General features: G+C 44.6%; 36 protein-coding genes, 28 tRNA genes and 3 pseudogenes (1 of these 67 running past the window's edge). 19 read left to right on the top strand and 48 right to left on the bottom strand.

Annotation, left to right across the window (positions count from 1 at the left end; translation table 11 throughout):
• Nucleotides 1–77 precede the first annotated feature (77 nt).
• From tuf to QUB25_RS16910, 14 genes and pseudogenes are all read right to left on the bottom strand, one after another.
• Nucleotides 78–1,205 (bottom strand): annotated as a pseudogene (gene tuf / locus QUB25_RS16845) (elongation factor Tu); the annotation flags it as partial.
• A gap of 102 nt (nt 1,206–1,307) precedes the next feature.
• A tRNA-Ser gene (locus QUB25_RS16850) sits at nt 1,308–1,392 on the bottom strand.
• 55 nt (nt 1,393–1,447) lie between these two features.
• Nucleotides 1,448–1,519, bottom strand: a tRNA-Lys gene (locus tag QUB25_RS16855).
• Nucleotides 1,520–1,620: 101 nt separating this feature from the next.
• The gene (locus QUB25_RS16860; RefSeq protein WP_333184423.1) at nt 1,621–2,193 is read right to left on the bottom strand and encodes a dihydrofolate reductase family protein; all 573 of its coding nucleotides are present in this window, start codon (nt 2,191–2,193) and stop codon (nt 1,621–1,623) included.
• A gap of 461 nt (nt 2,194–2,654) precedes the next feature.
• A tRNA-Ser gene (locus QUB25_RS16865) sits at nt 2,655–2,737 on the bottom strand.
• Between the two features lie 4 nt (nt 2,738–2,741).
• Nucleotides 2,742–2,815 (bottom strand) — tRNA-His (locus QUB25_RS16870).
• A gap of 6 nt (nt 2,816–2,821) precedes the next feature.
• Nucleotides 2,822–2,894, bottom strand: a tRNA-Ala gene (locus tag QUB25_RS16875).
• Between the two features lie 60 nt (nt 2,895–2,954).
• Nucleotides 2,955–3,031, bottom strand: a tRNA-Ala gene (locus tag QUB25_RS16880).
• Between the two features lie 7 nt (nt 3,032–3,038).
• Nucleotides 3,039–3,112: transfer RNA gene (locus tag QUB25_RS16885), tRNA-Arg, on the bottom strand.
• 333 nt (nt 3,113–3,445) lie between these two features.
• Nucleotides 3,446–3,518: transfer RNA gene (locus QUB25_RS16890), tRNA-Arg, on the bottom strand.
• A 6-nt stretch (nt 3,519–3,524) separates the two neighbouring features.
• A tRNA-Val gene (locus QUB25_RS16895) sits at nt 3,525–3,595 on the bottom strand.
• A 5-nt stretch (nt 3,596–3,600) separates the two neighbouring features.
• Nucleotides 3,601–3,672: transfer RNA gene (locus QUB25_RS16900), tRNA-Gly, on the bottom strand.
• A 59-nt stretch (nt 3,673–3,731) separates the two neighbouring features.
• Nucleotides 3,732–3,802: transfer RNA gene (locus QUB25_RS16905), tRNA-Gly, on the bottom strand.
• Nucleotides 3,803–3,846: 44 nt separating this feature from the next.
• A pseudogene (locus tag QUB25_RS16910) lies at nt 3,847–4,290 on the bottom strand (retroviral-like aspartic protease family protein).
• Between the two features lie 102 nt (nt 4,291–4,392).
• Here QUB25_RS16910 and QUB25_RS16915 point away from each other — a divergent pair.
• On the top strand, nt 4,393–4,998 hold the full coding sequence (locus QUB25_RS16915) for a macro domain-containing protein (RefSeq protein WP_333184425.1): 606 nt from the start codon (nt 4,393–4,395) through the stop codon (nt 4,996–4,998).
• 20 nt (nt 4,999–5,018) lie between these two features.
• Here QUB25_RS16915 and QUB25_RS16920 read toward each other — a convergent pair.
• The 17 genes from QUB25_RS16920 to QUB25_RS17000 all read right to left on the bottom strand — a co-directional run bounded on the left by QUB25_RS16920 (nt 5,019) and on the right by QUB25_RS17000 (nt 6,982).
• Nucleotides 5,019–5,090, bottom strand: a tRNA-Thr gene (locus QUB25_RS16920).
• A 95-nt stretch (nt 5,091–5,185) separates the two neighbouring features.
• A tRNA-Leu gene (locus QUB25_RS16925) sits at nt 5,186–5,259 on the bottom strand.
• A 124-nt stretch (nt 5,260–5,383) separates the two neighbouring features.
• Nucleotides 5,384–5,456 (bottom strand) — tRNA-Pro (locus tag QUB25_RS16930).
• 4 nt (nt 5,457–5,460) lie between these two features.
• Nucleotides 5,461–5,541 (bottom strand) — tRNA-Leu (locus tag QUB25_RS16935).
• 23 nt (nt 5,542–5,564) lie between these two features.
• Nucleotides 5,565–5,641: transfer RNA gene (locus tag QUB25_RS16940), tRNA-Leu, on the bottom strand.
• Nucleotides 5,642–5,670: 29 nt separating this feature from the next.
• Nucleotides 5,671–5,744 (bottom strand) — tRNA-Gln (locus tag QUB25_RS16945).
• 5 nt (nt 5,745–5,749) lie between these two features.
• Nucleotides 5,750–5,828: transfer RNA gene (locus QUB25_RS16950), tRNA-Gln, on the bottom strand.
• Between the two features lie 10 nt (nt 5,829–5,838).
• Nucleotides 5,839–5,913: transfer RNA gene (locus tag QUB25_RS16955), tRNA-Asn, on the bottom strand.
• Nucleotides 5,914–5,919: 6 nt separating this feature from the next.
• Nucleotides 5,920–5,992 (bottom strand) — tRNA-Phe (locus QUB25_RS16960).
• A 4-nt stretch (nt 5,993–5,996) separates the two neighbouring features.
• A tRNA-Ser gene (locus QUB25_RS16965) sits at nt 5,997–6,083 on the bottom strand.
• 8 nt (nt 6,084–6,091) lie between these two features.
• Nucleotides 6,092–6,165, bottom strand: a tRNA-Tyr gene (locus QUB25_RS16970).
• 34 nt (nt 6,166–6,199) lie between these two features.
• Nucleotides 6,200–6,281: transfer RNA gene (locus QUB25_RS16975), tRNA-Tyr, on the bottom strand.
• Nucleotides 6,282–6,289: 8 nt separating this feature from the next.
• A tRNA-Glu gene (locus QUB25_RS16980) sits at nt 6,290–6,366 on the bottom strand.
• A 6-nt stretch (nt 6,367–6,372) separates the two neighbouring features.
• A tRNA-Trp gene (locus QUB25_RS16985) sits at nt 6,373–6,447 on the bottom strand.
• Between the two features lie 3 nt (nt 6,448–6,450).
• Nucleotides 6,451–6,525, bottom strand: a tRNA-Met gene (locus QUB25_RS16990).
• A gap of 102 nt (nt 6,526–6,627) precedes the next feature.
• Nucleotides 6,628–6,701, bottom strand: a tRNA-Cys gene (locus QUB25_RS16995).
• A gap of 207 nt (nt 6,702–6,908) precedes the next feature.
• Nucleotides 6,909–6,982, bottom strand: a tRNA-Asp gene (locus QUB25_RS17000).
• Between the two features lie 6 nt (nt 6,983–6,988).
• On the opposite strand from QUB25_RS17000, the gene QUB25_RS17005 reads away from it, so the two are divergent.
• The 3 genes from QUB25_RS17005 to QUB25_RS17015 all read left to right on the top strand — a co-directional run bounded on the left by QUB25_RS17005 (nt 6,989) and on the right by QUB25_RS17015 (nt 9,199).
• Entirely contained in the window at nt 6,989–7,111 is a 123-nt protein-coding gene (locus QUB25_RS17005; RefSeq protein ID WP_333059559.1) for a hypothetical protein, read from the top strand.
• A 254-nt stretch (nt 7,112–7,365) separates the two neighbouring features.
• The gene (locus QUB25_RS17010; protein ID WP_333184427.1) at nt 7,366–8,028 is read left to right on the top strand and encodes a glutathione S-transferase family protein; all 663 of its coding nucleotides are present in this window, start codon (nt 7,366–7,368) and stop codon (nt 8,026–8,028) included.
• 346 nt (nt 8,029–8,374) lie between these two features.
• A complete protein-coding gene (locus QUB25_RS17015) occupies nt 8,375–9,199 on the top strand; it encodes a biotin--[acetyl-CoA-carboxylase] ligase (protein ID WP_333184429.1) in 825 nt (274 codons plus the stop codon).
• 212 nt (nt 9,200–9,411) lie between these two features.
• Here the strand turns inward: QUB25_RS17015 and QUB25_RS17020 are convergent, their stop codons facing one another.
• Both QUB25_RS17020 and pdxA read right to left on the bottom strand, forming a co-directional pair.
• Entirely contained in the window at nt 9,412–13,023 is a 3,612-nt protein-coding gene (locus QUB25_RS17020; protein WP_333184431.1) for an OmpA family protein, read from the bottom strand.
• A gap of 120 nt (nt 13,024–13,143) precedes the next feature.
• Nucleotides 13,144–14,241, bottom strand: a complete 1,098-nt coding sequence (pdxA, locus tag QUB25_RS17025; RefSeq protein WP_333184433.1) for a 4-hydroxythreonine-4-phosphate dehydrogenase PdxA — start codon at nt 14,239–14,241, stop codon at nt 13,144–13,146.
• 71 nt (nt 14,242–14,312) lie between these two features.
• On the opposite strand from pdxA, the gene petM reads away from it, so the two are divergent.
• The 3 genes from petM (at nt 14,313) to QUB25_RS17040 (ending at nt 16,511) form a co-directional block, all read left to right on the top strand.
• Complete coding sequence (gene petM, locus QUB25_RS17030) at nt 14,313–14,417, top strand: cytochrome b6-f complex subunit PetM (protein ID WP_333040919.1); 105 nt, start codon at nt 14,313–14,315, stop codon at nt 14,415–14,417.
• Nucleotides 14,418–14,614: 197 nt separating this feature from the next.
• Nucleotides 14,615–15,592, top strand: a complete 978-nt coding sequence (locus QUB25_RS17035) for an NmrA family NAD(P)-binding protein (protein WP_190657002.1) — start codon at nt 14,615–14,617, stop codon at nt 15,590–15,592.
• Between the two features lies 1 nt (nt 15,593).
• On the top strand, nt 15,594–16,511 hold the full coding sequence (locus QUB25_RS17040) for an NAD(+) kinase (RefSeq protein ID WP_333184435.1): 918 nt from the start codon (nt 15,594–15,596) through the stop codon (nt 16,509–16,511).
• A gap of 429 nt (nt 16,512–16,940) precedes the next feature.
• Here QUB25_RS17040 and QUB25_RS17045 read toward each other — a convergent pair whose 3' ends face one another.
• The 3 genes and pseudogenes from QUB25_RS17045 to QUB25_RS17055 form a co-directional block, all read right to left on the bottom strand.
• The gene (locus QUB25_RS17045) at nt 16,941–18,113 is read right to left on the bottom strand and encodes a PIN domain-containing protein (protein ID WP_333184437.1); all 1,173 of its coding nucleotides are present in this window, start codon (nt 18,111–18,113) and stop codon (nt 16,941–16,943) included.
• Nucleotides 18,114–18,350: 237 nt separating this feature from the next.
• Entirely contained in the window at nt 18,351–19,901 is a 1,551-nt protein-coding gene (locus tag QUB25_RS17050) for an ATP-binding protein (protein ID WP_333184440.1), read from the bottom strand.
• Nucleotides 19,902–20,083: 182 nt separating this feature from the next.
• A pseudogene (locus tag QUB25_RS17055) lies at nt 20,084–20,224 on the bottom strand (GTPase Era); the annotation flags it as partial.
• A gap of 150 nt (nt 20,225–20,374) precedes the next feature.
• On the opposite strand from QUB25_RS17055, the gene QUB25_RS17060 reads away from it, so the two are divergent.
• Together QUB25_RS17060 and QUB25_RS17065 are read left to right on the top strand one after the other, a co-directional pair.
• A complete protein-coding gene (locus QUB25_RS17060) occupies nt 20,375–20,908 on the top strand; it encodes a peptidoglycan-binding protein (protein ID WP_333184443.1) in 534 nt (177 codons plus the stop codon).
• 148 nt (nt 20,909–21,056) lie between these two features.
• On the top strand, nt 21,057–21,311 hold the full coding sequence (locus QUB25_RS17065; protein WP_333184446.1) for a hypothetical protein: 255 nt from the start codon (nt 21,057–21,059) through the stop codon (nt 21,309–21,311).
• A gap of 142 nt (nt 21,312–21,453) precedes the next feature.
• Here QUB25_RS17065 and era read toward each other — a convergent pair whose 3' ends face one another.
• The gene (era, locus tag QUB25_RS17070) at nt 21,454–22,365 is read right to left on the bottom strand and encodes a GTPase Era (RefSeq protein ID WP_242725475.1); all 912 of its coding nucleotides are present in this window, start codon (nt 22,363–22,365) and stop codon (nt 21,454–21,456) included.
• 68 nt (nt 22,366–22,433) lie between these two features.
• Nucleotides 22,434–22,625 (bottom strand): hypothetical protein, encoded by a 192-nt coding sequence (locus QUB25_RS17075; protein WP_333184448.1) that lies wholly within the window; start codon nt 22,623–22,625, stop codon nt 22,434–22,436.
• 249 nt (nt 22,626–22,874) lie between these two features.
• Between QUB25_RS17075 and QUB25_RS17080 the strand changes: the two genes are divergently transcribed.
• On the top strand, nt 22,875–23,306 hold the full coding sequence (locus QUB25_RS17080; RefSeq protein WP_333184451.1) for a hypothetical protein: 432 nt from the start codon (nt 22,875–22,877) through the stop codon (nt 23,304–23,306).
• Between the two features lie 441 nt (nt 23,307–23,747).
• On the opposite strand, the gene QUB25_RS17085 is transcribed toward QUB25_RS17080, so the two are convergent.
• Nucleotides 23,748–24,020: a hypothetical protein gene (locus QUB25_RS17085; protein WP_333184454.1), complete on the bottom strand. Its 273-nt coding sequence runs from the start codon at nt 24,018–24,020 to the stop codon at nt 23,748–23,750.
• Nucleotides 24,021–24,275: 255 nt separating this feature from the next.
• Between QUB25_RS17085 and QUB25_RS17090 the strand changes: the two genes are divergently transcribed.
• The 3 genes from QUB25_RS17090 to QUB25_RS17100 all read left to right on the top strand — a co-directional run bounded on the left by QUB25_RS17090 (nt 24,276) and on the right by QUB25_RS17100 (nt 26,474).
• Nucleotides 24,276–24,833 carry an NUDIX hydrolase gene (locus QUB25_RS17090; protein ID WP_333184457.1) on the top strand — a complete coding sequence of 186 codons (558 nt, stop codon included), beginning with the start codon at nt 24,276–24,278 and terminating at the stop codon, nt 24,831–24,833.
• Nucleotides 24,834–24,914: 81 nt separating this feature from the next.
• Nucleotides 24,915–25,670, top strand: a complete 756-nt coding sequence (locus tag QUB25_RS17095) for an ATP-binding cassette domain-containing protein (RefSeq protein ID WP_333184460.1) — start codon at nt 24,915–24,917, stop codon at nt 25,668–25,670.
• Nucleotides 25,671–25,823: 153 nt separating this feature from the next.
• Nucleotides 25,824–26,474: an ABC transporter permease gene (locus QUB25_RS17100; RefSeq protein ID WP_333184462.1), complete on the top strand. Its 651-nt coding sequence runs from the start codon at nt 25,824–25,826 to the stop codon at nt 26,472–26,474.
• On the opposite strand, the gene QUB25_RS17105 is transcribed toward QUB25_RS17100, so the two are convergent.
• The gene (locus tag QUB25_RS17105; RefSeq protein WP_333184465.1) at nt 26,461–27,096 is read right to left on the bottom strand and encodes a DUF1802 family protein; all 636 of its coding nucleotides are present in this window, start codon (nt 27,094–27,096) and stop codon (nt 26,461–26,463) included. The two genes, QUB25_RS17100 and QUB25_RS17105, sit on opposite strands and share 14 nt — an antisense overlap.
• 485 nt (nt 27,097–27,581) lie before the next feature.
• Here QUB25_RS17105 and QUB25_RS17110 point away from each other — a divergent pair, with 485 nt between their 5' ends.
• Nucleotides 27,582–33,515 (top strand): AAA family ATPase, encoded by a 5,934-nt coding sequence (locus QUB25_RS17110; protein WP_333184468.1) that lies wholly within the window; start codon nt 27,582–27,584, stop codon nt 33,513–33,515.
• Nucleotides 33,508–35,052, top strand: coding sequence for a response regulator (locus QUB25_RS17115; RefSeq protein ID WP_333184470.1), 1,545 nt, complete (start codon nt 33,508–33,510; stop codon nt 35,050–35,052). The genes QUB25_RS17110 and QUB25_RS17115 overlap by 8 nt, the downstream gene beginning before the upstream one ends.
• A gap of 547 nt (nt 35,053–35,599) precedes the next feature.
• Here QUB25_RS17115 and QUB25_RS17120 read toward each other — a convergent pair.
• The 7 genes from QUB25_RS17120 to QUB25_RS17150 form a co-directional block, all read right to left on the bottom strand.
• Nucleotides 35,600–36,880 (bottom strand): glycosyltransferase family 4 protein, encoded by a 1,281-nt coding sequence (locus tag QUB25_RS17120; RefSeq protein ID WP_333184472.1) that lies wholly within the window; start codon nt 36,878–36,880, stop codon nt 35,600–35,602.
• An 81-nt stretch (nt 36,881–36,961) separates the two neighbouring features.
• On the bottom strand, nt 36,962–38,614 hold the full coding sequence (locus QUB25_RS17125; protein ID WP_333184474.1) for a class I SAM-dependent methyltransferase: 1,653 nt from the start codon (nt 38,612–38,614) through the stop codon (nt 36,962–36,964).
• 27 nt (nt 38,615–38,641) lie between these two features.
• The gene (locus tag QUB25_RS17130; RefSeq protein ID WP_333184478.1) at nt 38,642–43,999 is read right to left on the bottom strand and encodes a glycosyltransferase; all 5,358 of its coding nucleotides are present in this window, start codon (nt 43,997–43,999) and stop codon (nt 38,642–38,644) included.
• Nucleotides 44,000–44,047: 48 nt separating this feature from the next.
• On the bottom strand, nt 44,048–45,547 hold the full coding sequence (locus tag QUB25_RS17135) for a methyltransferase (protein WP_333184481.1): 1,500 nt from the start codon (nt 45,545–45,547) through the stop codon (nt 44,048–44,050).
• A gap of 15 nt (nt 45,548–45,562) precedes the next feature.
• Nucleotides 45,563–46,975, bottom strand: coding sequence for an ABC transporter ATP-binding protein (locus QUB25_RS17140; protein WP_333184484.1), 1,413 nt, complete (start codon nt 46,973–46,975; stop codon nt 45,563–45,565).
• 134 nt (nt 46,976–47,109) lie between these two features.
• A complete protein-coding gene (locus QUB25_RS17145) occupies nt 47,110–47,961 on the bottom strand; it encodes an ABC transporter permease (protein ID WP_333184486.1) in 852 nt (283 codons plus the stop codon).
• 182 nt (nt 47,962–48,143) lie between these two features.
• Nucleotides 48,144–48,683 (bottom strand): hypothetical protein, encoded by a 540-nt coding sequence (locus QUB25_RS17150; protein WP_333184488.1) that lies wholly within the window; start codon nt 48,681–48,683, stop codon nt 48,144–48,146.
• A gap of 71 nt (nt 48,684–48,754) precedes the next feature.
• Between QUB25_RS17150 and ruvB the strand changes: the two genes are divergently transcribed.
• Entirely contained in the window at nt 48,755–49,852 is a 1,098-nt protein-coding gene (ruvB, locus tag QUB25_RS17155) for a Holliday junction branch migration DNA helicase RuvB (protein WP_333184492.1), read from the top strand.
• A 135-nt stretch (nt 49,853–49,987) separates the two neighbouring features.
• Here the strand turns inward: ruvB and QUB25_RS17160 are convergent, their stop codons facing one another.
• Nucleotides 49,988–51,319 (bottom strand): TAXI family TRAP transporter solute-binding subunit, encoded by a 1,332-nt coding sequence (locus QUB25_RS17160; RefSeq protein ID WP_333184494.1) that lies wholly within the window; start codon nt 51,317–51,319, stop codon nt 49,988–49,990.
• 208 nt (nt 51,320–51,527) lie between these two features.
• Between QUB25_RS17160 and recN the strand changes: the two genes are divergently transcribed.
• The 3 genes from recN to QUB25_RS17175 form a co-directional block, all read left to right on the top strand.
• A complete protein-coding gene (recN, locus tag QUB25_RS17165; RefSeq protein WP_333059600.1) occupies nt 51,528–53,285 on the top strand; it encodes a DNA repair protein RecN in 1,758 nt (585 codons plus the stop codon).
• A gap of 600 nt (nt 53,286–53,885) precedes the next feature.
• The gene (locus QUB25_RS17170; RefSeq protein ID WP_333040884.1) at nt 53,886–57,071 is read left to right on the top strand and encodes a GAF domain-containing protein; all 3,186 of its coding nucleotides are present in this window, start codon (nt 53,886–53,888) and stop codon (nt 57,069–57,071) included.
• A gap of 453 nt (nt 57,072–57,524) precedes the next feature.
• A protein-coding gene (locus tag QUB25_RS17175; protein WP_333040883.1) for an inorganic pyrophosphatase crosses the window boundary here: on the top strand, nt 57,525–57,671 show its beginning. Its footprint extends 402 nt past the window's final position; 147 of the gene's 549 nt are visible here — the first part of the coding sequence; it begins with the start codon at nt 57,525–57,527; the stop codon falls past the right edge of the window.

The raw sequence follows: 57,671 nt of genomic DNA on the forward strand, positions 1-57,671 counted from the left end.
TTACGGATATGGGTTGATTTACATTCTGGGCATTGCATAAATTATTCCTCCTATTCATACTCTAACTCAGCAACGCCCACAGTCATATTAACGCGATCGCCCGGAACTACCATGTTGATCGCGCTTCCGTCATCAGCGGTAAAAGATGCGATCGTACCTGTAACATCCGTTGTCCGCACGTAGAATTGAGGGCGATATCCCGCAAAGAAAGGAGTTCGGCGGCCGCCTTCTTTTTCCGACAGCACGTAAACCTCAGAATCGAATTCAGTGTGAGGTTTAATTGAACCGGGTTTAGCAAGCACCATACCCCGTTCAATTTCATCTTTTTGGATGCCGCGAAGCAACAAACCGACATTATCTCCAGCCATTCCTTCATCCAGAATTTGCTGGAACATTTCAACGCCGATAACAGTTATCGTGCGAGTGTTGTGGATTCCCACCAATTCTACAGTATCGCCGACTTTGATTTGACCGCGCTCGATTTTGCCCGTGGCTACAGTTCCCCGACCTTTGATCGAGAACACATCTTCAACAGCCATCAGAAAAGGTTTGTCAATATCGCGATCGGGGGTAGAAATCCAGTCATCTACCGCATCCATCAAATCGTAAATGCCATCGACCCACTCATCCTCGCCGCGCTGAATTTTCGGATTAGCAGTCATCTTTTCCAGCGCTTTCAGTGCCGAACCTGCGACAATTGGAATATCATCGCCCGGGAAACCGTAAGAACTGAGAAGTTCGCGAATTTCTAACTCGACCAACTCCAAAATTTCCGCATCGTCCACCATATCTTTCTTATTCAAAAAGACAACCAACTTCGGCACTCCCACTTGCCGCGCTAACAAGATATGTTCGCGAGTTTGAGGCATCGAACCATCTGCAGCCGACACGACGAGAATTGCACCATCCATTTGAGCGGCACCCACGATCATGTTTTTCACGTAATCAGCGTGACCCGGACAATCAACGTGAGCGTAATGGCGATCGCCAGTTTCATACTCAACGTGAGCCGTATTAATCGTGATTCCCCGCTGTTTTTCTTCCGGTGCAGCATCGATTTCATCGTACTTTTTAGCCTTGGCCCGGCCCTGTGCAGCTAGCGTCATTGTAATCGCCGCTGTTAGGGTTGTTTTCCCGTGGTCAACGTGACCGATCGTACCGACATTAACGTGGGGTTTGTTCCGTTCAAATTTGGTGCGTGACATTACATTTGATTCTCCTCTAAGAGTTGTTTTGGGTTTCTAATCATGAGTTTTGAGTCATTAGCCTGTTATTGATGACTAATGACTGATGACTAATGATTAAAAAGGAAAGTGGAGGAGTCGAACCTCTACAGCTTTCGCTGCACCCTGGTATTCCAAACCAGTTGCCGTCCACACAGCCGCACTTTCCAAGTTTTTGATTTTTAACCGCAGATAAACGCTGATTGAGGCAGATAGATTGAAAGTGGGTGGTATAGGAGTTGAACCTATCTGGTACCGGTTAAAAGCCGGGTGCATAACCGCTTTGCTAACCACCCTTAAAAATTCAGCGTTTGTGTAATTCCTAAAAAATTATTGTGTAGTAAACACTTCAGTCCTTTTTTACCCCCAGCAATTGCAACGCCTAAAGTCCCGATTGCTAATGCTTCACTCGATAATGAAGTAACATGAAACCGTTGCTATAGATTTTGCGATCGGCAAGTTCCAAATTTGTCGGATTGATTGCACCGGAAAAAAGAGGAATTCCCGCTCCGATAACTACCGGATTCAACTTCACAATCATCTCGTCAATCTCCGAAAAAAGAGTTGCCGCTAAACCGCCACCACCGCAGAGCCAGATGTCTTTACCCGTTTCTTTTTTCAATTCCTTAACCAATGCAACAGGATTGTCCGAAACAAGTTCAATATTCTCATCTGGACTGGCTTCCATAGTGCGCGAAAAAACATACTGCTTCAAGCTGGGATAAGGATTAGTTACACCAAAATTTAGTCCTACCTCATAGGTTTTCCGTCCCATCAAAACCGCATCAAACTGCTTGTTCTCTGCACGAATGCCTTGTGCTTCCTGAAAGTGAGCCGGAAAAGTTTCAGGAAAGGAATCGAACAAATCAGCGAAATGCTCTCCTTCCATCGGAAAACAATCAAATGAGCCATCTTCGCGAGCAATAAACCCGTCAACGGTGCAAGCAACGTAATATTTTAGTTTTCTCATATTTAATCTTTGTTTTGTTAAAATCTTAAAAACAATAAATGGAGAGGACGGGACTCGAACCCGCATCGATCGACAGCAACTTTCAGGAAACGCGCTTCCTTACTGCCCGCAAGCAGATGAGAACTGCCCCCATCTCGGACTGTTAATTCCTTTCAGTGCCTCCGCAACCCGCTGCCAGTTTGCGTTTTTAGGGAACGTCGCGAAGCAACTTTTTACCCTACTCAACAAACCCGATCGTCCTTTTGGGAGCCGCTTTTCCAAAGTTTTTACGGTGCCATTCCAATTAGGCGACCTCCCCGCAATTTTTCTCAGTCTATAATAGCAAATTTTCTGAAAAAGAATTAACCATCATCCTCCATTATTTATATATAAAATCCTAAGCAATCCACCGGAGAGGTACTGCCCCTCCTATCTCTGCGTTATCAGCACAGCGCCGTACTTTCTGGCTCCCGGTGGTTAAAAGGAAGATGAAGGAATCGAACCCTTACAGTTACCTGTACCCCAGTTTTCAAGACTGGTTGCCAACCATTTAGCGGCATCTTCCAAGGGGTGTCTGACGGGAATTGAACCCGCTATTACTGGTTCCACAAACCAGCGCCGCTACCGCTTTGGCTTCAGACACCGAAAGTGGAGTCAAGGAGAATCGAACTCCTGGCCTCTTGCGTGCAAAGCAAGCGCTCTACCAATTGAGCTATGACCCCGCGTAAAAGATTCACCTGTCGAGTAAATCTAAAATCTAAAATCTAAAATCTAAAATTGTGTGGTGGATTGCGATCGGATTTGAACCGATATCTTTCTAACAGCCAGTTAGATGCTTTACCAATTAAGCTACGAACCCCAGACAGCAGGAGCGGTAGGACTTGAACCCACAACATTCGAGGTAGAAGCTCGACACTCTATCCAGTTGAGTTACACTCCCATGTTTTTTGTTAATGCGCGATTCCCTACGGGATAGCTGCGCTTCACGCACTTTGACGTGCAAGTTATCAGAGCATTGCGTTTTCTCAGTTACTAGAGGGACTCCGCCGATGAGTTATTACACACTCTTTAAAGGATGGCTACCTTTAAGCCAACCTGCCGGGTTCAATGCACTCCCCGTTCTCAAACGCCCGCTGATTTTGACAGCGTTACCTTTCCTCTCGTACTAAAGTATGTAGGCTCCAAAGATTGGGACACGCAAAGGGCGATCGCTCTTAATATAAAAAATTATCCATTCAATGGAATCAACCTCCTTAAATTAAAGCAAAAACAACGAGAGTGGTAGGACTTGAACCCACAACATCCGCGTCCGAAGCACGGCGCTCTATCCATTGAGCTACACTCCCATAAATTGGTAGTCCTGACAGGAGATTACCCCGCGTCTGCTTGTAAGGCAAACGCTCTACCATCGAAGCTCAGGACTACAAAAGCGGATGATGGGACTCGAACCCATGCGCTGAGAATGGCATACTCAGATGCTAGCCGCTACATGACATCCGCAAACCGATTTTAGATGGGAAATTTGAGATTTTGGATTGAAAAAACCTCTCGTTTAGCCAAGCGGATAACGAGGCTCGAACTCGTGCCTAGAGTTTGGAAGACTCGAATGCTACCGTTACACCATATCCGCAATTAGTTTAGCGATTGTATCTCTTTAACCTCAACATACAGCCTTTACAAAATTGTCAAGTAAGTTTGCGTTGGACTGATGGGTAAAGTTACTAATCGCTGATTTTTTAAATCTAATTCAATTCCCAGGGCTTCTAGAGGAATCACGCCTAATAAAGGATTCATACCTCCGGGCAATTCCAAACACTCAAACGTGCCTTCGCGTCCTACTAAAGAAATTTTAGCATCCTGAAAAATTCTGGCTTTACCAATGCCATTAGCAGTCTCTACATCCACTTCTTTGAGCAATTATAAACCGAGTTGTGCAATGATACTTGCAGGCAAACACAATGTTGTTGCACCTGTATCAACTAGCACATTATTTAGAGTGACTGAACGGATTTGGTCGGAAGGCATAAATCCTCTGGCTGCGACATTTTGATCGGCGCGGTTAGTCACGGTGAGTGTGGTAATAATTTTTCCCATTGAGGTATTGTCAGTTGCTAGCATAGTTTAACCTTGAACTACTCAACCTCAATTATGGCAAGTTTTTGGAAAAATGAGTGCGATCGCCATTAGTAATTTGCTAAACTAGGAGCGGAGATAAAACACATGAAACTTATACTTACAGCACCCAATCCCGAACTATTCGCCGCATTCCAAGAGCATTTTTTCTACCTACCAAATGTCAAAATTACCAACAAACGTTTCGAGGATTTAACCGAGTATGACTGTTTGGTTAGTCCCGCCAATTCATTTGGCATGATGGATGGCGGTATCGATGCAGCCATTGTTGGTTTTTTCGGTCATTCTCTAATGGTTAGGGTTCAGGAACATATCTTGGAAGACTATCTAGGCGAACAACCAGTTGGCACGTCATTTATCATCGCAACTCACCATCCCAAACATCCTTTTATCGCTCATACTCCCACCATGCGCGTACCGATGTCTGTCGTAGGAACAGACATTCCGTATGTGGCAACGTGGGCAATGCTGTTAACAATTCGGCGCTACAACCGACACGCAGAACGTAAAATTGAGAGTGTCGTTTGTCCGGGATTGGGAACGGGAATCGGCCGAGTTCCTTATCGCGAAGCCGCGCGGCAAATGGCTCTGGCTTACGATTATTTTGTGTATCCCACGCCGTATGTCAACTGTTTTGTTGCAGCAGAAAGACAACTGCAAATTTGGGAAGGTGGCGATCGCAATCCTGCTTAAAGAGCGATCGCACTTTCCCAAGCAGGTGGCGAGATTTGAACTCGCATAAAAGCTTTACAAAAGCCTCATGTTGCCAGTTACATCACACCTGCATTTTTGGTGGCGGGGGCAGGAGTTGAACCTGCTATTAAGAGGCTTATGAGACCTCCAAGCCTACCCAGGCTACTTCACCCGCGATGTCACCAAATACCCCTGACTGGCATCGAACCAGCACTAACTAGATCCTAAATCTAGCGCCTCTACCGATTGGGCTACAGGGGCAAAACCGATTTGAGATTTTAGATTTTAGATTGAATAAAACCTCATACCCCTGACAGGCCTCGAACCTGCAAAAAACACTCGTTCTGAGCGAGTGATGTTTTCCAATTACATCACAGGGGTAAAGTCGGGATGGTTGGATTTGAACCAACGACTCCATGCTCCCAAAGCATGGCTTCTGGCCGCTGAATTACATCCCGTTCATGCTCCTAGTGAGACTCGAACTCACACTCAAAATAAAACAGATTTTAAGTCTGCCGCGTCTGCCAATTCCGCCACAGGAGCAAGTAGAAACTTAGTTAAAAATTTGGTACTCCTGGTGAGATTTGAACTCACACAACACAATTTTTGAAATTGCGGCCTCTGCCAATTGGGCTACAGGAGTGTAATTGATCTGCTTTGGTAATAGCAGAACTGGGAAGGCAGGGATCGAACCTGCATTTTGCCGCTTTCAAAGAGCGGTGCCATACCGATTAAGCGACTTCCCAATAATTGGGTGCCAGGGTAGGCTTTGAACCTACAAAAACTCCTATTTCAGAGATAGGCGACTTTACCAATTTGTCTACCCGGCAATTTAAAAAATGGCTGCCCCAGTAGGACTCGAACCTACAACCTAGCGGTTAACAACCGCTTGCTCTACCATTGAGCTATAAGGCAACGCAATCCCCCAAGTCAGTATCGAACTGACGACCTCTTGTTCTTCACACAAGCACTCTACCAACTGAGCTATCGGGGGAAAACGGAGAAGGAGGGATTTGAACCCTCGACGGCTGTTAAACCGCTCTTTCTTAGCAGGAAAGCGCCTTAAGCCACTCGGCCACCTCTCCACAGCGAGCGAGAACGGAGGGATTTGAACCCTCAATCTTCAGTTTTATTAACTGAGATGTTATCCGGCTACACCACGTTCTCAAAATTGCAACTGCATATTAAATGCAGTTACAAATGGGTCGGGCTGGAATTGAACCAGCAACGCTTTAAGCTACTGTTTTACAGACAGGTACCCACGCCAATAGGAGGGCCGACCCAGACATTTTGGAAGTGCTGACGGGAGTTGAACCCGCAATCACTTGGGTGAAATCCAAGCGGCTTAAACCATTTGCCTACAGCACTATAAATTGGCACAGGAACTGAGATTTGAACTCAGAATGCTGGTTTTGGAGACCAGAGTGTTGCCAGTTACACCATCCCTGCTTTTGGTGGCAGCGGCGGGATTTGAACCTGCATTGACCAAGGTATGAACTTGGCGCTTTACCATTAAGCTACGCTGCAATGTCACTTTCGCTTCGTTCCTTTTCAAAGTTAAAAATTTCAATTAAAAGACTGTTAGTTTAATCTTTTAATTTCTATTTTTTAATTTCTGATTGGGAACAGAGGTTAGGGCGGGATTTGAACCCGCGAAAATCGGTTTTGCAGACCGACGCCTTCAACCACTCGACCACCTAACCTGGGAGTCCCGACGAGGTTTGCAGTCGCAATCTTCTCCTTGAGGGGGAGACGGCTTGACTTTTGCCTACGGGACTTTGACCCCCGCCGAAAAACGGATACTTGCTTTCCGACAGGAGGTGTGGATTTTAGACCCTAGTTCCAGTTCCCAGATTCTTCTCCTGTGGAGTAAATCTAAAATCTAAAATCTAAAATCTAAAATCGACTGACGGGAGTAACGAGACTTGAACTCGCAACCTTTCGCTCGACAGGCGACTGCTCTGACCGGTTGAGCTATACCCCCGCGAAAATGAACAATTTTCTGTCCTTGAATTACTCAAGTTGGGACGGGGTGGCGGTTGATTCCGCGTACTACAACCCGATCGGGCTATTGTTGCCGGAGTCTACACCGCCGATGTCCACAATTATGTGACACGATTAACTTCCTATTCTGTTTTCAAGGTTCATATTGCTCGTGGGGTAAGGCTTTGAAGCTCTTTCCACTTCGCCATACATTTATACTACATTGCATAATACAAGACTGTCAAGGGGGTAATACAACTTTTTTTTAAATTGGGTTTTTCAAAGGGGTGCCGATCGCTCCCACCAACCCTATGCGTTCCCCCAAACCCTTATATATCAGGGTGTTTTGCTGCTAAACTGACGGTGTTGCGTAAGGTAAATCTGATGCTGAAACTGTACTACACTCCAATTTCTCTGAATTCTCGCCGTGTGTGGGTGGCACTTCTGGAAAAACAGATTGCGTTTGAGCCTCTAGCACTTAACCTCGACGGCGACCAATTTAAGGCGGATTTTCTGGCAATTAACCCGTTCCACCGCATACCGGTGTTAGTGGATGGAGATTTGACTTTGGTGGAGTCGCTGGCAATTCTCGATTATCTGGAGGCGAAATACCCCACCCCTCCACTGCTACCGACAGAGGCGAAAGCGTTGGGTATTGTACGGATGGTGGAAATGCTGACGTTAAATGAACTGTTGCCGGCAATGTTTCCATTAACACGTCAAATGCTGGGTGTAGCGGGAGACACTGCACAGAAGTTGGAACAGTCAAAACAGCAGATAGTAACGCTGCTGAGGTTTTTTGAGGGCTTGCTGGCGGACGATCGCACTTATTTTGCTGGCGAACAGTTTACTTTGGCCGAAGTGGTGGCGGGCACTGCGGTGCATTCGGTGGGGATGTTTGGCATATCTTTTGATGAGTATCCGAAGTTGCAGCAGTGGGCCGATCGGCTTGCAGGGCGATCGAGTTGGCAGCAAACCGAGGTATCTCAAGCCGAAATTGTGGCAAAAATCCCAATAATTAAGGATTTATTGGCGGCAAGGCTTTAAAAGAGCGATCGAGCTTCAAATAAATATAGGGGGTGATTGAACTCCCCGCTTTACAAATACATCTAAAGATATCGGGCGATTTTCAATCGCCGCTTTACAAACAAACTTTACCTGGGTTGACTCAAGAAACTCTTAAGCCTTGCTTTGCGGGTTTTGTCTGTCTAGGCGCGCATTTGAGCGCCCGCATTCGATCGCTGTCAATCCCCGCTGAGACATATTTATAGAAAACTTCGATCGCAACGGCAAGAATTAACACTGACGAAAATGCCGATAGCCCAAACTCGCACAAAAGATTGATCGCCCTGCGATAATCAGCTTTTAGATATCCAATACTACAAATCAAACCTTGTCTGAATTGCCCTTAACTCCCGTGCCCGCAACCACAGAACCCGATCGCCCAAACCTCCATCACTGGCTACACTCCTTGGATACCTGTCCGAGTACCAACAGTTGGGCGATCGCCCGCGCGGCCCAACTCCACCACGGAGATGCAGTATTTACCAAGCGACAAACCAGCGGGCGCGGCCAACACGGGCGCACCTGGCACGCCCCAAGCGGTGTCTTGACTGTTAGTTTTGTACTCGAAAACCTCAACCCCACTTTGTTGCCAGGACTCAGTTTAGCAGCGGGTTTAGCCGTGATTTACGCGATTGAAGATTTGGTTCCCGACTGTCGCGATATGCTGCGCCTGAAATGGCCAAACGATGTCTGGATCGATCGCCACAAATTAGCGGGAATTCTCTGCGAAGCTACTTCCGGCAATGTTTTTGGCAAAACTCGTGCCGTTGTGGGAATTGGACTCAACCGCTGCGTAGATTTCGCGGCTGCGGGATTAGATGAAAGGGATCTCGGCAATGCGGTAAGCTTGCATTCTATTGCTAGTACAGTACCAGATGAACTGTGTTTGCTCGATCGACTGCGGCACTATTTACTCGAACTAGCCGATATGTTTTCTACCACAGACAAGCCAGCCTCCAAGTCCGGTTTAGCGCTACTTTTGCCGGAATTGCGACGCCACGATGCGTTGATTGGCTGCCCGGTGGCGATCGAACTGGCGTCGGAAACCATCTGCGGAGAAGCCGCCGGCATTGACGGAAGCGGCCGCTTGCTAATATGCTTGGCGGGCGATCGAATACAAGCCTTTACCTCTGGGCGAGTTCGATTAATTTAAGAGGAAGAAGGAAGAAGGAAGAAGGAAGAAGGAAGAAGGGAAATGCAGTCAGAGCAATATTTTCAGCGATCGAAAATGTCCTAACCTTCTTGCCAGTTACTATAAATTAAGAGAAAGAAGTCATTAGTCATTAGGGAAAATTCCCAATTAACAATTAACAAGGTCCGATGCCCGATGCCCGATGCCCGATGCCCTATTCCCTATTCCCTTTTTTAATTTATCACCTCAAATACTACCAATCTGCTCAACCACAGCGGTTGATTTGCCTCCACACCTTCCGGACGACCCTTAGTAGAAGCAACTTGTATTCTGTTGCCATTTATCCCTTGTCTAACCAAAATATTTTTCACATTAGTCGCCCTTTCCATTGCCAACTTTTGATTTTCTACCGGAGTGCTTTTAAAATCGCTGTAGCCAACTATCCTTAAATTCTTCGTGCGATTTTTCTCCATATATTCCTTGACTTTACTAAGCTTTTGTGCGACATCTTTCGCCTCCAAACTTGCCGAACCTGCACCGAAATACACGCGAACTGGCATTATTATCTTGGGCGGCGGTGGAGTTCCTATTATCACTGTATTTGTTACGGACTTTACCCCCGGAATTTTCTCAAAAGCTTGAGTTATTTTCTGAGCATCTGGCACTTTGCTTACGCTGCCTGCAACGGCGACTTTTCCCTCTGCATAGCGAGCCGAGATATTAATGCTTTCTACTTTATTCAAAAGAGCTGCCGTCCGCTTGACATCGGCTTCGACTAAAACTGGATCGGGAGGTACTTCAACGGCTATAATTTTATTTTCAATTCTTGATTGGGGAGCCACTTGCTGAGCGATTTTTTCCGCTTTCAATCGCAGATTTTGATTCGGCACTCGTCCCGAAATCTGCAATAATTTATCTTTAACATCTGCCGCGATACGATAAACCGATAACTCTGGAGCAGATTGTAATGCTAAATTCGTATCTGCTTCTAAGTTCGCTTCAACTGCGCTGCGGTATTGATGAATTCCCCAAGGTACTCCAATTAAACCTAACGCTGCCAAACCGATAATTGGTAAAATGGGAAGTTTAGAAGATTTAACTTTTACCTCTGTATCGATTAATTTTTGCAATTTCGAGTTTACTTCTGGTGGTACAGTTGCTGGATCGCCGTTAAATGACCGAATTTTATCTCCGTATTCTTGAACAATATTGTTGAATATCGATCGCATTTTGTACTTAAACCACTGGCGGGTTTCTCCTTGCATCACTACTGCTAGATAACACGAACCCGCTACTTCCAATACGATCGTAGATGTGCCGTATTCTATTGCATCAATTTCTGCAATATTTCCAGACTGAGATATGCAATCGTTGACAAAAGCCCGAATAGCAGTCAGCATCCCCGCTACCATGTCTGATTCTAGCTGTTCGCGTTCAGACTTCTGCACTGCTGAAATTACTAAGCCCGATTCTGTTTGAATTAAAAAAACAGCTTTAACACTCAGTGGTGTTGTTTCTTTCATCAGCAGTTCGGCTTCAGAAATGCCCTGTAATTTGGCTTGAATTTTACGACTAATTCCCTCTGGACTTAAAGCTGATTCGAGTTTTTCATTAATCTCCCGCATCATCTCGGCAATGTATTTTAAAATCGTGCTGCCGATTATCGGATAAAGTGCATCCGACATTGCTTCTCGCTTGAGATGAATTTGCTGTTTGATAGCGGTGGCCATTTCCGGCGCGATCGCCATTGCAATTTCATCTGGCGATTCACTGATTCTGTGGCTGATTCCTACAGGAAGAGCAGGCGATATGGCTACTCCCATCGATTGCCTGTTTTCTCGGGTTTTGGTATTAATTACTTCATCAATTATTGGAGTTATGGTTTCGGCAAATGATTTTCTCGACTCATTAATCGTTTGGAGCATCATTTCGGGAAACATGATTTTAATTCTGGCAAGTAATTCTTCCCGATTGCCTCCCCATTCCGCATCAGTAATTTTGCGATCGAGTTCGCCTACTTTATCGTTGAGTCTGTAATTATAACTTACAACTTCATCTAACAAGGGTAAAATAGATTCGATGACAGACTTTTGCAGTTGGGCGTGATGGCTAACCATCAGCTCGTCAATCAAAGGTTTCAGTAAATCGGTAAACAAGTCTGTCGATTCATAGATCCGGTGTTCGATCGCCACAATCTTTTGTTCGATCTTCGCGAGTCTTTGATCGAGCCTTTTATTCTGAATGATGGCATCGACAGCGGGCGCGATCGCAGATTCTATCTCTAGCTTTGCTTCCCCGATGTTTCGAGACAGCATTTCTACAATCACTGGCATTATTCTTGCCATCAACCCTTCTATCTCGGCTAAAACTTGCTGCTGAACTTCAACAATCTTAGTTTCATTATTTAATATTTGTGCTGCAATACCGCTGTTTTGAAGAGCTGTGTTCACACCGGGCGCGATCGCCTCTCTCACCTCTAACTTTGTCTCCTCGAGTTTCCGGTTCAGCGAGTCAATCATTAACGGCATTAACCTTGCCATTATATCTTCCGGTTGAGTTTTTTGCTGTCGCTGAAGATTATTTAGTCTACTTTCTACATCGCTCAATTGTCCTTGAACTTCTCTTTGAAGAATTGCTGATTGTATCAAAGGTTCGATCGTCGCTGCTACTTGTAATTTTGATTCATCGATTTTCTGATTCAGCAAATCAGTTATTGCGGGCATTAGCATCGCCATTATCTCTTCTGGCTTCTGAATAGGCGACTGTTGTGTAGCCAGTCGGCGTTCGATGATGCTCAATACTTTTTCTTCTATTTCTACCCAAGCTATTCTTACCTGTACTGAAGGGGTAACAGCTTCTACAATCTCTGATTTTAATTCACTAATTTTGCGGTTTAGCAATTCGCTAACTACTGGTACTAGCTGCTTGATTAAATCTTCCGGTTGCTGCTGGTAACGCTGCTGAATATTCGCAACTCTATCTTCAATTCTTACTACCTGTTCTTCAAGTCCGTTTTGATTGTGAATTACTTGATTGACTTTTGGTGCGATCGCCGAAGCTACCTCTAACTTAGACTCCTCTACCTTACGCTTGAGCAGCTCGCCCACCACCAACATCACCCTTTGCATTAACTGTTCAGAATTCGGCAGTTGCTGCTGGTTGAAGTTAGCAATTTTATTTTCCAAATCAGCTATTTTGGTCTGCAATTCGAGCTGATTAATTTGATCGCTGCTAGCGAGTTCGATCGCATTTTTTAATTCCGACTGCAACCCCTCTAATTCATCTCTCACTAACTCAGGAATTAACGGTCTCAGTAAACTCATCAACTCTTGGGGTTCAGACATCAACTTCTCAAAATTTTCTAACCTTTGTTCCACGCTCAAAACATTACTGTAAAATTCCGGTAAATCCCTTTCAAACAGCAGTTGTTGCAACCGCTTAAACTCCTCTACTGCTTGTTCTAACTCTTCCTCAGAGGGCCGATAATTTTTTGCTACCTTCGCGGTTATAGATAAATCGTGTTCCTCATTACTTTTTTCTCGTCTTTGAGAGGGGATCTCTTCATCGTTAGTTAATACTTCCGGTACCACACTCGGTGGTTCGATCAGGAAAGACAATTGTTTGCGCCGACTTTCCTCATCCTCTAATCGCTGCACAGACTTTTCCGCAAGCGGTAACTTCAGCTCGCTTGGTTCTTTTTTTGATTTCTTTAATAACTGGAATTCAGTCAGTATGGTTAGCAATTCCTGAAGTTGCTCTCCAGCTTTAGAACTTGCTATAGTTGCATCAGAAACCTCTTTTTCTGACTGATATATTTTCCCTGAATTGTCATTTGATGCTGCCATACTGCCCTACCCAAACGTAATTTTAATCGACCGAAGGAAATTACCAGCTTGCTTGTCGCCTCACCCCAGCGAAAATCAATAGGAATGACACAATTTATCCAAGCGTCAGGCGTACTAAAGCTATCGCCTTATTTTAACTGCTCTTCTGCGACTAGCCAACTGGGCCGCCAACTGCAATGCTGCCTTCATGCTGGAGGCATCTGCAATCCCCTGACCTACAATATCAAAAGCTGTGCCGTGATCCGGAGAGGTGCGGACAAAAGGCAAGCCAATTGTAGTGTTGACTGCTTTATCGAAAGCCATCAATTTTACTGGAATCAACCCCTGGTCGTGGTACATTGCCAAGTAACCGTCGTGAGCTTCCTTGGCTAAACCGTACCAAACTTTAGCCGGTTTTACCCACAGGGTATCGGGGGGGACTGGCCCGTCTAACTGCACTTGAGGAAAGCGATCGCGCTGCGTTTCCAACCAAGGTATCATCCAGTCTTGCTCTTCATTTCCCAGTTTGCCATTTTCGCCGCTGTGAGGATTTAAGCCAGAAATCGCAATTTTCGGTCTTTCCAGCCCAAAATCTTCCCGCAAACAGTCTATCAGCAATTCTAGTTTTTCACTCAGTAATTCGGGACTCAACGCATCGGGGACTTGACGCAGGGAAATATGTGTGGTAGCCAGTAAAGTTACGAGCGTCCAGCCACTGTGGGGAGATGTGGCGGCAAACAGCATTCCGAATCGCTGCGATTTTGCTCTTTCTGCGAGGAGTTCTGTTTGTCCGGGATAATTGTAACCGGCCGCCTGCCAGCAAGTTTTGGAAATCGGGCCGGTCACGATGGCGGAGAATTCGCCGGCAATGGTACGGGCGATCGCGCTTTCCATGTAAGCAAAGCTAGCAGCCCCGCTAGCTGCACTCCCGACACCGGGGACAATTTCGCCCCACTTGCTGTCTGGTTCGATATCAATAATGTTTAATGTTTCGGGATTTGCCGCTTCTGCTGCTGGATTGCTCGATCGCAACTTATCGTAAGTTTGCTGCAAAACTCTCCTAGAGCCTATAACCGTTGCCATCAAGCCAGCAGCGGGATCGGCCAATGCCTTGAGAATCACTTCCGGTCCAATTCCCGCCGGATCTCCAAGAGTTACAGCTAGTTGTGATTCCCGATCGAGACTCAAGGCAGTTTTCTCCAACAAAATACAGCAATTTCGGCACTGAAATTTTAGCATTCATGTACCTGGTTGCCCCAAATTATATTATCTTTATTTAATGCGATCGCCCAATTGGACATATCAAAACCATGAATCCTGAAATTTTCAATGCAGCCTTTTTGTCCTTTTCCCTAATTTTCGTGGGTATAGCTGGAGGCTTCCTCCTGCTCAAATTGCAAGGCGGCGAAGAATAAGTTTTTTTCAACCAATCCTTCAGAAGCCTTCTACCTTCTGCCTTCTAGAGTCTACTTGCTGCCTAAAGCCAGCCTTCTGCCGAATATCTCAAGCCTAAAATGAGAAAAATTCAGGTTTTTGTTAAGTTTTTATAAAAAACTTAACAAAAACCTGATACCATCTTATTGAAAGTTTAAGATTCATAATTAATCCCTAGATGACTTTATTGATTTTAGGTGCCACCGGCACTCTCGGCCGCCAGATAGCCCGCCGCGCCCTAGACGAGGGCTACCAGGTGCGCTGTTTAGTCAGAAGTTACAGAAAAGCTGCATTTTTGAAAGAATGGGGCGCTGAACTCGTACCGGGGAACCTTTGCCAGCCAGACAGTCTGCCTCCGGCCCTAGAAGGCGTCAGTGCTATTATCGATGCAGCAACAGCCAGTGCAGCCGATTCTGTCAGCATCAAAAGAGTAGACTGGGACGGGAAAGTATCGCTGATCCAAGCAGCAGCAGCAGCAGGCATCAAGCGTTACATATTCTTTTCCTTTCTAGACGCTGAGAAATATCCCCAAGTCCCGTTGTTGGAAATCAAGCGTTGTACCGAACTGTTTTTAGCAGAATCCGGTTTAGACTACACAATCTTGAGACCTTGCGGCTTTTTGCAAGGACTGCTGAGCCTGTATGCAATGCCGATTTTGGACAATCAGGCAGTCTGGCTGCCCAATAAGCCATCTGCCCTTGCCTACATGAACACTCAGGACGTTGCTAAATTTGCCGTCCGGGCCCTTTCCGTTCCTGAAACCGAGAAAAAAAGTTTTCCGGTGGTGGGGAATCGCGCTTGGGATGCTGACGAAATCGTGCGGTTGTGCGAACGGCTGTCAGGGAAGCAAGCTAAAATTACGCGCACCCCAGACGCCTTGTTGAAGGCTACTCGTCAATTTGCTAAGTTCTTTCAGTGGAGTTGGAACGTAGCTGACAGGTTGGCTTTTTCAGAAGTTTTGGCAGCCGGAAAACCCTTGAAAGCTCCGATGGATGATGTTTACAGTGTCTTCGGAATCGACCCCAAAGAAACTACTACTTTGGAGTCTTATCTCGAAGAATACTTTAATCTGATTATGAAGAAGCTCAAGGAAATAGAGTACGAGCAGCTTAAGACTAAAAAACGGAGTAAACAAAAAATGCCCTTTACATTTTAAAGTGCCGAAAGCTGGGATTATATACAACGACGTTAAACCTGTGGCTTGTCGCATCGCCGCAGAGTTGGAAGACAAGCTGACTGCCCGCGGCTGGGAGGTTTGCTCGGTTTCTGGTTCCGGAGGAATTCTGGGTTATTCTAGCCCCGATCGCCCCCTGTGCCACACTCAGATCGAACAACTCGTCCCCCCCGGTTTTGACAGCGACATGGAGTTTGCAGTGGTTTTGGGCGGCGACGGTACGGTGCTGTCGGCATTTCGCCAAGTTGCTCCGATTGGAGTGCCGCTGCTGACTGTCAATACCGGTCACATGGGCTTTTTAACAGAAACTTACCTGAACTTGCTGCCGCAAGCTTTGGAAAAGGTAATCGCCGGAGAATACGAAATAGAAGAAAGATCGATGCTGGCGGTGCGGCTGTTTCGAGAAAACGACTGCCTCTGGGAAGCCCTTTGTCTCAATGAAATGGTGCTGCACCGGGAACCGCTGACTTGTATGTGTCATTTTGAAGTGGCGATCGGTCAGCACGCCTCTATTGACATTGCCGCAGATGGAGTTATCATCGCAACTCCGACAGGATCGACAGCTTACGCCCTTTCAGCCGGTGGGCCTGTCATCATTCCCGGAGTGCCGGTGCTGCAGTTGCTGCCTATTTGCCCGCATTCAATGGCTTCGCGGGCTTTGGTGTTTTCCAACACCGAGCCGGTCAAGATTTTGCCGGCGAGTCCGAACCGCCTGGTAATGGTGGTAGACGGGAACGGCGGATGTTATGTTCTGCCCGAGGATTGGGTGCAAGTCGAGCGAGCTCCGTACCCAGCCCGCTTTATTCGGGTGCAATCTTTTGAGTTTTTCCACATTTTGCGGGAAAAATTGGGCTGGGGCTTGCCTCACATTGCTAAACCGAGTTCGGTTGAGTTGCCTTGATAGTTGTTGTTGACACTCCCCGACTATCAAGGTACGGGGATTGTTGGCTCAACCAGTTGGCTTGCTCGTAGATATCATATCAAGTCCTAGCTGTAGGAGACCGCAATTCCCGTTCCCGTTTTTCACCGATTGAAGGGATTTTGATTTCTTTATCTGTTGATAAATCGTAGAATAAAGCAGCAATTAGTGTGGGTAATGTAGGGCGACATTTATCTACCGGAATCCTTAATTCTCGATCGAGCTTCCGAATCATCTCCAAGGTCAGGCAGCGTTTGCGAGATAACGGTGAAGTTGTGCGGCGACAGGTAACCTCGAACTCTCACTGATAACCTATATTTCGTCCACACCAAGGAAGTGTTAGGCGTTAAACTTTATATCTTGTTATTTTTTCTTTCATCCCACAACAAGTTTTAGCTGCAAATTCCCGCTCTAGTAATAGTCATCCTCAAAACCTGTATCAATAACTATTTCACCCAAAGTATTATTCGGGTCGATAGTAATATCTTCTATGTCCGCATCACATAAGGAGTAGTCTTTATCCCTAGATAGAGTGAGCGTGACTTCCACGTTTAACTTAAGGGACTGAGTAAAGACTGTATCTATTTTTTTTCCTCCATAGTACATATCGTCTTCTCTGTCGTAAATCGCATATTCTAAGCTTTCATAGCTTACCTTGGCGTCATAATGCACCTCGGCTTCTAGCTCAAACACTACTGAAGGTTGATCTGCCTCAGAATCATCGATATTAACTAATGAGGAATCAATAATATCTACTGAATTGACCTCAACTTCAATTTCTTCACTGCCCCATTCAATCAAGCTACTTCCAGATAAATCAATTGAAAAATTCAGAGCCGAGAAGTTATTCTGTATGTATCCTTTTATTTCATCTTCTTTGTCGCTATATAGTTCATAGCATTCATCAACCTCATCTGAATCGGTTTCTCGAATTATAGTTTCCAATAATTCATCGAGCTTTCCAATCAAAGACAGGTCTTCGCTCGAAGAACAAAACTTTTCCCAATCGGAATCTCCACTAACGACATAAATTATTCTGTTTCTGTCTTGTGCCTCCTTTTGAAGAGCTAAGAGCGCAAAAGCGTCTGGAAACTCATATTTCTTTTTTCCTTCACCAAATGGTGGAGTACCAGAAAAATAATTTTCAAAAATATCAACCACTGACACCCGATCGACTTCGATTATTTTAAAGTCAGTTTCTTGTAAAAAAGCTTCAAGTTGGTCGAGAAGCTCTTGATTAATTTGATCGAAATTCGGAGCCAGCTCTTGAACTTTTTTCTTGAATTCATTTAGCAAGCCAGAATTCGCAGAAATTTTGACTCTTTTAGTATCTCCTTGCGGTTTAAAACGCTTTTTCTTCAAATCGTTTATAGCTTGCTCAATCGCTTTGGAGGTTAATACAGCACCTTCGGTAATATGCGCTCTTATTTCATGAAGAGTGACAGAAGTTAAAAGCAGCCTTATTTTTCCTTGCTGAGCAAGTTCAACTAAAGTGCGAAAAACTTTTGAATTGTAGTTAAAATTATAGCTATCAAAAACCTGTGTATCAAGAGCAACTAACCGAGGAGGAGGTTTTATTTCCATTTTTGAAGCTTACTAAATGTCGTTTATTATAAGATGACAATACCACAAATTACGGATAAATTTCAACCCGTTATTACTCCCTATCGGAATCTCCTTTCCTCGATCGAATTTGCCACACGATTCGACTCAATCACTTAAGTCGTCGCACTGAAACAAGCTATCTTTATTATATTTGAGATTAGAGTCGATCGCACACCCTCGGCGATCGGAAAAATCGAGACATTTATCAGAACTTCTTCACGCACGAATAACTGTAACGGTTCGCCCCATGGGTGTCAGATGAATTTCAGTATTCAGTCGTTCTTCTAATTCGGGTGCATTCTCGCGACGATCGAATATCACCAACCACCCTTCATCTTGTCCCAATCGAGCCAAATATCCATCTAACTGTTCCAACCCTTTACTCAATGGATCGACTTTCCGAGTTCGCCAAACCTTCAGTTCAATTCCCAATGTTACCTCACCATAACGCAGACATAAATCCATTCTGTCGCGTCCGATCGCATATTCCCGTTCCAATGTTCCCCCACCATTAATCACCCGATGCAGAAATGCCATCAATACTAAATGCGGTGCAATTTCGGGATAAGACGCACTTTTGAATAACGGTTCACCATGTTGCAGCCAAAACGCGAGAAACGCTTGCAGGAGTGCATCTGGTAGTAGTTCGCCGCGATCGTTCAACCAACTCGGACGGATAATCGGTAAACTATCTTGCGGCCCTTGCGCCAAAACTCGCGGCAACACTTCTCGATAAATCGGATTGGCGATGACTAAACCCCCGGCTGGATCTCGTTTGAGCAAGCCCAAATCTACGAGGTATTGGCGATCGTCATTAGAAGATTCTGGCAATTCTCGTCCGGCTAGCATCGGCTCGATAATGGCTTTGACTCGGTTTTCTCGCAGTCGTTCTGCCAAGCTATCCAAATGCGTATCTTGCCGTTTTATGAGAATTTCTTTGGCTTCTAAAATATGGTCGGGTGTAATAGCGATCGATTCATCGGTAACTAATTCTTCTACAATTTCCTTAGCTAAAGCATTCACTAACCAAGGTTGTCCCTGAGTCTGTTCAAAAGCTAAGGCTACGGCTTCAGGTGTAAAAACTTGTCCGGTATCTTGGGTATGTTGCGCGTAGAGTTCGGCGACTTCTTCTGCATTAAAATCTCTCAGAGTAATCGATCGCACTTTAATATTAAACGGACTGGATGTATTGAGTCGATCGCTTCCCCCCGCAGCCACTTTGTAATCGCGAACATCCCGCAAACCAATTAAACCCACCGATTGCGGAAACGCTTTCGGGCGATTGGGATAACCATCGCGTAATTGGCGCAGAATAGAAATCAAAGCTTGGTCTTGTAGTGCGTCAATTTCGTCGATAAAAATGACCAAAGGACGAGATGAAACTTGTGTCCAAGCTTGTAAAGCAGCCCGAATTTTCTGTCCCGACTGTATGCTTGTCCAGTCTGGCGGTTGCAGTTCGAGTGGGAGACGGACGGAACTGTTATCTCGCCAAGCCCCCAAAATAGCCTCTTCTGCACCAGCAATGTCTTGACTGAAGGGTGCGCCGACTTCTACCGACAGCATCACGGCTGTATATTGTCCGCTTTCGGTGAGTTGTTTGGCTAACGCCAGCATAGCGGTGGTTTTCCCCACTTGCCGGGGTGCATGGATGACGAAATAGCTTTGCTGAGCAATCAGTCGCTCTAAATTTGGGAGGCGACGGGTGGCAGGAAGCTGATAGTGGATGTCATCGCGGCAGGGGCCGGCAGTATTGAACCAACGCGGCATAGGTCAACTGGGGCGAATGGGGCTGCTCTCAGTTTACTGTAGTGTTGTTGGAAAGGCGTTCTAGTTGTTAAGCGGGGGTTTGTATCGACTCTCCGGCCCCGATGAAACTCTCTCAGAGCGAAAGTCGTGCTCGATTCTTGATTCATAGAACGGAAGAACCCCAACTGCCAACTGCCAAAGTTTCACTCTTCTACCCGATAGCCCAATTCCGCTAAACGAGTGCGAGACTGCCGCCACTTCGGCTGCACTTTGACAAATAACTCCAAATATACTTTGCCCTCAATTAACTTTTGAATCTGTTCTCGCGGCGCACTGCCGACTGTAAGCGGAAACGATATAACTCAAATGAGTGACACTCCAATGTGTGAACTCACAAAAGCGTCACTATAAAAAGCGACTGTGAAGCCACCGAAGACAGCAGTTATACCTGAAATATCAAATGAAAACACTCGAATGCACAGAGGATTCCCATCATGTTTACAGAAGAAAAAACTCTCAATAATCAAGCTATCGCTGTCGTCGCCGATACTACTTCTCAATCAACTCTTGCAGTTGCTGAAGCGTCTAAACTCATGAAACCTACTTTAAAACGGGGTTCTACTGGTCCAGCCGTCAAAGAACTGCAACAGCTTTTATATCATTGGGGCTATTATTACGGTTTTTCGATCGATGGTATTTTCGACACCTATGTTGAAGACGCCGTAAAAGACTATCAACACCGCGTCTTTTTACCTGAAGATGGGATTGTCAGTCCTCTAACCTGGCAAGCACTATACTCTGGTGCACCTGTGAATATGCCGACTCTCATGATTGGTAGTTCAGGTAATGCTGTCAAAATTGTTCAGAATGTCTTGAAATTGAATGGATACTATTTCGGTTTTGTTGACGGATACTTCGGGGTTATGACCAAAGTAGCGACGATCCAGTTCCAAACGATTAAGGGTTTACCAGCCGATGGAATTGTCGGGCCGAGAACTTGGCACGCTTTGAGCAAGTTACCGCACTAAACAACGGTATATCTCACTGGTATAGGACTTACGTGCCGACTCTAATTGTAGGGTGCGAAACGCGCACCTTACAACTACGGAAGTTTAATTTCTCCGTTGTTGCGTAAGTCCTGTTAGTTAAGCTTTAATCATTTATGAGGTTAATCAAATGACACATTCTGCTATCCTTGAAGCTCCAGCAAATTCTTCTGAACCCGGACAAGAGCTGGCTGAATTTTTGCAGGAAGATAATGGACACTACTCGGCAATGCGAGCGATGAGTTTTATTGCACTGATTGCAGCAATTGTGTTTGGTGTCATCACAATAACTAGCAAGAATGCTGATGGCAAATACATTACAACTTCTTTTTTAGTTGCTGCTTTTGCACCAAAAGCTGTTCAAAAATTTGCCGAACGTCCTTAAAGAGTTGACAGTTGACAGTTGACAGTTGACAGTTGCGGGCGGAGTTTTTAGGACAATGATTTAAACTGAACTTCTGCCTACGAGGGGAAGTTCAGTTGTAAAATCTCTCAACGATCGCCCTTATTTGCTCCATCAGTTCGCTTTATTCTTCCACGCGATAGCCCAATTCGGCTAAACGGGTGCGAGACTGCCGCCACTTCGGCTGCACCTTGACAAATAACTCCAAATACACTTTGCCTTCAATTAACTTTTGAATCTGTTCTCGGGCCGCACTGCCGATCGACTTGAGCATACTGCCGCTTTTACCGATTAAAATGCCTTTTTGGGAATCCCGTTCGACGTGAATTGTCGCCAGAATGCGCGTAATTTTTGCTTCTTCTTGAACAATGTCGATCGCAATTGCTACAGAATGCGGCACTTCTTCCCGCGTCAGCAGCAAAATCTGTTCCCGAATCAATTCGCCCATAATAAAACGTTCCGGCTGGTCAGTCACCAAATCTGGCGGATAATAATAAGGGCCAACGTCCAAATGTTCGATTAACAATTGTTGCAGCGGCTCGACACCCTCGCCCGTGAGAGCGGAAAATTTCACTACAGGCCACTCAGGATTGACAATTTGCTCGTAAGTTCGATCGATCAACACGGAATCCTCCGGTTGTTCGTCCAACTTATTCATCCCCAAAATCACCGGAACTTTGCAATTGCTGAGAATTTCGACAATATATCGATCGCCCCCTCCCGATTCCACCGAACCATCCACCACAAACAGCACCACATCCACCGACTGAATCGCGGTGCGGGCATTCTGCACCAAAACCTTGCCCAATTGGTGATGCGGCTTGTGAATTCCGGGAGTATCTACAAAAATAATTTGTGCTTCCGGTGTCGTTAGGATGCCCCGCAGCCTGTTACGTGTCGTCTGAGACACCGGCGAAGTAATCGCAATTTTCTGCCCCACCAACTGATTCATCAGCGTTGATTTTCCGACATTCGGGCGTCCGACAATACCCACAAAGCCCGATTTGTAACCCGCCGGAGCCACGGGAACACCCATAATGTCCGATACGTCGATAAATTTACTATCTTCCACTAAAATCACCTATTTTCAAGCCCCTTCTCTGTCTATTGTCGCCTGAAAATACTCAAACGCCCATCGATGCACTGTAGCATCTTTCTCGCCCTGGTATAGCGCGCCACACTCAAACCTCGATCGAGCCGCAAACCAGTGTTAAAACGTGATACGCGATCGGCAAAACTTGATATCTGAGACAAAATTTGATAAAGTTCCAATGACATCGATCGAAAATGAATCATTCTGGTAAAACCGACTCCCCAATGCTGTAACAACTTCAGATGTGTAAATATCTAACTCAACTGAAACTTTTCTACAGTTTGTCAGGCCAACCAGTTTTAACATTTTTGAAGATGTTTGGTAATAAATTAGGTAAGTTGAACTCAAACTCAAAAGCTCAATATCATCAGGCGCTTTCTAAATAAAAGCTAGTGTCTTTTGAGCATACCTAAATTAGTGCTAATCGTCATAAAGTTGAGGAGATGAATCAGATGAAATCGAAATTATTTTGGAGTTGCTGCACCGTTTTGGTAGCAAGCTTGCCTGTTTCCGCCTTGGCTCAAACAAGCCCTCCCACAAGCCCTGAAGCAGGTATTGATTACAAGGGTGGCTCAAAGAAATACCAGTTGCTACCGGGCAGAATCCAGGACAGAACCTTGCCCAGAGCTTTTGACTTTCCAATTATTACCAATGTTGGTACTGACACTAGCATCACCTCGGATTTCCTAATTACCGATCAGTTTCGCGCCCCAGCGGGTCGTACAGAATACACCGGAGCTCTCACCGCCTGGGCAACATCAATCAGAGAATGTCTCGCCAAACAACCACTCTTGATTCGAGCCAGCACTAAGAACCCGATTCAGATTAATGGTAGAGTAGGCACGATTGTCAGAAACGCAAATAACCGTGCAGTTTGCAAATAAGCCAGCAATATCACAGGGGCTAAATTGACCGTAATTGCTGTAACGGCGGGTTCACCAATATCTCCAATGCAAGCATCGATACAGTAAACCCGTCACCGCAGCGATATTGGGGTCAATCGAGGCCAGTTGATATAACTTCCGCTATCTTAAAGATAAAAACTAGAGAGTGTTTTTGAACAAAAAGAGCAATAGGTTTTCTATTGCTCTTTTTGTTGGCGAAATTTCAATTAATATCTATTAGGGCTTCTATGATATCGGCTGAAATGACATCATAGAAGAGGTTTGTAGTGAGGAATGCAAGTCCTTAAACTGTGATAAGGACTTGCATTCCTCACTGCAAACGACATAATTACGCAGAAACCAGCTTTTTTCCAAAAAATCCCGTGGAACCCTAGGGATATGGATTTTAACACCTGGTTTATCAAATTTTGTCTGCGTAATTCACGATTTAGTAGCGCAAAATTCATGTGTACTCAGTAAAATTTCGCCATAATCAGGAATCCAAGCTAGCCACTGTTCTTCCGAACATTCACACAACAGCCACGCTTCGTCAAAGCTGAATGCGGTTGGCGGATTGAACAATTTAACCCACATAGAAGGAGCCAATTTTGGTGCAGGTACGGCGCAGCCAAATTTTTCCCAGTCGCGGGCACTGGCGAAGTTTCCTGGCGTTGCTTGGGATTGCCAAGTACGAATATCTGTTTGCAGTTGCATAACTACTCCTTTTGAGCTAAGAGTCTGCACCAGGGCGCGGTTGAAACAACGCAGAGCGAAGGCGCAGATAAACTTTTTGGATTCTGTAGTCTATGTTACCGAATTATCTAGGGGAATGTGTAAGGTTGTAGCAAAAATTTACAATCGAGAGGAAAAAACTGGTTCAAAGCTGAAAAGGTCGATCGGCGATTGTTGCGCTCGGCAACCATCGCCTACCATAGCAAGCAACATCTGATTTATTTAAAAAATTCCGACATGAACCAAACTGCAAAATCCCAGTGGAAAACTCTAGACCGCTTTGTAGAAATCAACTCTCGTTGGGTAAAACTAATCGCGGAACATCTCGAAACAACAGAAGGAAAAACAGTAGAATATTGGCGAGTAGAAAGAGCAGATTCAGTTGTAATCTTGACCATTCAAGCTGACAAATTGCTGTTTCCCCCACCGATGTATCGCCCTGGCGTGGCAGAAGCAACCCTGGATTTTCCCGGCGGTCGCGTAGAAGCCGAAGCCACGCCAGCCGCGGAAGTTCCAGCTATACTCAAAAAAGAGCTAGGCGTGACCGAAAGTGCGATCGCCCGCCTCGAACCGATTAACACCGTCGGCTGGGCAATAAACAGTTCCTTCTCCAATCAAAAACTCTACGGTTTTGTTGCAGAATTGCACCCTACAGCAACAGTAAACCCCGAACGGATCGGTGCTGAATATCCTCTCACCCCAGACGGAATTCGCGACTTGCTCAAAAAATTAACTTGCCTCCAATGTCGAGCCTTACTGCTAGAATGGCAAAATCAAGTCGATTTTAGATTTTAGATTTTAGATTTTAGATTAGGAATTGTTTTCCGAGGGTCGCCCATTTTAAGTTGCTGAAAACCCAAATCACCAAAACTAATCATGCCTCTCAATAATGAAGTTGCTGTCGAATGCCTCGACGTTACATATCGTCTAAACCGCAGGCATTTAGTAGACAAACTCAATTTCAAAGTGCTGCAAGGAGAAGTTTTAGTATTGCTGGGACGCAGCGGTAGTGGCAAAACTACTACCATGAAATTGATTAACAATTTACTAACGCCAAGCAGCGGCGAAGTTCTTGTCATGGGAAAACCGACAACTCAGTGGAACTCAATTCAACTACGCCGAAAAATTGGCTATGTGATTCAAGAAATCGGTTTGTTTCCCCATTTTACTGTCGAGCAAAACGTCGGTTTAGTGCCAAAATTAGAAGGTTGGGAGGGCGATCGCATTCAATCTCGCGTCCGGCAACTGTTAGAATTAGTCAACCTCGACCCCCAGCACTTTGCCAAACGCTATCCCCATCAGTTATCCGGCGGACAGCGGCAGCGGGTAGGCGTCGCTAGAGCACTGGCGGCTGACCCTCCGATATTGTTAATGGACGAACCGTTTGGTGCTTTAGACCCCATTACTCGTCTGGAATTACAGCGAGAATTCGGTCAATTGCAGCAGCAACTCGGCAAAACAGTGATTTTTGTGACTCACGGCATTCAAGAAGCTTTTTTGTTAGCTTCGAGAATTGGTTTGATGCAAGATGGACGGTTGATTGAATTGGCAAAACCTGATGATTTTCTAAAATCTCAGCATCCCGAAGCTCGCGCATTTCTTGAATGTTTGCAATTACCCGGGACTGGGTAATAATATGATGTGCGATCGCATCATTCATTTATGGCTATGGGTCGGTTTTTGAAGCTGATGGCTGGAAATCAAAGATATTGGTGAACCGACTCATACGAGATACTGGATTATAGTAAAATTTACAATTCTGAATTCCTAATTACTAATTTCCACATGATGCAATTTATCAATCGGTATGGCGCTGAGATAATTAAGCGCGCCAGTGAACATTTATATTTAGTAGCTGTGGCAATTTTTATCGCTATTATTGTAGGTATCCCCCTCGGAATTTTAGTCACCAGAAAACCAAAATTGAAAAAGCCAATTTTGGGTTTTGCTAATATTATGCAAACAATTCCCAGTTTAGCTTTGTTTGGCTTGCTAATCCCGGTGCCGGTATTGGGTGGAATAGGCGATCGCACGGCAATTATCGCCCTCACTCTGTATTCTTTACTGCCAATTATCCGCAATACTTATACTGGTATTGTCGGCGTCGATCCAGCGATTACGGAAGCAGGAAGAGGCATGGGGATGACTGATATGCAACTGTTATGGCAAGTGGAAATTCCCCTGGCACTGGGCGTGATTCTGGCGGGGGTGCGAGTTGCTGCTGTAATTGCGATCGGACTTGCTACAATCGCCGCTGCAATTGGCGCGGGTGGCTTGGGGGTGTTTATTTTTCGCGGCGTTGCTACCGTCAACAATCAGTTACTTTTGGCTGGGGCAATTCCGGCGGCTTTAATGGCCTTAGCTGCGGATTTTGGGTTGGGCTTGGTAGAAGCGCGCCTCTCGAAAAGTACCTTAAAAACTATTAATGAGGACTAAAATCCTGGCTACCTTCCGTCAGCGTTGTCACTCTCTGCGAACCAGAAGCATTAACAGGACTTGCTATCAGATTGCGGATTTCATTTGAGCGTTGAATGTACTCGCGATCGCTCAAAACAGCTTGGCTTCCCTCCAGCGAAATAGGATCTGCCAAATCAATCCAAGAACGGCAACCGCCGTATTCAGGAATGTAGGGAATTTCGCGGCTTTCTGCAAGGCGATAAGCCCGCAGCAATAAAATATAAATTGGCTGAGTTTGTTTCCATTTCAGGCGATCGATGACAAAATTTTCATTCCAAATATGGTACGGAAATAGCGCAGTAATTGCCGGTTCCCAAGCTACCAAAAAAACATCAGTAATCTCCGCCCAACTGCCAATTCTAATAACTTCAGGATGCCAACCAGATTCGACAGTCTTGACTTGATGTGCAAACTCCGGCTTTAATAAACCCGGCTGTTGGTGTTCAAAAGTTGGATACAGCAAAACCTGTTTGTCAGTGACATTGAACTGTCCTGCTTGCTCGCGAATTCCCCCCTTCCGCAACAGCACAATCGTTTGACCTTGTTCCAAAGCATTAACTGCTACATTCCATTCTTTCAGCGCCCTAGTAGTTGATTTCATAGGAACTTAGTTGAGTTTTAACAATAATAACAAAAATCGGTAGTTTCAAGCAAGTACAGCCATTTTTTCCTGTTAAAATAAGGTAGTCGTGAGTATGTAGGACTACCTTATTTTGATAGAGACAATAATTGGTTGGACTACATCGTGAGCCAACTGCTGTTTTCTTTATTACTCTAGCAAATAAAATAATCGTCTCTTCTGTGTCCCAGCTATCCTGTACTATCACATCGGTATATTCAGCAATTTTGTCGTTAATTTTTTCAGGACTTTACTTAAACATTTAATAAAATTTAAATATTCTCGCATATTAGCTAGCAAACAACCATATTGAGATTTGTTAAAATTTAAATATTATTCAAAAAGTTTTGATTATACTTATTGATAGTGCATTGAAAATTCTTTATTAATTCTGTTCTGTCATAAATATCAGTAGACCTACTGAAATACCGCCTGCTCTTCAACTTGTTATTAGTGAAATTACGCACATGAGCATTACTATTTTGGGTTACAACCTAAGCGCCGCTATTTACGAAAGTGTCAATACTATTATTTATCGCGGCATCAAAGAGAGTGATAAAACCTCAGCAATTATCAAAACATTCAAAGATGAGCATCCGACAATCGAAGAAATTTCTCGATTAAGACACGAACATAAAATACTCCGACATTTAGACAGTCAAGGAATAGTCAAACCCATAGCCTTAGAAAACTATCATAACGGCTTAGCTCTGATAGTAGAAAATTTTAGCGGTCAATCTTTGAAAGATTTTCTTAACAATCAACCCTTGGCTATAAACGCCTTTCTAAAAATCGGAATTCAGTTGACAAAAACGTTGGGAGAAATTCATCACAGGAATGTAATTCATAAAGACATTAAACCCTCAAATATCCTAATTAACTCAGAGACCAAAGAAGTAAAAATTATTGATTTTAGCATTGCTTCTCTTTTAGAACGAGAAAATCAAACTGTCACAAATCCCAACTTATTAGAAGGAACTCTTGCTTATATGTCGCCGGAACAAACCGGCAGAATGAACCGATCAGTGGACTACCGTACCGACTTTTACTCCCTTGGTGTTACATTTTATGAAATGCTGACGGGTAAGCTACCTTTTTCCGCAAAAGACCCCCTAGAACTCGTTCATTGCCATATAGCTAAAGCACCCATACCACCTAAAAAGCTGAATCCAGAAATCCCGGATGCAGTTTCTGAAATTGTAATGAAGTTATTATCTAAAACTGCTGAAGATAGATATCAAAGTGCTTTCGGAATAAAAATTGACTTGGAAACCTGCCAGCAGATGCTTTCTGCTGGAGAGATTTTCCCCTTTATGATAGGTCAACTAGATTCCTACAGCCAATTTATGATTCCGCAAAAGCTCTATGGACGGGAAAGAGAAGTTGCTAGTTTGCTAGAAGCCTTCGCTCGCGTCAGTGGTGGGACAACGGAAATGATGCTAGTTTCCGGTTATTCAGGTATCGGCAAATCTTCCTTAGTTAACGAAGTTGATAAACCTATAGTCGGAGCACGAGGGTATTTTATTTCCGGTAAATTTGACCAGTTTAAGCGGAATATTCCTTATGCTGCTTTAATTCAAGCATTTCAAGGATTGATGCGGCAACTGCTCACTGAAAATTCTGCTCAAATAGCAATTTGGAAAGCTAAAATTCTCGAAGCACTTGGTGCCAATGGGTCAATTATTATTGAGGTTATTCCCGAAGTAGAAAAGATTATTGATCCACAGCCTGCGGTTCCGACTTTGGGACCCACTGAATCTCAAAACAGATTTAATCGAGTGTTTCAAAAATTTATACAGGTGTTTAGTAAACCCGAACACCCCCTAGTGATATTTTTGGATGACTTGCAGTGGGCAGATTCGGCTTCCCTCAAGCTTATCCAGCTAATTATGACCGATCCAGATAGTAAATATCTGCTATTAATTGGGGCTTATCGAGATAATGAAGTCAGTGCCACTCATCCCTTAATTTATACCTTAGAGCAAATTCAAAATAGTAGGGCAAGAGTAAATAATATTATCCTCCAATCTTTAGAACTCTCTCATGTTAACCAATTAGTGAGCGAAACTCTTCGCAGTCACATTTCCGAAGTTTTATCCCTGGCTGAGTTAGTTTTTAAGAAAACCCAGGGAAATCCCTTCTTCTTAACTCAACTGCTCAAATCCCTTTATCTAGACAAACTTCTATCCTTTGATTTCGATATAGTTTGTTGGCAGTGGGATATCCAACTGCTTCAAGGCATTGATATCAGCGATAATGTCGTTGAATTGATGGTCAGCCAAATTCAAAAGCTATCCTCGCCGACGCAGAATGTGTTAAAATTAGCTGCCTGTATAGGAGATAAATTTAGTTTAGACGTTTTGGCAATTGCTAATAAAAAATCTCAGTCAGAGACGGCAAGGGATTTATGGGAAGCGCTACAAGCTGGTTTCGTTCTGCCACTAAATAATTCCTACAAAATTCCCCTGCTATTTGAATCGGAAATATTTACAGAAAACTCAACGGAGCAGTTTAATGTCACCTACAAGTTTTTGCATGACCGAGTGCAACAGGCGTCTTATTCTCTGATACCCGACGATCAGAAAAAAGAAACTCACCGAAAAATTGGTCAACTACTGCTGAATTCCACAACCCCTGAAGAACGAAAAGAAAATATCTTTGCACTGGTTAACCAACTAAATTATGGAACGGATTTAATCACTTTAGAGTGGGAAAGATATGAGTTGGCAGAACTGAATCTGATCGCCGGACAGAAAGCCAAAGCTGCCACAGCTTATGAGTCGGCTGTCAAATATTTGAATGTGGGTTTAGGACTACTCGCGGAGAATAGCTGGGAGACTCAATATGAGCTGACGTTTAACCTCCATCTGGAAGCTGCAGAAACTGAATATATAAACACTAACTTTGAGCGATCGCAACAGTTGTCTGAGACGAGCCTAAAACAAACGAAAACCCTTCTCGAAAAAGGCAAGGTCTACGAACTTAGAATTCAATTAGAGATGTCTCAAAATCGGAGAATATCAGCTATAGATAATGGACTCGCCGTTCTCGAAATGTTCGGAATTAGCCTAGAGCAAGAACCACCTCAAGAACTGATAGTTGATGATTTAGCTAACTTGCCGACAATGACAGCTCCCGATAAACTCGCAGCTATGCGAATATTAAATCTTATTATAACACCAGCTTTTATTGTAAATCCTGCGATGTTTACGCAAATTCTTTATACAAAAATAGCCTTGTCTATTAAGTATGGGAATTCGCCTGAATCGGCTTTTGCTTATGTTTGGTATGGAGTGTTACTCTGTGGAGGATTAGGAGACATAGATTCTGGATATCGATTTGGCAAATTAGCTATTTTTTTACTAGAAAACTTTAACGCCCTTACCCTGAAATCAAAAATAATTTGTATATTTAATTGTCTGGCAAGGTTTTGGAAAGATCCGCTTAAGGCAACGCTAGAATCTTTGGTTTATGCAATTCAAAGTGGTATAGAAACTGGAGATATAGAATATGCTTGTCACAGTATAGCCAATTATTGCAATCACTTACTTTTTAGCGGGGGAGAGCTACAAAAACTTGAGCAAGAACAGGCAAAATATGTTGCTATGACTATTCAGCTCAAACAAGAATATGATACTTTATTTGTGAAAGTTCACCAGCAAATAGTTGACAATTTACTGGACAAAAACTCAGACAAATACCATTTACTAGGTGCAAGCTTTAATGAAGAAGAACTACTGCCAGGAATTATAGCTTCTAACAATGGGACTTTGCTCTATGCCTATTATGCCTGCAAAATGATGATATCTTATTTATTTAAAGAGTTTAATCAAACAGTAATTTTTGCTAATTTAGCATTAAAATACGCCAGCATGGGTGCAGGATTAATCCACATGAGTATCGACAACTTTTACCATTCTCTTTCCCTCCTAGCACTGTATGCAAAAGCCTCGCCAAAAGAGAAAGAAAAATATCTAAGTGTAGTAGCAGCTAACCAAGAAAGAATGAAGACTTGGGCGTTCCATGCGCCGTGTAATTTTCAGCACAAGTATGAGTTAGTAGAAGCAGAAAAAGCGCGGATTTTGGGACAACCTTTAGAAGCAAGCGATTATTACGATCGCGCAATAGCAGGAGCCAAAGAACAGGGATATATCCAAGAAGAAGCCTTAGCTAACGAACTGGCCGCAGAGTTTTATTTTTCTCGCGCTAAACATAAATTTGCTCTGATGTATTTAACCGATGCTTACTACGGATATAGCCGCTGGGGAGCTAAAGCTATAGTCAAAGATTTGGAAGCCAGATATCCTCCAATATTTTCCCGGATAGCCAAGCCCGAAAGTCAAAGTAGCCAGGTCACGATGAGCACTACCTCGACGAGTGGAGGGAGTGCAGGATTTCTAGATTTAGCTACTGTTATCAAAGCATCTCAAGCTCTTTCTGGTGAAATTGTACTGAGTAAGCTGTTGGCAAAATTGATGAAAATTGCGATCGAGAATGCGGGCGCTCAAAGTGGCATTTTCATTTTAGAAAAAGCGGGAACTTTACTAATAGAAGCCTATGGAACCGTAGATAGCGATGTAGAAGTTCTGCAAACAATACCAGTGGAAAATAGTGAGCAACTACCCATATCTTTGATAAATTATGTTGCAAGAACTCAGGGAAATGTTGTATTAAGCGATGCAACTTGTGAGGGAACATTCACAGCGGATACTTATATCGTCAACCAAAAACCCAAGTCAGTATTATGTACTCCAATCGTTCATCAAGGAAAACTTACTGGGATTCTGTATTTAGAAAATAATCTCACAACTGGCGCTTTTACTCCCGCTCGTTTAGAAGTTTTACAACTTTTATCTTCTCAAGCAGCTATTTCGATTGAAAATGCGCGTCTTTATAACGATTTGGAAGCCGCAAACGCTACTTTAGAAGCGAAGGTGGCAGAAAGAACGCAACAGTTACAAGAAAAAAATATCCATTTACAAAAAGCAGAAAAATCAGCGAAAGCCGCCAACTCTGCCAAGAGCGAGTTTCTTGCTAATATGAGCCACGAGCTCCGAACCCCACTTAATGGCATTTTGGGTTACACGCAAATCCTGAAACGACAAAAAAACTTGGCTGACCAGCAAAAAGATGGCCTGAACGTCATTAGTCAGTGCGGCGATCACCTCTTAACCCTGATTAACGATATTTTAGACCTCTCTAAAATCGAAGCCCGAAAAATGGAAATCCACCTGAGTAATTTCCATTTATCAGAATTTTTGGAAGGCCTGGCTGAAATTTGCAAGATTCGGGCAGAACAAAAGGGAATCTCCCTGATTTACGAGGCTATTACGCAACTACCTATTGCCGTCCAGGGTGATGAAAAAAGGTTGCGGCAAGTTTTAATCAACTTACTCGGCAATGCGATTAAGTTTACCGAAAAAGGTGGGGTGGCATTCAAAGTAGGATATCAGGATGGCAAAATCCGGTTTCAAGTGGAAGATACCGGAGTTGGTATGGCATCAGAGCAATTGCAAGATATATTTTTGCCTTTTCACCAAGTAGGGGATGCCAATCGCAAGGTTGAAGGAACCGGGTTGGGACTGGCAATTAGCCGCCAATTAGTCCAGATGATGGGCGGTGAAATAAAGGTGAAGAGTACATTAGGACAAGGGAGCATTTTCTTCTTCGATTTAGATTTGCCAGAGGTATCGGAATGGGCGACTAATGCAGCCAAAGCCAATGCCCACACAATCGTTGGTTTCAAAGGCGGAAAGCGAAAAATTCTCATAGCTGACGATAAGTGGCAGAATCGTTCGATCATTGCGGGAATGCTTCAGCCGTTAGGATTTGAAATTCTGGAAGCAACGGAGGGTCAGGACTGTTTAAACAAGGCGGTGGAGTATAAGCCCGACTGTATTTTAATGGACTTGATGATGCCAGTAATGAGTGGCTTAGAAGCAACGCGCCGGATTCGCAAATCACTAGGTCAGACTGAGTTAGTGGTGATTGCTACTTCTGCCAGCGTTTTTGATTTCGATCGACAACAAAGTGTTGAGGTAGGTTGTAATGATTTTATTCCCAAACCCATACGAATCGAGGAGCTTTTAGAAAAATTACGTACTCATTTAGGGTTAGAATGGATTTATGAAGAAAACCAGGAAGAGATTAGGAAAGCACAAGGAGACAAAAAATCTCTAAGTTCTGAAATTGTAGCTCCCCCCGATGAGGAAATCGCCGTTCTATTCGATCTAGCGATGATGGGCGATCTCCGAGGGATTGCGGAGCGAGCTGCAAAACTCGAACAACTCAATGAGCAATGGGTTCCCTTTGCTACCCATCTGCGCCAGTTAGCGAAAGGATTTGAAGAACAACAAATCCTAGAGTTTATTAAACAATATAGGACGACAGCTAATGAGTAGTGAAATTGCCGAACCAAGCACCATTTTAATCGTAGATGACACCCCGACTAATTTAGGTGTCCTGTTCGATTTTTTGGCTGATTTTGGCTTTAAAGTATTGGTAGCTAGGGATGGCCAAAGTGCTCTCCAGAAGGTCGCCTATGCTGCGCCCGACCTGATCCTGTTGGATGTGCTTATGCCGGGAATAGATGGGTTTGAAACTTGTCGCCGTTTGAAAGCGAATGATGTAACGAGAGACATTCCCGTCATTTTTATGACGGCTCTTGCTGATACGGTGGATAAGGTTAAAGGTTTGAGTCTGGGTGCGGTGGATTATATCACTAAGCCTCTTCAGCATGAAGAGGTTTTAGCTCGTGTTAATGTCCACATGAAGCTCCGCAACCTGTCGAAAAAGCTCCTAGAGAAAAATGTGTGCTTGGAAGCAGAAATCGAACAGCGTGTCAAAGCGGAATCTTCGCTCTTGAAGCTAGCATCGGAGTTGGAAAGGCGAGTTGACGAAAGGACGGCTGAACTTTTTCTATCCAATCAATTGCTCAAACAGGAAATTCAAGAGCGTCTGCAAGCAGAGGCGGGATTGCAAGAATCGGAAGCTCAATTGCGAACCCAAGCTCAATGTTTAGAAAAAGCTTTTCGTGAATTGCAATTGACCCAAACTAAACTTGTGCAGAGCGAAAAAATGTCTTCTCTCGGTCAGCTTGTTGCAGGTGTAGCCCATGAAATCAATAATCCCGTTAATTTTATTTTTGGGAATCTTTCTTATGCCCATGATTATACCAAAAATCTGATTGAGCTAGTCAATCTTTATCACCAAGAATTCCCTGCGACTAAGCAAATAATTGAAGATAAAATAGACGAAATAGAACTAGATTTTTTGGTTGAAGACTTACCTAAATTGCTGAGTTCAATGAAGGTAGGTGTAGACCGGATTCGGGAAATTGTTCAGTCGCTACGGATCTTCTCGCGATTGGATGAATCTGAGATGAAACCAGTGGATATTCACCAGGGTATTGATAGCACTCTGTTAATTTTGCATAACCGCGTTAAAGGAAGGGGCGATCGACCTGCAATTGAGGTGGTCAAAGAATTCGGCAATCTGCCTCTGGTAGAGTGTTATGCGGGTCAGCTTAACCAGGTGTTTATGAATCTTGTTGCTAATGCTATTGATGCCATAGATGATTATAATACGACGCGATCGTTAAGTGAAATGAAAGCTAATCCTCCTAAGATTTTCATTCGCACGGAGGTCACGGAATCTAATCGAGTGTTAATTCATTTTAAGGATAACGGGCCTGGGATGACAGAAGAAATTAGCCAACACCTATTTGAGCCATTTTTTACTACTAAGCCTATCGGGAAGGGTACTGGTATTGGTCTGTCAATTTCCCATCAGATTGTAGTCGATAAACACGGGGGTCAGCTCAATTGTATTTCAGCTCCTAATCAGGGGGCAATCTTTATTATTGATATTCCAATTCACCAGAAAATTTTTTCTAATAATTTAATTACGATGTCTGAAACAGCTTTGGGTATTTCTTAGTTGATTTTAACTTAAGGGAATTTCAATAAATTTTAAGGGTTGCAAAACTATAATCAAAATCGCTCATGCAGGGGGATATTCCAATACTGTAGGTAATGAAGTAAGAGACGGATAGAAGCCTTCGGGAGCATCTCACTTTTGCCGCCAAGCTAGAAATTGGAGTTTGGAGGCAGGAGGCAGAAGGAAGGAGAAGAAGTTTTTTTACAAATATTAGATGATCCCTTGTTATGGCTGAGTGGGGCGGATTCACATTTAGGACAGTTCATATTTCGATTATGCAACGCCCTAAAATACACGGGACGGGCGGGACGCCCATCCCACAATAAAAATCACAATCATCCCGCTATTATGCAACACCTAGATTATTGATCTCGAAGCTAGTTTGCGACTAGCCTAGAAGGGATTAACGGACTGCTATCAAAATATTTAATTTGGCAACTAAAACGTCCAAATTTTCCGATGTTTATCGTCTAGTTGGTGAACCCTCCTGTGCGGCGTAGTCGCACAGGAGAGCTTGTGACCAGGGGTTTAGTCCTGACCAACATTGCTACATTCTTACTGCAAAAGATGCTGCTAATTCCCGTTCTGGTTCCATACCAACTGTAGGCGGCATGGAACGATTTGCTACTTGCTCAATTAGTTGTAAATGTTGCGGCAGCATTTTAGTTAAACTGTAGCGTTCTAGGGCAGTTTGACGGGCTTTGATGCGAATTTCTGCCATGCGGGTAGGATGGTCTAAAACTTCATCAATGCGATCGGCTACTTGTTTCGGTGAGAAGTAATCGACTAGCAAACCGTTTTCTCCGTCGCGGATAACTTCTCTGACTGGCCCTGTGTCGGAACCGATTACTAAACATCCGGTTGATAGAGATTCAATCATAGACCAAGACAACACAAAAGGTCTGGTCAAATAAACGTGTACGTCGGATGCTTGAATTACTTTTAAATACAGTCCGTAAGGTAGCGGCCCGACAAAGTGAACTCGCGACAAATCTAGGGGTACTTTTTTGAGCATATAGTCTTTGTAAGACTCGCCGTTGGGTAAAGAACGCCCATAACAAACTCTTTCGGAACCAACGATTACGACGTGACAGTTGGGGCGGCGTTCTTGAACATAGGCGATCGACTCAATGAATTCGGGAAAACCCCGGTAAGGTTCCATTCCCCGCGATACGTAGGTGACAATTTCATCAACGCCAGACAAGTCTAAGTTAGGCAAAACCAGTTTAGCACCGGGGTCAGGTTTGAAGTAATCGGTATCTACACCGTCGTGGAGTGTGGATAATTTTTGTTGTAATTCTGGCGGAAATTGCGATCGCTGCCAATAAGTTGGTGATAAACCCCAATCGCAAGAATATAAATCGATCAGAATCGGCGCATTTTTGATTCTAATTCTGGCCATATCGTCAACTGTTAAAGGTTCCGCTGGGTCGAAATCTGCGTCGGAACCAATAGCATGATAAAACCACTCGAAATAGCACAAAAGCGGCGTATTTGGAAAAGCTTCTTTGACAAACAATGTCGGCCCCCAACCGGAATGTCCGCAGATAATATCGGGTACGAAACCGTCTGCTTTGAGTTGTTCTGCCATTCTAAATACGGCTTGTCCGTATATGACGGCACTTTCTAAAGGGCGAACGTATTGGTGAGTCTGCGCGTGGGGTTCCCGGCTGGGGGTAAATGCTGCTTTGCGAACGCCGGGAATGTTCCACTCTGGGCGCTCGTTTTTAGTGCCGAAAACAATTTGATTTTTCGGATCTGCGCCTAAAGCCGTGATAATGTGGCGGTATTGGGCGGGGAAGTTGGGATGGAGAAATAATGCTTTCATTGTCAGTTGTCTGTTGACTGTTGACGGTTGACTGTTGTTAGTTGGAAGAAAATATTGTGAGGCGGCTAAAAAGCTTTGATTTTATTCATTGGGGGTTGGCGCTTTGCATATCCAGACACAATCTCGCGGTACTGAAGATGTATTTTTCAGAATGATTTCATAGTTTAAATGATGGAGAAATTTTTCCATAATTGTATCAGTCATAACTGAAAATGCAGTGCCGTCTCTGCGTCCGAGCAGGTTTTTGTCCCACTCGCTGGCGAATTTTTGCCACCCTAATTCGCTGAGAATATTCCCATGGTGAAAGACGCAAATTCGAGCGCCCCGCAGCAGTTTGGGAATTCGAGTCAGGTAGTTAAATATATCTACCGGCTCTACGTGTACCATTGTATCGTAACAAAAGCAGACATCGGCTGAATCTGGAGCGATGCCGTCTAATGTTAAACCGTCGAGTTTGACGTAAGAAACGCGATCGGTTCCCAAGCGCGATCGGGCCGCTTGCAGCATTTGACTGGAAATGTCGGCACAAATTAGTTGATCGCAATATTTCAGCAGCAGCGAACCAGTTTTTCCCCCGCCGATACCGATTTCTAAAACCGTATGTTCTTTTTTGATGTACGGTGCAATAAATTGCTGTTCTATCAGCGCTTCGTATTCTGCTAGGGAGTTAGCGGCACCGGCACCTTTCCCCACCCATTCATCGCCCAAATAAGCGAGTTCAGGATTATTGTCTTTCCATTCTTGGGCGTAGCTGTCCCAAGCCCCTTCGTAGTCTATTTTAGGCGGTATTATTTCCATTGTTTTTGGTTTTTTCTGTCTCAGAATACATAAACAAAAATCGCTTGATAGTCCTCCGGACACAGCCATTAAGATTTGTTCAATCTCAAGCAATAACTTGATGATCGTTTCACTCTTGGGTTCTCCGTCTGAAAGTTGATAGTGATCTAACAAAGGGTAAAGTTCGTGAAGCAACCCCCCACCGGCTGAATTCAAGACTTCCACATCAAAGTAGAATTCTAAAAACGGAAGTATCAGCTTTGACCGAACTGCTTCTGAAGGGTCTTTCGCCAATACTCTCTCAATACTTGGACTAGCAAATATTTCAGTTGTTCCCGATCGTAGCGTGTAGTGAAAACATTTGTAAATGCTATTAATCAAATTTACTTGATTTTGATTGTATATATTGTAGCAATCTCCTATATATTCATTTACAATAAAATATCCCTCGGGTTTTAAACATTTCCGAATAATTGATAAACATCGTTCTAGTTCTCTGACGTGATGCAGCGAACCAGAGCAAAAAACTAGATCGTATTTTTTATTATCATCAATCGTAAACAAATTAAAGTCATCTTGATAAAAATTAATCTCTACTCCCGCTGCTGCGGCATCTTTTCTAGCAATTTCTAAAGAACTTTCAGAAAAGTCAAAGGCATCAATTTGAGTAACTAATCCTAATTTAGCCATCGCAATCTCGTGATTCCCCACACCGCAACCAATAGACAAAAGACGATCGAACCGTCGATTTTTGAAATAATTTTTGACTAACCACTGTAGCCAATAATCATTAGTCTGACCACCTGACAACCGATGGTTTATAGCTTTTTCAATAATTGGATTAGACAACCAGTAGCCTTGCTTCGCAATTGCGGCAGTTGGATTATTCTCCCAATAATTCTTAGCTGTTAATATATCAAAGGATTTATCTTCCATAGACTCGAAATTTGAATCCATACTTTTTAACGCCTTAATCTTGAACGGTTACTTTTTAGTTAAATAAGCTTCGCGAAAAATTTGACCGTAAGCTTGAGTCATTTCTTCAAAAGTATTCAATGACTTTAACACATATTTAGCGTTTTCAGCTAACTGCTGCCGTAATGATTTATCCTCCAATAAACTAATCAAAGCTGCAACTAATTCGTCCGGGCGATCGGGCGTATAAAACAAACCATTAATTCCCGGCCGCACTTGTTCTTTAATCCCAAAAACCGGCGATGTAACAATTGGCAAATCGCAGGTCATCGCCTCCAAAATCACTCTTGGGAAACTTTCGACGCGAGAAGTGCAAACAAAAATATCAGCCGCTTTGTAGTATTTTCCCGTCTCCCCAGTTTCTGGGACGACAGTCACCCTTTGCCGCAACTCTTTCGGCAATTTCTGCACCAAATCGGCTAATTTATTGCTGTAAATACTCGGACGATCGCCCACAATAAAACATCTAATTTTATTGTGCCATTTGTCAGGTAAAAGAGAAAGTGCCTTAACTAAATCCTGCTGTCCTTTGCGTTCGCATACCGTTCCCAGCAGCAAAATTACCACATCTTCCGCTGCAACACCTAAAGTTTTTCTAGCTAATTCAGAGTGATCCGAATTTTCCAGTTTACTCAAATCTAAACCGTTGTGAATCACCGTAAAATTGTGGTGGCTGTTGAGAGGCAAATACCTGTCCCGCGTTGCATCTGCCACAAAAATAACTTTGTAAGGAAAGCGAAAACACTCTAAAGCTCTCGCCGCAATCTCCGAACCAAACCTGTTAAAATAAGTTTGCCAAGGTTCGCTTTCGTGCACGTTCCACACTGTAGGAGTTCCGATTTGCCGCGCCGCATCAACTACAAAAAAGTTTTCTAAAGTATTGGCATAAATTGCATCTACTTTTAAACTTCTAATTTCTTTGCTAAAACTGCGGATGGCTTCATCATAAGCATCGCGCTGATAGATGTGTTCGAGAGGATTGTCACGAACAATTACTTCAATTCCCTGCTGTTCGTAAGCTTGACGTAGGGGCCCGTCTGTTACGCAAAGTACGATCGGCTTAATCACACCCTCAGCCGCTAATTTCACTGCAATTTCGTACTGATGTAGCGGCGCGCCAGTAAAATCCAGCGAATTGCTGCACATCAAAACCCTAACACGATGAATCAGATTCCCCGCTTCTGCTACCAACAAACCAAAATCATTAAATTTTAGTTTTTCCTTCTCGGTTACATCCGTTACATCCGTTACATCCGTTACAAAATCCGTTGCCGAACCTTCTTCCTTCATAAAAACCCGGCGAGGTTGAATATGGAAATACTCATCTTCTAAAGACAAGTGAGGACTGTAAAAACTGTCATTTTTACCCGCATACTTGCGCCTAAAAGCTGCCACTTCTTGAGGATTGTCGGTAAAACCCCTAGAAGTTCCCTCTTTGTGCAACAATTCCGCATCGGGACAATATACGCACCGATAACCCCGTTCTAACAGTCGGTATCCGTAATCTGCATCATTGTAAGCAACAGCAAAATTCTCCTCATCAAAACCGCCCAATTCTAAGAACAATTGACGTGGAGTAATCATGCAAGCCGCTGTTACCGCAGAGTAATTTCGCGTTACCATCGCTTGAGAAAGATAGCCTCGATTTTCGCTGTCCATCAGCTTAAAAGCGTGACCCGCCAAACCGTGATGCAGCCCGTGAATTACGCCCGCGTGCTGAATTCTGCCGTCTGGATATAACAGCCGCGCGCCGACTGCACCCACAGCGGGAATTTGAGCGTATCCCACCATTTGACTCAGCCAGCGCGGGTTAATTACTTCTGTATCGTTGTTCAAAAACAACACATATTCGCTGTCAACTTGTTCGGCAGCACGGTTGTTAATGGCTGCAAAACTAAACTTGCCCCCAGGATTTTTTATAGGCAAAACTTTGCACTTTAATTCCTTTAAGTATTCCAAAGTTTTAGGGTCGTCGCTTTCGTTGTCGATAACGGCAACTTGATAATTTTTGTATGTTGTAGTTTCTAGAGAATCCAGACAGGCTTTCAGCAACTTTAGCTGATTTTTAGTAGGAATAATTATCGTTACTGATGGGCCGTTATCCGGGAAATCCTGGGCAAATATGCCCAGATTTTCTTTGATCGCCCATGCGTGCTGAGCGACGTTGCCGTTAATTTGGCGGCGATTGAGTGCATCTTGAATGGCTTTTTGACCGGCGGAAAAACTGGCGGGTTTCGCGGCCCCAGATATGGCCGTAGAACCGGGTGCGGTTCGCCAGTGATACAGCACTAACGGCAGGTGGGCAACGTGGCGAGAAATTTCGGTGGCTCTCAAGGCAAAATCGTAATCTTGGGAGCCTTCAAAACCTATCCGTAAACCGCCTATTTGTTCAAAAATGTGTCTTCTCACGGCACATAAATGACCGAGATACATATAGGAAAGCAGCAGTTCCGGCGACCATTCCGGTTTGAATTGCGGGGCGAATCGGCGACCTTTAGTGTCAATTTTGTCGTCGTCGGAATAGAGAAAATCGGTGGCTGGATGGGTGGCAAAATATAGGGCGACTTCGCCTAATGCGTCGGGAGTGAGTTCGTCGTCGTTGTCTAAAAACAGGATGATGTCGCCTGTTGCGAGGGCGGCGGCACTGTTGGTGGCTGCGCTGATGTTGCCGTTTTCTGTGCGAAATGTGATGCGGATACGATCGTCCTTTTGAACCCAGCCTTTCAAATTTTCAGCAACAGTGAAATCGGTGCTGCAATCATCGGCAATGCAGAGTTCCCAGTTTGGATAAACTTGATTGATTACGCTGTCGATCGCACTTTCGAGAAAATCTATCTGCGGGTTGTAAACTGGCATTACTACCGAAATTTTTGGCAGGGGTTCCCGGCACGATTTTAACCGAGAAATCAAGTAATCGCGCGCGCGATCGTTCCACTGATTCACCTCCAGCCAAGCGTCATACCTATCAATGGGTTGAGGCACCACAAAACCCCCAGGCGGCAGCAAATCTCCCGGCGCAGTAAACTGTTTTTGCTGCCGATAAATCTTCCCCAACTGGCGGATCACTTTCACAATTTCCCAAGGCATCGGCACAATCCTGCCCAGACGCTGTTTTCTTTCCCTCGCCCGCTGCTGGATTGCGGCTGTAAACCTTGATAACTCCTCAAATTTATCAGCACTTCGTTGCCAAATATGGTAGCGTCGCACAGTCAATTTTTTAGGCGCTTGAAAAAACAAAATTTCCCCGCTTTCTAACTCAGCTTGCAGAGAAACGTGCCATTCCCCTGGCGGCAAATCGACAAGGGCCTCAAAACCACTTTCCGAACTGTTAACCCAGTCGGGAAACACTTCGCCGACATCTTTTCGCCGTAAACCGTAGGCGCATTCTACAGAAGTATCGCCGCACAACAAGCTTAATTTAGCAATTTTGCGATCGTGGTGGCAGCACCAACCTGCAAACAAAATTTGGCCCTGACGCTGTTCCCACACCACCGGTACATCTAACGATGCTTGAATCGTTGAAACTAACAACGGATAAGCTGCCAACAAATGCCATTTACCTCGATCATCTTGCGCTTCCAGTAGCACTTCGTGCCGTCCGGCAGGCGCTTCCAATTGAATTGTAAAACCTGATTTCTTCGCAGCCGGAATATTAGAGTGTGCTAGCGCTATATCACTTCTATCTATGCCGTAAACGCCTGCAAAACTCTGGTCTTTAATTCTGCCGCGGACTGCTGCAATCTCTCTTTTTTGGTTAAAAACCCACCCCACAATTAGCAGGTTAGAATCACAAACTTGCCAAGTTGTGGGTTGATCTAACGAAAAAATAAATTTAGGGAACAAGTCGCGGATTTTGCGCTGAACTTCCCCTAACTTTTCTCTCACTTGCCACCCTATAGAAGACTTGATTAGAGCGAGTTCTGCCCGAAAATTTTCATTTTCCTGGCGGGAGTGTTCTAATTTTTCCTGAGTATCCTTTAATCTTTCCTGATTTTGACTTTGTGCTGTTTCTAACTGAAGTAATTCAGCTAACTTTTGCTGCAATAGAAATTCAGTCTCTTCAAATTGTACCTGAGTTTGCCCTAATTCTGATTCTAATTCTAATACTTTCGCTAAAGCTGTTTGAAATTGCGATTCTTTGCCTGCAAGCTGTACCTGAGTTTGTCCTAATTCTGTTTCTAATCCGAGGAGTTTCGCTAACGCTTCTTGAAATTGCGATTCTTTGCCTGCAAGCTGTACCTGAGTTTGCCCTAATTCTGCTTCTAATTTTAAGACTTTTGTTAAAGCTTCTTGAAATTGCGATTCTTTGCCTGCAAGCTGTACCTGAGTTTGTCCTAATTCTGTTTCTAATCCGAGGAGTTTTGCTAAAGCTTCTTGAAAATTTGATTCTTTGCCTGCAAGCTGTACTTGAGTTGCTCCTAATTCTGTCTCTAATCCCAACACTTTCGCCTGTGCCTGGTGAAATTGTTCTTGCCACTGTTTGAGTTCGGAAGAACTCGTTTTTTGCTGTTTTTCCAGCAAGCGGATTTTTAGCCAATCTTCAAATGGCCAGACTGGAGATGCTGGGAAATGAATAACTTGATCGATCGCATCTTTCGATTCGCTGCTCAGATTGCCAGCTTGGGTTTCCAAAAGTTCATATAGTTCTAATGCTTCTGGAAAATATTTTTCTATTAAACTCGGTCTGTGACTTTTGACAATATCGTTGACTAATAAAGATTCTTCAAAATTGTCGCCCGGTATCGCACCTAAGTTAACATTAAATTTTTCGTTGACTCGATCGAGGAAAAGTTCAGGAGTGTTGCCGATGGGGTAAACGTTGGCGAGGAGACAGCGATGGGGGAAACGTTCGTAAAGTTCTAAAACTTTTTGATTGTAGTGAATCCACATTTTTACTGCCTTTTCGGGATTTTGCAGCAAGCTGACATCGGTTCCCCGGCGGTAAAGGGAATCGACTACTTCCCAGGGCGATCGATAAACACAGATAAAATTAGCTTCGGGGAGTAAAGTCAGCCAAAAATCCCAAAAAAGGGCTGTTCGCGGGTCTTTCCAACCCCAATGTTTGTGAGTTTGTTGATTTTGGTCGATCGCCCTTTTGGCGATTTCTACGTATTCTGCGGCTACCGGAATCGTTTTTTCAAACGTACATCCGAGTTCATCAATACCGTGCGATCGCAAAACACTTTTGTGAAACTCCACAAAATCAACATTCTCGAAATGACCTTTCACATTTCCGTCGGCCGGGCCCACTAACTTTTTGCCAATATCAACCCCGACTTTCTGAAACAAAGAAGCTGTTAAAGACGTACCGGAACGGTGCATTCCGGTAACAATAAAAACCGACGGTTTGCTGTCATTTGTACTCACAATTTCTCTCCCTTGCCCTAATTCCCACACCCAAATTACTTGCTATCCCTACTCTCCCGCTAAGCCCAGGGACCGCCTGACTTGAAACCACGCGCTTCGGATCTTCCAGAACTTGCTGCTTTCCATTGCCAAAACCCGACACTTCGCTTGCTCTAGTTCTTGCTGGAGATTAATTAGCTGATTTTCTGTTTTCTCCAACTGTGTTTGCACAGATAATAACTGATTTTGAGTTTGCTCCAACTGCGTTTGAGCTAAAACTAATTCAGTTTGAGTTTCTTCCAACTTCGTTTGAGTAATCATTAACTTACTTTGGCTTTGCTCCCATTCTATCTTAGCCGAAGCTAACTGAGTTTCGAGTAATTTGAGTTTTGTCTGAGTAGACCCCAACAAAGACTGCGATTGCCTTTGGTTAACCAGCGATTTAACAGTGCAAGTTTCCAGAATCCATTCCAACCCGTATTTATTGATAGCTTTAACTATTAACACATCCTCCAGCGCCACGGTGTTTTTTGGTAAATAACACCTCCAACCCGACTGCAAAGCCCCATCAGTTTGAAAATATCCAGCAACATCCGGGCGATCGTAAAAAGGTTCGCACCTCTGTACAACCTCGCCGTTTACCAGCATTTGCAGCTCCTCAACTCGACCGTCGAGATTCACATCAGCTACCCATCCTTCTAGATACAAATTTTCCTTATTCGTAAAAGCAGCAACATCAATATATCCTTCCGGGTGATGAGTGAATTTCAACTCCGAAAAATCTCTAACTAGCTCATTTGTGACAACATACAAATCCTGAAATCTGCAGATCCCTTTTTTGATGCGGTGAACAAAAGCTTTGCCTCCGCTAACTCGCTCGACACATTCTCTCACAAACTTTTCAGTTACATAAGTTGTGCCGTATTCCTCCTTATCTAAAGACTGGCTTTCGCTGTTGGCGCTGAACAAAATACCTTGGGCAGGCATTTCTACATGAGGGGCCCGCAAACACTCATCGTGAACGCTAAACATCAAAATGCCGTTAGCAGTCAACAAATTGTACAAGTTTTGCAGCCAACTCGTAAAAGTTCTTTCCGGCATATGGCTGAAAAAAGAATTAGCCAGAATGCAGTCAAACTTTCGGTCAATTAAATAATTTTCTGGTTTTCCCGTTGAGACAATACCGCTGACGCCCAAGTATTCAGTTTGAAACTTGACAGCGTTAGCATAAATATCAGAAACCCAAATTCGTTCCGGCGGCATTTCCTGAATCAAAAACCGCGTAAATCTACCGTAACCGCAGGCAAAATCTAGAAAAGACGGTACATTTTCAAAACTGCCAAAATGCCATTCCACAACTTGTTTAACCGTATCCAAGATGCGACGCCCGATCGAATAATAGCGCACCAAAGCCCGATCGCGATCGTCTTTGACGTTGTTCAAACTGAACAAATACATTTCATCGTCTTGGCAGATATTCAGTTTAAATTTTTCAGGTAACTTAGTTTGATCTTGAATAAATGCTTTGATTACGGGATTTTCAACTAAATCTAAATTGATATCGTTCATTGTTTTTACAGAATTTTAGATAACCTCTGTTGACTGCTCTTTCACTAGAGTATCAGCATTAACAACAGTTAAACACGGTTCTATCAGCAAGTCAACGATGCCGTTACCGCAGGACTCAGTACAAGACTGAACTCTAAACATCGCCACATCAACGCACCGATCCAGATAAGTTAAATCTCCATCTACCGTTCCCACAACCCCAGCATTCAGAAAATAAACACCGGGATTCAGCAAACATTTAAAATGAAACTTCACTACAATTGTCGTTCCCGCTTCTACATACCTAACTGACTGAGTAGAAGCCTTCAAAGAAGCACCCGCCAACTCAAAACCGCTAATTGTTTTAATCAACATTCCAAACCTAACTTTGGAAGTTGACCGCGAGAAAGTGACAGAGTAAGTGTAAATATAATCTTGACGACCGAGCAAGTGATTTACCACATTTCCCTTCAGCGTCTCGATGTGGGGGTTGATAATTTCCGCTCCGCGAGACGGATACCTTACCGTATTCGACGGTATCATCCCCGGATCGTAAAATTCATCGTAATATTCCTGGGGTTTGGAGAGATGTTGCTCCGGTTTAACTTCCCTCTTTGTGCTTTCTAAATTAGCATCCTGAAGGTGGTCTTGACTTTCCTGTTTTGTTAGTTGGTTCAGAGCTCGAATATCTGACTTCAACCCCTGAACCTGATCCGGATCGGCGTAAATCAGCTTTTGATACTTAGAAATTACCACCTTCGGCGTGTGAGCGAGCAGCAATTCACCGCTATCCATTAAAATCGCCGACGTACAAAGTTGCACCACAGAAGTAGCAGCGTGAGAAACAAATAAAATTGTTCCGCCACCTTCCTGAATGCTTTGCAAGCGGGCAAAACACTTGCGTTGAAAAGCTTCGTCGCCCACCGAAAGCGCCTCGTCAACCACCAAAATATCGGGCTCGACGCTAGTCGCAACGGCAAAAGCTAGCCTGACAAACATACCGCTAGAATAAGTTTTGACTGGCTGTTCAATGAAATCGCCAATATCAGCAAAAGCAGCTATATCGTCAAATTTTTCTTCAGTTTCTTTTTGATTGAATCCCAGTAACTGAGCGTTAAAAAACACATTTTGTCGCCCGGTAAATTCCGGGTTAAACCCGCTTCCGAGTTCCAACAAAGCGGAGACTCGCCCTTTAACATCGACGCTTCCTGTGGTAGGAGTCAGCGTCCCTACAATTATTTGCAGGAGAGTGCTTTTCCCCGAACCGTTGCGACCGACGATTCCCAGAGTTTGTCCTTGAGGAATTTCCAGATTGATGTCGTGTAGGGCCCAAAATTCGTCAGCCAGTTTTTTGCTGGGGTAAATAATTTCCTTTAAACGGTCTCCTGGACGATCGTACCGCTTAAAGCATTTGGAAACATTTTTTAGTGAAATTACATTTTCTGTCATTGGCGGCAGTCAATCGATTTTAGATTTTAGATTTTAGATTTTAGATTGACTTCAAATCTCAAACATATTTACAGCACAATCGATTTTAGATTTTAGATTTTAGATTTTAGATTGACTGTAAATCTCCAACAAATTTACAGCACGTCAGCAAAAGCGGGACGCAAACGCCTATAAACCGCCAAACCTCCACAAAATATAGCACCAGAAATTAGCGTGGCGACACCCCATTCGCCCCAATGCTTAACTTCTCCAAGCAGTATGAGGTCTCGATAAACCTCCGAGATGGCGGCCATTGGATTCAGCCAAAATATCCACGCTCGCCACTCTTGGGGGATGATTGATGCTGGGTAGACGATCGGCGTCAAATAAAACCAAAAATTCAGAATAACACCTAATGTCTGAGGAATGTCTCGCAAAAATACAGTCAAGCCCGCTGTCAAATATCCCAAACCAGCAGTTATCAGCAACTGAGGCACCCACACCAGCGGCAGCAAGCATAAAGTAGCGTTGAGCTTTTGCGACGACACTACTACTATCACAATCAAAGCTGCCAAACCCAGAGAACTTTCAATAAAAGCTGTAAAAATCGGCACTAGCGGCAGCAAACCGAGAGGAAATACCACTTTTTTCACTAAATTCGGCTGTCCCACCACCGATACTCCCGACTTGATCAAACCGCTGGTGAAGGCAGTCCAAGGCAGTAAACCTGCAAACAACCAGACTCCAAATGTAATGTCGCTGTTTTCTGGGAAGCCTGCAAGGCTGAGCTTTACCTTGAGGACGATCGAAAATACGTATGTGTAAATCACCAATTGCGATAGCTGATTCAGCAGTGGCCACAAATTGCCCAGAATCGAGCCTTTGTATTGAGATTCCAAGTCCCGGCGCACCAATGTTGCCAGCAGATTCAGCTTCGTCCACCGCCGGGGCGTACTTGCCGACCGCCGCCGGCCCAACCTTCGGGCCTTTTGGGCAACTCCTTTCACAGTTCTCTGCAATTTTTTCGCCCTCGTTCACTAGCTTCACACCTAAATCAACTCAAGCTACAATTGTGCAGCTTTTGCTAAACCGCAATTATTCCACAGCCCCGTCGCTTTGATCAAGCATCTGCCACCCTGGCTTTGGCTTCGTTACTTCTTTCTACTTTCCCCTTCCTTCGGAGGTTATTTTAGCCGATCGCCGATCGAACTGCCGAACCGATCGCTAGTTTTTGCTCGTCGTCGTAGCCCCACCGCTGGAAAAATTTTTCATACTCACCATTGGCACTGTGCAAACTTTCTAGCATTTGCGACGCTATAGTTTGACAGGCTGGCATTTGCAGGATTTGAATTAAATTGCGCGATCGCTCCTGCACTCTAGCAGAATCGGCCGCCATTTCCTCCTTTTGCTGGCGCGAATGATGTACAGCCATTGCCGCCGACATCGCCAAATTTTTCACCAGCAGTTCTGCTACGATCTCAGGAGCCGATCGCAGCGCCTCGACTACTCCGGGTGACGGGTGATCTGCCTCCTGTCGATCGTCCGTTAGATAGGTGACAAAAAAACCCCTAGCACCGTTCTGTGTTTTCACCAGAGATGTAACAGCTTGCTGGATGTCGGCTTGTAAAAGTCGATTAGCCTCAATGAACGACAGTAAAGATTGAGTCAGCTCGATCGCCCCCTCAAAAGTTATGCTTTCCGATGCTAATAAAGAAGATGGAATACTCATAACGAACTCAATAATTTTAAAGATTCTGCTAACAATTGTAAACACTTCCCGCTGCCCGATCGCAAATAAATATGGCTATTATCTCCTCCAAACAACACCCCCCCGACCCAAATCTACCCGAAGACATAGCCCCAGCCCGTCGCAAAAAAGTCGCCAAACCCCAGGCGGAATCTTTGCTAGAATCGCAAGAACTACCCGACGAAATCAACAGCAAACAAGACGACAAAATCCGACCCCAGCGTTTAGCTGAATACATCGGACAAAAAGACTTGAGAGAAGTTTTGGCGATCGCAATTGCAGCAGCCAAATCTCGCGGCGAACCTATGGATCACCTGTTACTCTACGGGCCTCCAGGGTTGGGAAAAACCACAATGTCGCTAATTCTAGCAGCAGAAATGGAAGTTGAATGCAAAATCACCACCGCCCCAGCTTTAGAAAAACCGCGAGATATTGTCGGATTGCTGATCAACCTCAAAGCAGGCGACGTGCTGTTTATAGACGAAATTCACCGCTTATCTAAAGTTACAGAAGAAATCCTCTATCCGGCGATGGAAGACTGTCGGTTAGATATTACGATCGGTCAAGGCAAAAGCGCCAAAATCCGCAGCATTCCCCTCAAACCCTTTACCTTAGTAGGCGCAACCACAAAAGTCGGATCGCTGACATCTCCCTTGCGCGATCGCTTCGGCTTGATCCAAAGATTGCGCTACTACGAAATAGACGAACTCAGTCTAATTGTCCAAAGAAGTGCCCAAGTTCTCGACACTCAAATCACCCCAGAAGGAGCCACAGAAATTGCGCGCCGAGCTCGCGGAACCCCCCGGATAGCTAACCGCTTGCTGCGGCGAGTTAGAGACTACAGCGAAGTCAAAAATTTAAAGCCAATTAATGCCGAAATTGCATCAGTTGCCCTCGAATTGTTCAACGTCGATCCGCTAGGTTTGGATTGGACTGATCGATGTCTTTTGACAGCAATGATCGAAAACTTTAACGGCGGCCCGGTTGGCTTAGAAACTCTTGCAGCTTCCACAGGAGAAGACACTCAAACAATTGAGGATGTATACGAACCGTACTTAATGCAAATTGGATTTTTGCAGCGCACAAGTCGGGGCCGAATTGCCACAGCCGCTGCTTGGAAACACTTAGGCTTTATTGGCTCAAAGGAGTAGAAATTGCTGAATTACGCAGCCATTCCGTTTGTAGTTGTGCTTTAGGACTTGATCTCAACTACAAACTTTGGGCCACAAAGAGCGCAACTACGAACATCCAGGCGCTCAAGCTCAAGTGCCAACGAGGAATATAAATTAAATCTCCCGCTCTTTGATAAGATTGGCCTCAGATTCTAAAGAATAGGAAACAAACTGCACATTCCGCAGCATTTTTTCTCGCTCCCCTGCAATCTTAATCGCAGTTTCCCAAGTAAAAGTAAAAGAGTGAAAAGATTCAGAATCAATCCGATCTTCATCCAAATCCACAATCACTTGATTAAAAATATCAAATAACTCTGCCTGCAACCGATCGATTTCTTCCAAAGCTTTCGCTTGGCGAATTTGTTGGATCAAACTTAAAATATCCAAATTAAATTTATCAGCTCGATTTTTTTGTTTCTGCAAAAAGCGCGATCGCAACTGCCAAAGCCAAGAAGCCAAAAGAGTGCCGATGGACAAAAACAAACCGATAGCATCAGAATTAGCAACAACAAAATCCGGCTTTTCGCGCTCGTAATAAGCCTGAGCCCCCTCATGAACGGGCAAAGACAAACTCCCGCTGCCTCCCGGCTGACTAATCATAGCTCCCAGGGAATTAGCAGCTACCAAGTTGCGGCGGTGCTCGAACAAAATTCGCGTAATTTCCTTGACGATTATCGGATCTAGATCCTCCCCAGCCAGCAGATTAGCCTGCACTCCAACGCTGGGTAAATCCGCATCGGGAACCGCAGGATCTGCCTTGTAAGTACCCTTGGGAATCATATCAGCTTCCAGATAAGGTACTTTAATTCTCATCGCAGCTCCTTGGTCAATCGGCACCAACTTGCCCCGGGTATTTTGCAACAAATCCCTAACAACATCGCTCCCCGGAGGTAGCACCCTAAAAATAGCATCAACCTCGCCACTAGCAAACAATTTAGTAGCATCATCCCAAGAGCCAGCAGTAAATTTAAAATCGCTTTCTTTCAAACCGTAATGTTTGCTGACCAACCAAAAAGAAGTGTAAGAACCGCTGCCTTCAGCCATCAGCGCAATATTTTTTCCCTGCAAATCAGCCACATTTTGAATGCCAGATTTTTCCGAAACAATTAAGTGAAAAACCTCCTTAAACAAAGCAGCCACTACCCTCGCCGAAGGCCCCCCCTCTGTATTGTTCTGCACGATCGCTAACTGCACCTCATTTGCCTCAAGCCGGCGCATATTTTCCTCAGCACCTTGACTCTCAATAACTCGAATTCGCAGACGCGGATTTTGTTGCGTAACTACCTCAGCAATTGCCTGCCCGAAAGGATAATAATTCCCGCTTTTCGTTCCAGTCGCAAGGGTTAATTCATGGACTCGCTGCTTGTCTTGGTGCAGATTCCACCCAAAAGCTCCAATCAAGACAACACTTAATAGAGCAATGGGAAACAGAAATTTATTTTGCATTAAGGTTGAGACTCCATCAATAATGGCAAAATCAAAAGTATTCTAGTTAAAAATGAAAATGGGACTCGGGAAATTCGACGCGCCCGATAGTGGAGGAGCCAATGCCCGATGCCCTGTTTGGCCGATGCCCGATGCCCGATGCCCAATTCCCAATTCCCAATTCCCAATTCCCAATTCCCAATTCCCAATTCCCAATCCCCCATCTTCCATGTTAATATCCCTCAGAATAGAAAACTTTGCCTTAATTGACTGCCTGGATCTAGAATTTGGCCCGAGTTTGAACGTATTTACAGGGGAAACCGGGGCCGGCAAATCGATTATCCTAGATGCGATCGATGCAGTGTTGGGCGGAAAAGTCGATCGCCGATCGATTCGCACCGGAGCAGCGCGGGCAATATTGGAAGCTACCTTTGAATTGGACAAAGCCGCAGCTTTGTGGCTGGGCGAGCAAGAAATCGAACCCATAGACGGAAATTTAGCCGTTTGCAGCCGGGAAATTAACGCATCAAGCGGTGCTCTACGCACCAGATCGCGCTTGAACGGAATTCTCGTCAACCGCCAATTAATGGATCAACTGCGCGATCGGCTGGTCGAAATTACCGCCCAAGGCCAAACCGTCCACCTCGGACAAGAAACCCTCCAGCGAGAATGGCTCGATTTATACGGCGGCAAAAAGCTCACTGAAGCGCGATCGATCATCGCCTCCGCGTGGCTGGGAGCCAACAACGCCAAAACAGCCCTCAAACGCAGGCGTCAGTCGGAACAGCAGCGACTGCAAAGACTTGATTTGTTAGAATACCAAGTCCGAGAACTCGGCGAAGCCCATATCGAAGACGCCGACGAACTCGAACAGCTAGAACAAGAATCAATCCGGCTCGGCCACGTCGTCGAATTGCAGCAGCAGAGTTACCAAGTCCACCAAGCCCTGTACCAAAACGACGGCGACAGCGCATCAGCCGCCGACTTGTTGAGCAAAGCCGAAGTAATTTTAAGCGACATGGCGGTTTACGATGTGCAGTTGCAACCAATCCTAGAAATGGTCAGCGATGCTTTAGCTCAAGCCACAGAAGCCAGCCGGCAAATTAGCAGCTACGGCGAACAATTAGAAGCAGATCCCGAAAGACTCGAAGAAGTAGAAGATCGGATTCGGGAACTCAAACAAATTTGTCGCAAATACGGGCCGCTCAAAGAAGCGATCGCCTACTACCAAAGCATTCAAAACGAACTAAATGAACTTTTAGAAGGAGGCGAGTCAATGGAAGCCTTAGAACTCGCGTATCAGACCGCTTTAGAGCAATTAAAAGACGCTTGCAGCCACCTAACTACCCTGCGCCGCGAAGCAGCCCTCAAACTAGAAACGCACCTCGTAGGAGAACTTAAGCCGTTAGCAATGGAAAAAGTGCAGTTTCAAGTCGAAATCTCGCCTTGTACCCCAACCGCCACCGGTGCCGACCAAATCGCCTTTTGTTTCAGCCCCAATCCGGGCGAACCCCTGCAACCTCTGGGCGCGATCGCCTCCGGGGGAGAAATGAGCCGCTTTCTACTCGCCATCAAAGCCTGTTTTTCCCAAATAGAAAGCGCTGGTACGCTGATTTTTGACGAAATCGACGCCGGAGTCTCCGGGAGAGTCGCTGGCGCGATCGCCAAAAAACTCTACCAACTCTCCGACAAACACCAAGTTCTCTGCGTCACCCACCAGCCGCTGATCGCCGCGATGGCTGATTTTCATTTTCGCGTCAACAAACAGACGATCGAAGCAGAACCAAGTATCGACGAACCCGCAGCCAACTCCGAACCAATGGAACGTACAGTAGTCAGAGTTGCCGCTCTCAACAGTGAGCAGCGGCGGGAAGAACTCGCCCAACTCGCCAGCGGCCGCTCGGCAACAGAAGCCATCGCCTTCGCCGAATCCCTGCTTGTCGAAGCCGCCGGATTGCGCCAAACTCAGTCGTCGGCCCAACCCTGATCGGACCCTCAAGCCGATCGGGGGGGTCAAAAGGCGGAGTTTTTTCCGAGTCGGAGGTTACACTAAAAATATCAACCGCAAATTTTACAAAAAAAAGCTGAAAACCCTGTGAATTTAGTGGGATAAAAGCTAAGAGCAGCCAAATAGAGAGAAATTCTAGTTAAAAACCACAATTGTGTAGAGAAGGGCACACATCACTAGCAACTGGTAGTGTCACAATTGCGGCTAGTCCCACAATGCCACCCCTCTTTCACCAGTCCTCCCCCAGTACGCATTCATGTTCCTGCGGGCGATCGGCTCAAAGAGCGGCAGAAATTACTTAAACCAGGCAAGCACAATGTCAAAATCAGTTAATAAACCATTTAAACAAAATTCGCGATCTCTAAAAAGATTGCAGCACTCCCACAGCCTCGTTACTATCCCACCCTCCGTTCAGCAGCAAGGTCAACTGAATTTCCCTTGCCTTGTGGCCGGAGTTCTGTAAACTGGGAAATACTTTCACACATACTTGAGTCTTGTGCGACAAGTGACTCACTAATCAACTTCCCCGCTCTCTTCGCTTAGAGACTAACCCTTACACTTAAGCTTCTGTAAAGGTCTATGAAATCTGCATCTTCCACCAATTACTCTTCTCTGGACAACGTGATTGATGTCGCTGTTGTCGGCGGTGAAAATCATCATCAGGAACATTATTCTGCCCCAGAAATTAGGAGCAGTGCAATTATCCCGCGCCAAGGAAACCTTTCCGGCATTCTCGACCTTCTAAATAAGCAAAGTTTCACAGTAGTAGTTAAGGAAGTAGAAGACAAACTTAAGGTTGTCAATCAAACCCTGGGAATGCTCGACAATATCCTGGAGAGCGAGGGATTTGATGCCATACTCAACGAGATGTTGCAGTCGATTACCCTCAAAACAGGGGAATTGCTGAATGCCGCTCGCAGCACGATATTTTTATTAGACGAAGAAAAAAATGAACTCTGGGCGATCGTCGCTAAAGACGAAAATGGCAAAAGTCTAGAGCTCCGATTTCCCGCCCATGTGGGAATTGCGGGAGAAGTAGCCACTGAAAAAAAAGTGGTGAACATTCCTTATGATTTTTATAACGACCCCCGCTCGACTAACGCAAAAAAAACTGACAAAGAAACAGGATATCGCACTTATACAATGCTGGCGATGCCCCTGATCAACGAAGAAACAGGAGAGTTAGTAGCAGTAGTTCAACTGATTAATAAACTCAAACCCAACCACGAACATTATGGTACTTTAGAATCACAGATTGATAAGGCAGGATTTACTCAAGAAGACGAACAAGTTTTTCGAGAATTTGCCCCGTCGATTCGCCTAATTCTAGAATCGTCCAAATCTTTCTACGCAGCAACTCAAAGACAGCGGGCCGCGACAGCGCTGATGAACGCCGTCAACGCTCTTTCTCAGAGCAGTTTAGACTTAGAAGATACCCTCAAGCGGGTGATGGATCAGGCTAAAGAACTGATGCAAGCCGATCGCAGCACCTTGTGGCTGATAGATGAAGACAGAAATCAACTCTGGACAAAAATGCTCATTGGCGGTAAACTTCAAGACGTTCACATACCCAGAACGGCTGGTTTTGCAGGTATTGTTGCCCAATCCGGCCAACCGCTGCTGATTCCCTTTGACGTGTACGACGACCCCCGCGCCGAAACTTCCAAAGAAACAGACAAAAAAACTGGCTACCGCACTTGCAGTATGCTTTGTATGCCAGTATTTAACTCGGACAAAAAATTGATTGGCGTCACCCAATTAGTGAATAAAAAACGACAAGGAGAATTCCCGCCCTACAACCCGGAAGATTGGCCGCACGCCCCCGATCAGTGGAAAGCGAGTTTCAATCGCAATGACATGGAATTTATGAAGGCGTTTAACATCCAAGCAGGAGTGGCGCTGCAAAACGCCAAACTGTTTGCAGAAGTCAAACAGCAAGAACAAAGACAAAAAGATATGCTGCACGCCCTGACTAACGGCGTGATTTCTACAGATAAAAAAGGCAATATAGTAGCGACCAATCCCAGTGCCAAAAAATTACTGGGTGTCAGCGATGCAGAATTAGCCGAAGGTCAATCTTTGCGCGAGTTAATTAAGTTAGAAAAAGGCGATTTTGCCAAATGGTTTGATGCGTCTTTGTCTCCCGAAGACAATCAGGACCGCCAGCAGTATTACCCAGATCAAGTTTTGCTTTCCTTTGAAGGAGAAGCGCAGAGTATCAATCTCTCAATTAATTCAATGACTGACGCTACCGACCCCAACAAGGTCAACGGCGCGTTAGTCGTCATGGAAGATATTAGCAGCGCCAAGCAAATCAAAAACTTGATGTACCGTTACATGACTCCAGAAGTAGCCGAAGCTTTGTTAGCTTCAGGGGATACTGGATTGGGCGGTAAGCGCAAAAACGTTTCGGTGCTGTTCTCAGACATTCGCAGCTATACCACACTTACGGAAAAATTGCAAGCCGAAGAAGTGGTAGTGATGCTCAACAAATATTTTGAAGTGATGGTAGATGTCGTATTCGAGTACGGTGGGACTCTCGACAAATACATCGGCGACGCTCTGATGGCAGTTTTTGGCTCTCCAGCACCCTTAGAGGATCATGCTTGGTGCGCCATGCAAACGGCAGTTAAAATGCGGGAAAAACTGGCCGAGTTTAATCGAGATCGCGTGGCACATGGGGAATTGCCGATCGGCATCGGTATGGGCGTGCATTCCGATGAAGTTGTCAGCGGCAACATCGGTAGTAGCAAACGCATGGAATTGACTTCGATCGGAGACGGCGTAAACCTCGCCTCTCGCTTAGAAGGCGCCAGCAAGCAGTACGGCACCGACTTGATCATCAGCGACAATACTTACAGAGATTATGCCGATCGGCTGTACGTGCGAGAACTCGACTTTATTACTGTCAAAGGCAAAAGCGAACCCGTAATCGTTTACGAACTCGTCGGCATCCGCGAGGGATATTCGCCAGTGGGCAAGTCACTAACCGAAACACAGCAACAAATTATAGAACATTACACCAAGGGGCGCGAACATTACAAAGCTCCAGTCACCCAAAGACTCTCAGAAAGTGAGGTGAAAAACATCTTAAAGGAGGTCGCCTCCATGCCAGAGGCAGAGATTAAGAAACTGCCCAGCAATTTTGTAGATCAACAGTTGGAACACGAGCTCAAGAACCTGTTATATCAACTGAAAAAGCTGTCAGAGTACGACCCCAAAAACCTGTCCGAAGCAGACAAACTCATCGTACTGTTGCAGACAGAAATCCAACTGCTGAAATTTGAAGGCATCAAAAACCTCTCGGAAGACGAAGCCAAAATGCTGCTGCAAGCAAAAATCAAGCCCCTATCAGCAGACGATATTAAATACTTGCAAGAAGGCGATGTCAAAAAGCTGTTGGAAGCAGACATCTTAGAACCATCAAATCCTCAAATCAAGCGGCTGAAACCTGCTGAGATCAGGCAGCTATTGCAGGCGAAAATTAAAAGTCGGGCCTCCGAGACAGTTGCAGAAATGTTAGATGAGGAATTTGAAAACCTGGGACTCGATCGGGTGAAAAAACTGCTGAGCGAGTTTAAGAAAGCCTTAGAACCAAAAGCCAAGCAAGCCTTTAAAGACGCTGAACGCGAATTTGACGCCGTTCTGAAAGTTGACCCGAAAAACAAGGCAGCTAAATTGCACATCGATCGCTGTATGTTATTTCAACATGGGTTTTCAGACGTACTCAACTGGGATGGTGTGTGGAATCTCACAGAAAAATAGCAGTAGCCCACAGCAAATGCTGGCCGTGGCATCAGGGATCGGGGCGGGGGCGATCGCGATCGGGGGTGCGCCTCCCATCCCACCACCAATTAACCTAAATATCCTATTGAGGTAATCGTAAATAAGCTCCAACAGGTATTATGGTTATATAACCGGATTTGAATTTGCAAGCGAGATGCCGGGGTTTCGCCCTAGGTGTTTCGGTCGCACTACCTACCGCAACAAACTTAGCACTTCTATTATTTGAAGCGCTTAAAAATAGTTAGGACTGGCAGCAGCGTTACCCGGTTTCTGAGAAAAATCTTGGAGAAAGCCGACGAAACATCCGCTCAAAAACCGGGTTTCTCACCCCGCCCACGTAAGTCTTAATAGCGTTAGTGGCTCCTAAAAAGAGCTTCCTTCGCAGATAATCAATGTTCTAGTCTTAGATATAGAAAACCACTAGCGTCAGTTATGAATAATTGGAATTCGCAATCGGGAGATGTTGAGTGGGTAGATCAGGTTTACCAACTATTGCTGGAGATTGCTCGGAGCTCCCTGTCAGATATCCCCAGAATCCCGGAAAATATCACTGTTAAGGCTATCCCTCTGATCCAGAAG

The sequence above is a fragment of the Microcoleus sp. B3-D7 genome, from assembly GCF_036705305.1.
Classification (GTDB): Bacteria; Cyanobacteriota; Cyanobacteriia; order Cyanobacteriales; family Microcoleaceae; genus Microcoleus.

Excerpts from the sequence above, each read along its gene's own strand:
- QUB25_RS17020 (WP_333184431.1), bottom strand. The coding sequence starts at position 13,023 with ATGGCAGCATCAAATGACAATTCAGGGAAAATATATCAGTCAGAAAAA.
- QUB25_RS17150 (WP_333184488.1), bottom strand. The coding sequence starts at position 48,683 with ATGAGTATTCCATCTTCTTTATTAGCATCGGAAAGCATAACTTTTGAG.
- QUB25_RS17120 (WP_333184472.1), bottom strand. The coding sequence starts at position 36,880 with ATGAAAGCATTATTTCTCCATCCCAACTTCCCCGCCCAATACCGCCAC.
- QUB25_RS17085 (WP_333184454.1), bottom strand. The coding sequence starts at position 24,020 with ATGCAACTGCAAACAGATATTCGTACTTGGCAATCCCAAGCAACGCCA.
- QUB25_RS17050 (WP_333184440.1), bottom strand. The coding sequence starts at position 19,901 with ATGCCGCGTTGGTTCAATACTGCCGGCCCCTGCCGCGATGACATCCAC.
- era (WP_242725475.1), bottom strand. The coding sequence starts at position 22,365 with ATGGGTGTTCCCGTGGCTCCGGCGGGTTACAAATCGGGCTTTGTGGGT.
- QUB25_RS17010 (WP_333184427.1), top strand. The coding sequence starts at position 7,366 with ATGCTGAAACTGTACTACACTCCAATTTCTCTGAATTCTCGCCGTGTG.
- QUB25_RS17110 (WP_333184468.1), top strand. The coding sequence starts at position 27,582 with ATGAGCATTACTATTTTGGGTTACAACCTAAGCGCCGCTATTTACGAA.
- QUB25_RS17160 (WP_333184494.1), bottom strand. The coding sequence starts at position 51,319 with ATGCAAAATAAATTTCTGTTTCCCATTGCTCTATTAAGTGTTGTCTTG.
- QUB25_RS17100 (WP_333184462.1), top strand. The coding sequence starts at position 25,824 with ATGATGCAATTTATCAATCGGTATGGCGCTGAGATAATTAAGCGCGCC.
- QUB25_RS17060 (WP_333184443.1), top strand. The coding sequence starts at position 20,375 with ATGTTTACAGAAGAAAAAACTCTCAATAATCAAGCTATCGCTGTCGTC.
- recN (WP_333059600.1), top strand. The coding sequence starts at position 51,528 with ATGTTAATATCCCTCAGAATAGAAAACTTTGCCTTAATTGACTGCCTG.
- QUB25_RS17080 (WP_333184451.1), top strand. The coding sequence starts at position 22,875 with ATGAAATCGAAATTATTTTGGAGTTGCTGCACCGTTTTGGTAGCAAGC.
- QUB25_RS17125 (WP_333184474.1), bottom strand. The coding sequence starts at position 38,614 with ATGGATTCAAATTTCGAGTCTATGGAAGATAAATCCTTTGATATATTA.
- QUB25_RS16860 (WP_333184423.1), bottom strand. The coding sequence starts at position 2,193 with ATGAGAAAACTAAAATATTACGTTGCTTGCACCGTTGACGGGTTTATT.
- ruvB (WP_333184492.1), top strand. The coding sequence starts at position 48,755 with ATGGCTATTATCTCCTCCAAACAACACCCCCCCGACCCAAATCTACCC.
- QUB25_RS17095 (WP_333184460.1), top strand. The coding sequence starts at position 24,915 with ATGCCTCTCAATAATGAAGTTGCTGTCGAATGCCTCGACGTTACATAT.
- QUB25_RS16915 (WP_333184425.1), top strand. The coding sequence starts at position 4,393 with ATGAAACTTATACTTACAGCACCCAATCCCGAACTATTCGCCGCATTC.
- QUB25_RS17105 (WP_333184465.1), bottom strand. The coding sequence starts at position 27,096 with ATGAAATCAACTACTAGGGCGCTGAAAGAATGGAATGTAGCAGTTAAT.
- QUB25_RS17075 (WP_333184448.1), bottom strand. The coding sequence starts at position 22,625 with ATGATTCATTTTCGATCGATGTCATTGGAACTTTATCAAATTTTGTCT.
- QUB25_RS17045 (WP_333184437.1), bottom strand. The coding sequence starts at position 18,113 with ATGGAAATAAAACCTCCTCCTCGGTTAGTTGCTCTTGATACACAGGTT.
- QUB25_RS17005 (WP_333059559.1), top strand. The coding sequence starts at position 6,989 with ATGAACAATTTTCTGTCCTTGAATTACTCAAGTTGGGACGGGGTGGCG.
- QUB25_RS17115 (WP_333184470.1), top strand. The coding sequence starts at position 33,508 with ATGAGTAGTGAAATTGCCGAACCAAGCACCATTTTAATCGTAGATGAC.
- QUB25_RS17170 (WP_333040884.1), top strand. The coding sequence starts at position 53,886 with ATGAAATCTGCATCTTCCACCAATTACTCTTCTCTGGACAACGTGATT.
- QUB25_RS17035 (WP_190657002.1), top strand. The coding sequence starts at position 14,615 with ATGACTTTATTGATTTTAGGTGCCACCGGCACTCTCGGCCGCCAGATA.
- petM (WP_333040919.1), top strand. The coding sequence starts at position 14,313 with ATGAATCCTGAAATTTTCAATGCAGCCTTTTTGTCCTTTTCCCTAATT.
- QUB25_RS17135 (WP_333184481.1), bottom strand. The coding sequence starts at position 45,547 with ATGAACGATATCAATTTAGATTTAGTTGAAAATCCCGTAATCAAAGCA.
- QUB25_RS17065 (WP_333184446.1), top strand. The coding sequence starts at position 21,057 with ATGACACATTCTGCTATCCTTGAAGCTCCAGCAAATTCTTCTGAACCC.
- QUB25_RS17090 (WP_333184457.1), top strand. The coding sequence starts at position 24,276 with ATGAACCAAACTGCAAAATCCCAGTGGAAAACTCTAGACCGCTTTGTA.
- QUB25_RS17140 (WP_333184484.1), bottom strand. The coding sequence starts at position 46,975 with ATGACAGAAAATGTAATTTCACTAAAAAATGTTTCCAAATGCTTTAAG.
- pdxA (WP_333184433.1), bottom strand. The coding sequence starts at position 14,241 with ATGCTAAAATTTCAGTGCCGAAATTGCTGTATTTTGTTGGAGAAAACT.